Genomic DNA, 43,243 nt, shown 5'->3' with positions numbered 1-43,243 from the left:
CAAACTCTTCAATTTAAGATTTTGTTCGGCTCAATGAATACTGACTTCAAAACTCATATTTATGAAAACATAAACATGTAATTTTAAAGCTATTATCGTTCCAACAGAACGATAATGAATTGACTGTGCCAAGTCCTCTAATGTTTCCAGAAGAAGTCTTGTTTGGTCACTTCGTTTCATTGAAACCTAATTTGAAACCCCTCTTTATTTAGAGAAATTTCTAATTGGATTATCATCAACGAGTGCCCACACAGATTGATAGGTTTATATTGTTAAAGAGCTCCCCTTCTTTGTGACCAATGTCACTTCGGAAGAGGCAGCCATTCTAGCGTTTCAATTCTAAGTGTCAAACACTTTTTTGAATTTTTTATTTCAAACTTTTCAATTCGAAATTTTGCTAGTTGGCTTTACTGATTTACCGCTGAGGCCTTGTGGCGTCTGCCGTGTCAGTGGATGCGCATTATAGGGAGTTGAGTTTTAAGCGCAAGCCCTTTTTCAAATTAAACTGAAAAAAGAGACCGTTCGCTGAATTTATATTCAAAACCATTAAAAAAGGGAGCGAAACGCTCCCTTTTTAACCATCTTATCTAGGTTTTAGATAAAGGCATACGCATCAGCAAACATGTTTTCAGCTAACGCCTGCTTGTTAAGCGTGAATTGTTCTCGCGCTGCGCCTGCCATTTCAAAGCGTCCCGCTATATAGATGTCGTACTGTGCAAGCGACTCGAAGTCTTGAGCAACTGCTTGTAAGACATTACCAACCTTCCCTTGCCACTCTTGCCCAGCGTCTTCTACAACAGGGATAAAGTGAACATGGCTGTTCTTGCTAGCAATCTCTTCTAATTCTTGTTTTGCATAAAGTTGGCGTTCATCACGCCCACCCCAGTATAGATGGATTTCGTTCTCTCGATTTTGAGCCAAGCAATGATCTAGGATTGAACGAACGTAACTAAAGCCTGTGCCACCAGCAATGAGCAACATTGGTCGTTCACTCGCTTCTCTCACCCACGCATCACCATGAGGCGCGTCTATTGTCACTTCGCCATCATTTTCCATTGCTGCTTTCATTGCTTCGACAACTTCCTGCGCATAAGCGTTGTGCTCGGCAGCACCAATATGAAGTTCTAATTCTCCTTCATGTCGGCATGGGCTGCTGGCGATTGAAAATGGGCGTTTGTCTTTTTCTCCCATTACAACCATTAGATATTGACCAGCTTTAAAGCTAACAGGGCTCTCTGGATGTAATAAGATCTGGTAAGTATTGCAAGCCAACGGCTGAATTGACTTTACTTTGCATTGAATAGTCATGGTCTTCCTCTCGCTTACTCTTCAAAAGTAAGCACTAATCTACTTTCTGCGAAGGCTTGGCAGGCAAATATCCAACCCTGCTGTTGCTCTTTCTCTGTGAGCATTGGTTCCAGGTGATAAGAGACTTTCCCTTCGAGTTTACGACATAAACAGGCGGCGCATGCGCCAACCTGGCAGCGGTGGGGGAAGCGAATGTTATTGTTGAGCGCGGCTTCCAACACCGTTTGTCCATTCTGTACTTCAAATTGTATATTGTCTGGAAGCAGAATGACGGAATGACTCATAGAATACTCAACTTATCCCAAAACGCATCGATTTTCGCCACAAGTTGTCGATCTTTCTTGATAGGTGTACCCCATTCTCGCACGACTTCCTCACCTTCAATCTTATTGGTTGCATCAAGAACAAGTCGAGAAGGGTATTTATCCGTTTGCTGAACTTGTTTGGTATCACGAGCAGGATCCATACGTGTCGTGACAGCCCAAATAATATCGTTCCAGTCTTTGGCGTTGACATCTTGATCGCTAAGAATGACAAACTTAGGTTCCCCATGCTGCAATAAGTAGTCTTCTACTTTCTGGGCGAGTTCTTGCGATTGGCCTGAACGCGTCTTTTTCATCGTTACGATGGCAAAGCCGTTGTTACGTGCTTTCTCTGGAATATAGAAATCAACGACTTCAGGGTGGCTGTCGATAAATGCGGCAATCGCCGCCTCATCAAGTGCGGTATGCTGACTCTCGCTACCCTGCGATGATGCAAGTTCTGCATCCCATTTAATTGTTGCGTCGAGCCCCATCTTAGAGCCTAGGCCAATAACCGGAGACGCAAAATCTAATGAGTCGATGGGTGTATTTTCGATAAACAAGGTATCACGAGTCGGCTCCATATGCTGCGTCATCGCTTCAACGACTTGATTCCAGTCGCGTGCGTTCACCTTTTCATCGCATACAATAACGAATTTGGTATACATGAACTGACGTAGGAACGACCACACTCCCATCATGACTCGCTTAGCATGACCTGGATATTGTTTCTTCATCGTCACTACTGCCATTCGATATGAACAGCCCTCAGGTGGCAGATAGAAATCTTCTATCTCAGGGAACTGTTTTTGCAGTATCGGTACAAAGACTTCGTTGAGAGCGACACCTAATACGGCAGGTTCATCTGGCGGACGACCTGTGTAAGTACTGTGATAAATGGCGTCTCTGCGCATACTGATATGAGTAATGGTAAAGACGTGGTGCTTTTCCTTTTCGTTATAGTATCCAGTATGATCACCGTACGGCCCTTCATCGGCAAACTCGTTCGGATCAATGTAGCCCTCCATGACGATTTCAGCACTAGCAGGAACTTCAAGATCATTGCTGAGTGATTTCACCACTTCTGTCTTCTTCCCACGTAGCAGACCGGCAAACGCATACTCAGATAAAGTATCTGGTACAGGCGTTACCGCACCTAAGATAGTCGCAGGATCTGCACCAAAGGCAACGGATACAGGGAAGGGTTTACCTGGATGAGTTTCCATCCAATCACGTAGGTCTAAAGCACCACCGCGATGCGCTAACCAGCGCATGATAATTTTGTTCTTCGCTATTTTCTGTTGGCGATAGATACCTAAGTTTTGGCGTTTTTTATTTGGCCCTTTAGTAACGGTCAACCCCCAAGTAAGCAATGGCGCCACATCATCTTGCCAGCAACTCATTACTGGAATTTTATCAAGATCAACATCGTCACCCTGCCAAACGATCTCCTGACACGGTGCCTTGCGCAAGCGTTTAGCGGGCATGTTCAGCACTTGTTTGAAGACCGGCAACTTATCGAGTGCGTCTTTAAAGCCTTTAGGCGGCTCAGGCTCTTTTAGATACGCAAGCAACTTTCCAACTTCTCGCAACTCTTTGACATCCTGACGTCCCATACCAATAGCCACTCGTTCCGGTGTGCCAAATAGGTTGGTTAAGACTGGCATGTCATAGCCAATGGGATTTTCAAACAACAGTGCAGGACCACCCGCTCTAAGCGTTCGATCGCTGATCTCTGTCATTTCATAGTGAGGGTCAACAGGATGGGAAATTCGTTTCAGCTTCCCTTCTTGCTCTAGATGAGCGATAAAATCGCGTAAATCCTTAAAACTCATAGGCCTACTAATGGGCTGGTTAATCTGCATGCAGTATAACAAAAAAGAGGAATCGACCGATCCCTCTTTTTTATGTGGTTATTTCATCAATGATTACTGGCCGATAACAGTTAAAATTGCTCGACTGTTTACTTGTTGGTTGGTACTAGCCAACTCTTCTAGCCAAGATGAGTAACCCTGACGAGCTAACTCGCCAGCAATAAATCTCGCATCATCAGAAATCGCCATTCGAGTAATTAAAAACTCTTTTACCTCTTTAGACATCGGTCTTATCTTGGTCAACTCTGTAATTGCAGCTTCTTTCAAGCTCGGATTCTGCGTAGCTTGGATCACCTGATTTAGCGAAAAATCATTACCAACCTTAGCTAAGCGAACCAATTCAGATTCACTGTTAAAGTCTGCCTTCATTAACCAGAGCAACTTATACACTTCTGGATCTTCACTTACTTGCGCTAGACGAACCATTACCGCCGAAGATGGCAGCCAGCTGATTACCGCTTCACGAGTCAGCTGTTGGCAAAGACGAGTAATGGCTTCTGGTGATAGGCTATCGAGCTCTCTAATCAGCAAAGCTTCTCGAGCCTGAACCTGATATTCACTTCCTTGTAACCATTGCTTAAGAACCAACTCTCCTCTTTCTGCCTCTAATACGAATGCCAGTGTGGATTGGTCTTGGTGCCATTGTTTTAACAGTCGATTGGCGATGGCAGGATAGTTGAAAGCAGGCACCGTAAACTCATAGCCCTCACCTCTTTCTAGGAGCTGATAGGTAGGCACCATTGATTTTTGTTGCTCAACAAACAGCGCCATTTTAGGCGTCATGATCAGGTTTTGGTCTTCAATCTTTTTGAGCAATAGATAACGAGACACTTCTTGGACAGGAAGTGAGAGTCTTTGTAGAGCGAAGTTAAGGCCATCAATATCATCTTCGATAGCCAAAGAGAGTAGCTCAGCCACTTTATCATGCACTTGTGGCTCTTGAAGCCATTGTTCTATACGCTGCGGCTGCATCTCAGTTGCAGTGACAGGCGGAACCCCAAGCAGTATCAAGACAGACAGGAGTACCGACGACAACATTCCTTGTTGCATGTTAACCTCCTTGTAACATTTCAATCCATTGTGCTCGCAATCACTGGATAATGCAAACAAAAACGCCACCTAGCAAAGGTGGCGTTTATCAAGATCATTTAATGCTTATTGACGACGCATCGCGTCAAAGAATTCATCATTCGTCTTGGTCATAGCAAGCTTATCGATTAGGAATTCCATCGCATCGGTTTCACCCATTGGATGAACAATCTTACGTAGGATCCACATTTTCTGTAGCTCTTCGTTCTTAGTTAGCAACTCTTCACGACGAGTACCTGAGCGGTTGAAGTCAATCGCTGGGAAAACGCGTTTTTCTGCAATCTTACGGTTCAGGTGTATTTCCATGTTACCTGTACCTTTAAACTCTTCGTAGATAACTTCGTCCATCTTAGAACCCGTATCCACAAGTGCCGTTGCTAGAATAGTTAGGCTTCCGCCCTCTTCTACGTTACGAGCTGCACCGAAGAAGCGCTTAGGACGGTGCAATGCGTTAGCATCAACACCACCAGTCAGAACTTTACCTGATGAAGGAACAACTGTGTTGTACGCACGTGCTAGACGAGTAATCGAATCAAGCAGGATTACAACGTCTTTCTTGTGTTCAACAAGACGTTTCGCTTTTTCGATAACCATTTCAGCAACCTGAACGTGACGAGACGCTGGCTCATCAAACGTTGATGCAACCACTTCACCTTTAACTAGGCGTTGCATCTCAGTTACTTCTTCTGGACGTTCATCAATAAGAAGAACCATCAGCACACACTCTGGGTGATTGTAAGCAATGCTCTGTGCAATGTTTTGCAGCAGCATTGTTTTACCCGCTTTAGGTGGCGCTACAATCAGACCACGCTGGCCTTTACCGATTGGCGAAGCAAGGTCTAGAACACGAGCAGTAATATCTTCTGTCGAACCGTTACCACGCTCCATCACCATACGCTCGTTAGCGTGTAGTGGCGTCAAGTTTTCAAATAGAATCTTGTTACGCGCGTTGTCTGGTTTGTCATCGTTAACTGTATTGACTTTTAAAAGTGCAAAATAACGTTCACCGTCTTTAGGTGGACGAATTTTACCGGCAATAGAGTCACCTGTACGTAAGTTAAAGCGACGGATCTGGCTTGGTGATACATAAATATCGTCTGGGCCAGCTAAGTACGAACTATCCGCACTACGTAAGAAACCAAAGCCGTCTTGAAGTATTTCCAGAACCCCGTCGCCAAAAATATCTTCACCGCTTTTCGCGTGCGCTTTAAGGATCGCGAAGATAATGTCTTGTTTTCTTAGGCGCGCAAGGTTTTCAAGGCCTAAGCTCTCGCCAAGTTTGACAAGATCAGACACAGGTCTGTTCTTCAGTTCTGTTAGATTCATGGTGGTGGATACTTGTTTAGTCAAAATAGGATCTGTTTTTTTGGTTAAGATGGATTTGGTCACAGGATCGACCAAGAAGAGAAACTTGTTTATTTAACGTGCGATAAACTAGCACTAAATACTAGCCTAGTCTAGATTTTGTTGGTGTTCAAAAACAAAACCGTGCATTAGATAAAATGCACGGCCTTATTGGGTAACTGATTATAGGTTTGCGTCCAAGAACTCTTTTAGTTGAGTTTTTGATAGCGCACCTACTTTCGTTGCAGCCACGTTACCATCTTTGAATAGAAGCAACGTTGGGATACCACGAATACCAAACTTAGGTGGAGTACCTGCGTTTTGGTCGATATTTAGTTTACCGATAGTGAGTTTGCCTTCGTACTCGTCAGCGATTTCGTCCAAAATAGGCGCGATCATCTTACATGGACCACACCATTCTGCCCAAAAATCTACAAGAACTGGGCCTGCAGCGTTAATTACATCGGCTTCAAAACCGTCATCAGTTAGCTGCAAAATCTTATCACTCATCTTCCACTCCAATGTGTTTTTTCGGAACTGGTTGGATGATAACCAGTATTTAGATGCCCTATTGGAATGTATTTACTTCCGTATTGCAAGTGTAAGCTGATATTCTATAGCAATGAAAAAGACGCATATCACAGAGCAAAAGTTCGCCGATTTAGGTTTACACCCTAAAATTACTGAAGGTTTGGAGAAAAAAGGGTTCGATTTTTGTACCCCAATCCAAGCTTTGGCGTTGCCGGTACTGCTCACCGGCCAAGACATCGCAGGACAAGCCCAAACGGGTACAGGTAAGACATTGGCTTTCCTTACTGCTACTTTTAACCACTTACTGACGACGCCTGAACATGAGGGTCGCAAGCCAAATCAGCCTAGAGCAATTATTATGGCTCCAACGCGTGAACTGGCTATTCAGATTTACAACGATGCAGAACCTTTGATCGCTAGTACTGGTATCAAAGCTGCACTCGCTTATGGTGGCGAAAGCTACGATAAGCAATTAGCAACGCTTGAGAATGGTGTCGATATCCTGATCGGTACAACCGGTCGTATTATCGATTTTTACAAGCAACGTGTATTTAACCTAAACAACATCCAAGCTGTCGTTTTAGACGAAGCTGATCGCATGTTCGATCTTGGTTTTATTAAAGATATTCGTTTCTTGTTCCGTCGCATGCCTGAGCCAAAAGAACGTTTGAATATGCTGTTCTCTGCAACACTGTCTTACCGTGTTCAAGAGCTGGCGTTCGAGCATATGCATAATCCAGAGCACGTTGTTGTTGAGCCAAATGTGAAAACAGGTCACCGTATTCAGGAAGAACTGTTCTACCCATCCAACGAACACAAAATGGCTCTGCTTCAGACGCTTATTGAAGAAGAGTGGCCAGATCGTGCAATCATCTTTGCAAACACTAAACATAAGTGTGAATCAGTCTGGGGCCATCTTGCAGCAGACGGACACCGAGTAGGCCTGCTAACGGGTGATGTTCCACAGAAGAAACGTGAGCGTATCTTAGAGCAATTTACGCTTGGTGAAGTTGACTTACTTGTTGCAACCGACGTTGCTGCACGTGGTCTTCATATTCCACAAGTGACGCACGTATTCAACTTTGATCTACCTGACGACTGCGAAGATTACGTACACCGTATCGGTCGTACTGGTCGAGCAGGCGCAAGCGGTCACTCTATTAGTTTCGCGTGTGAAGATTACGCAATTAACCTTCCACCAATTGAAGAGTATATCGAACACTCTATTCCTGTTTCTGATTACGACCCTAGTGCTTTGATCCAAGATCTACCAGCACCTATTCGCATGCGTTCAAACCGTCCGCAGCAGCAACGTCGTACGAACACTGGAGGTTCGAGATCAGGAAATCGTCGTTCGAACCATCGCTCTCGTCCACGCCAACAAAAGGATTCTTAAGTCGTCTATGAGCCAAGCAGTTTCATCTCCGCTATACGCAGCCATCGACCTCGGGTCGAACAGTTTTCATATGCTCGTTGTGCGTCATATTGATGGCAGCGTTCAAACTATGGCTAAAATAAAACGCAAAGTTCGTCTTGCGGCTGGCTTAAGCGACAATAACTCGCTAAGTCTAGAAGCCATGCAACGCGGATGGGACTGCTTGAGTCTTTTTGCTGAACGACTTCAAGATATCGACAAGGAAAACATCCGTATTGTTGGTACGGCAACACTACGAACAGCGACAAATGTGGATGTTTTTCTTGAGAAAGCCAACCAGATCCTCGGCCACAAAATCGAAGTCATCTGTGGTGAAGAGGAAGCTGCAACAATCTATAAAGGTGTTGCGCACACGTCAGGGGGTAGCGGCCGTCGCTTAGTGGTAGATATTGGCGGTGCCAGCACCGAGCTCATTATCGGAGAAGGCTTTGAAGCCAAAGCATTGACTAGTCTGAAAATGGGCTGCGTCACTTGGTTGGAGCGTCATTTTAAAGATCGCCAGCTGACGGTAAGCAATTTCAACAACGCGATTCAAGCCGCTAAAGAGACCTTACAACCAATCTTGCAGCAGTACACGAAAATTGGATGGGATGTTTGTGTTGGTGCTTCAGGTACCGTTCAAGCTCTTCAGGAGATTATGCTGGCGCAAGGTATGGACGAAGTCATCACCCACTCCAAACTCAAGCGTTTGCAGAAACAAGCCATGATGGCAGATCACCTCGAAGAGCTAGAAATTGAAGGATTAACTTTAGAACGCGCCTTGGTATTCCCAAGTGGTCTATCGATCTTGATAGCAATCTTCGAGCTGTTAGAAATCGAGTCCATGACGCTTGCTGGCGGTGCTCTACGCGAAGGTTTGGTCTATGAGATGGTGGATGAACTAAAGCAAGACGATATTCGTGCACGCACTATTTGCAGTGTTCAAAGTCGTTATCAGCTTGATGTTGATTATGGTCAGCAAGTTGCCGACATGGCAGCAAGACTACTGGCAGAATGTCAGCCTGACTGGATAACTGAGGCACAAGCAAAAGTCCTATTAGAGACAGCCGCCAAGCTACATGAAATCGGTTTGACCATCGACTATAAGAAAGGTGGTGAGCATAGCGCTTATCTACTTCAGCAACTTGACCTACCTGGTTACACTCGAGCGCAAAAACACCTATTAGGTGAACTGGCACGACGTTATCGTGAGCAGCTAACTTCTTTGCCAGAGCAACACGCTCTTTCAGGTTCAAGCGCCAAACGGGTATTGCGCCTGTTACGCTTAGCGGTTTTGCTTACTCATCGCCGTAATCCTGATCTTGAGCCAAACATTACCTTTGGTTCTAATGATGACCAGCTAACACTGACTATCAAATCTGAATGGCTAAAAGCCAACCCATTGACCGCCGCAGAACTTGAGATTGAAGCTAACCGTCAAAGTGATATCGGCTGGCCTTTATCGATTGTTGAATACTGATCTTCGAATCAATAAAAAGCCCGAGAGACATCATCACTCGGGCTTTTTTTTATCTTTCCAGACTGAAATCAGTTGGCTCCAACCACTTTAAACTCAGGGTTAACCGCCGTCAGTTTTTTCACTAGGTAGTTAAGTAGCACACCATACATTGGAACAAACAGACCTAAACTGATCACCAGCTTAAATCCATAATCCACCAGCGCAATTTCAGTCCAGTGTTCAGCCATAAATGGATCAGGGCTTTGGTAAAACGCAATCGCAAAGAAGGCAATGGTATCGAGCGCATTACCAAACAAAGTCGAACACGTAGGAGCAACCCACCACTGTTTCATCTGACGCAGACGATTGAACACATGAACATCTAAGATCTGACCGAGTAGATAAGCCATAAAGCTCGCAATCGCGATACGAGCGACGAATAGATTAAACTCGCCAAGATGTGCAAGACCTTGGAACTGCCCTTCAAAGAACAATACCGACAAAGCGTAAGAGACCGCTAACGCAGGAAGCATCACTAGAAAAATAATTTTTCGCGCAAGCTGAGCACCGAAAACGCGCACAGTGAGATCCGTTGCCAAAAAGATAAATGGGAAAGTGAATGCACCCCAAGTGGTATGGAAACCAAAGACGGTGAAAGGTAGCTGAACCAAGTAATTGCTGGAAGCAATAATCACTAGGTGGAACAGGACTAATAATAAAAGGGCTTTGCGCTGCTGCGCAGGGGTAAAGTTACTCATGCGATACCTTTTTAGTTTGGTTTGGGGGTGAGGGAACCCAAATCGACCACTTACGTAATAACGAAAGTCGCCTTACCAACAATGTAATGAAAAAATTCTCGATATTGACCATATAAAACGTGAACAATATCGCGGCGGGCGATTATACATTAACCAATCATCGCCGCAAGCATGAGTTTTCGAGCAATCGTTGACGTGTTCTTTTTTCTTAGAAACCACGTTCAAATAGTGAAGCGAGGAAATCCAACTCTTCTTTGCTCTCTTCGATAGAAAGCGCTTCTAGCCATAGACTTTCGCTGTAGTGTTCAGACTTGAGGAACAATTGACAACCTTCAAAATCAATCAACCAAGAGTGAATGTCCGCATCCCACTGTTTTTCAACCACAGTAGCCGAGAGTAGCTGGAGCATTCGCTGAGCTAAATCGGGAAAACTATCAAAATCAAAGCGAGGAGAACGAATGATAATACGACCTTCATCGGCCAGATAAGTATGCAGGCCAAACTCCGTTTGTTGCTCATTAGTGATGAGATTTTCAGCCATGGTGGGTCAAATGCTCCTGAATTAAATCTAAAAATGGATCTGCATATTTCTCTAATTTGCGTTGCCCTACCCCATTTACAGCCAACATTTCGCCATACGACGTCGGTAATATTTCCGCCATATCAATCAAGGTGGCATCGCTAAAGACAACATATGGCGGTAAGCCATCTTCGTCGGCAATGGACTTACGTAATCTGCGTAATTTAGCAAACAGCTTTTTATCGTAGTTTTTGCTCGATAATTTATCGGATTTCGCCGCGCGAGCGGCGGTATCAAGACGCGGAACGGCCAACTCCAAGGACATTTCACCGCGTAGCAACGGACGAGCTTCTTCAGTGAGCTGCAACGTCGAATTACGGGTGATATTTTGAAATAGCAATCCTTTGTGAATCAGTTGACGAAAGACACTGACCCAGTAGTCATGGCTATTTTCTCGTCCCAGACCATAAGTTGACAACTTATCGTGGCCATTTTCACGGATACGAATATTCTGCATACCGCGTAATACCTCAACCACGTACCCCATCCCAAAGGATTGGTTGACTCGGTAGACACATGACAAAGCTTTCTGAGCCTGCTCTGTGGCATCAAAGTGTTTAGGTGGATCCAGGCAGATATCGCAGTTTCCACATGGTTTGTCGCGGTACTCACCGAAATAATTGAGCAATACCTGACGACGGCAGGTTTGCGCTTCAGCGAATGCACTCATGGCATTGAGTTTATGAGCTTCAACCTGCTTTTGCGGGCCTTCATCCTTTTCATCAAGCATACGGCGCAGCCAACTGATATCCGCAGGGTCATAAAGCATCATCGCTTCAGCAGGTAAGCCATCACGGCCAGCTCGCCCCGTTTCCTGATAATATGACTCGATGTTTCTCGGAATATCAAAGTGAACAACAAAACGGACGTTAGGCTTGTTGATACCCATACCAAATGCGACTGTCGCCACCACGATTTGAATATCATCGCGTTGAAATGCATCTTGGACGTAGGCGCGTTCATCGGCCTCTAAACCTGCGTGGTAGCTTGCCGCACGAAGACCGTTATTGCACAGTTTCTCCGTTACCATTTCGACTTTTTTACGGCTGCCACAATAAATAATCCCACAATTACCGCGCTGCTCTTCAAGGAAACGCACCACCTGAGAAATCGGTTTGTGCTTCTCTACCAAGGTATAACGAATATTTGGTCGGTCAAAGCTACCTAAGTAAACATGGGGGTCGTTGAGTTGAAGTCGCTGCGTAATATCAGAACGTGTCGCATCATCCGCTGTTGCAGTCAGAGCCATCACCGGCAGATGAGGAAAGTACTGTTTCAGTTGACCCAGTGACGCGTATTCCGGTCGAAAATCATGTCCCCACTGAGAAATACAGTGCGCCTCATCGACCGCAATCATAGATAAAGGTAAGCCTTCTAGACGCTCGATAAAATCTCGCATCAATACTCGCTCGGGTGACACATAGATAAGTTTAATCGCGCCAGAGTTCATGCGATTGTAGACGGAGATCAATTCTTCACGCGGCATCGTTGAGTTAATACACTCAGCCGCCACGCCGTTGGCTTTCAGTTGGTCAACCTGATCTTTCATCAAGGAGATCAACGGCGAGATAACTAAGGTTATTCCACTGCGCACTAGAGCGGGGATCTGGTAACACAAAGATTTACCGCCACCAGTAGGCATAATCACTAAACTGTCTAGCCCTGCGACCGCAGCATCGATCACTTCTTGCTGACCATCACGAAAGCTCTGGTAACCAAAGACATCTTCTAGGATGCTCTGTGGCGTCGGCTGTTCGGCTGGAGATTGCTGGGCTAAAAGAGTCGAGGTCATGAATTATCTCAATAGAATTGCAAGGCAAAGGCGTGTCAAACGCGAGGGGCACATTGTAGTGGGGTTTAACGGTGAATAAAACCGCAAATTGTTAGGTGATTTTGATAGTCATTCGTATACTGCTTGTTTCAATTTGTAAATTTCCTGATTACGAGTAATGTCGATGACTCCAGAAGAACAGCAAAGAGCCAAACAGGGTGTCTTTCTTGCCATTGGTGCTTACACCATGTGGGGTATCGCCCCAATCTATTTCAAGGCTCTGGCAGATGTATCTCCACTAGAAATTCTCAGCCATCGCGTCGTTTGGTCGTTTTTCTTACTTGCTGCCCTGCTCCATTTGGGTCGCCGCTGGCGCAATGTCCGAGATGTCATCAAATCGAAGCAAAAACTCCTCTATCTGGTGACGACTGCACTTCTTGTTGGAGCCAACTGGCTTATCTTCATCTGGGCTGTCAATGCTGATCATATGCTCGATGCAAGTCTCGGGTACTACATCAATCCTTTGATTAACGTGTTACTTGGAATGCTATTTCTGGGAGAGCGTCTTAGAAAGCTTCAGTGGTTCGCCGTTGCTCTTGCTGCATGCGGTGTGCTAGTACAGCTCTTTGTCTTTGGTTCTATTCCAGTCGTTGCGATTGCGCTAGCTCTGAGCCTTGGTTTTTACGGTCTATTGCGCAAAAAAGTCAGCCTAGAAGCACAAACAGGACTGTTTATTGAGACCTTGGTTCTACTACCTGCTGCAGCGATTTATCTGCTGTGGATTGCTGATACGCCAACATCCAACATCATGGAAAATCCACTAAACCTTAATGTATTGCTGATTTCCGCAGGCGTTATTACCACACTGCCCCTGCTCTGCTTTACTGGTGCTGCGACTCGACTAAAGTTATCGACACTGGGCTTTTTCCAGTACATTGGACCAAGCCTGATGTTCTTGCTTGCGGTATTGGTCTACGGAGAAGCATTTACCGTCGATAAAGCGATTACGTTCGCCTTTATTTGGGGAGCTTTGGTGATCTTCAGCGTCGATGGATTAAGAAGCAATCAACAGTCAAAACGAGCTCTTAAAGCCAACTGATCGTTTTTTACAAGACAATCTCTACCACTAACTATAAGCTTGGTGAAATAATCACCAAGCTTTTTTTGTTCTATGGATAAGGTCAACTACCACACGACGCAAAAGAAAGAGATAAACCTGATAGAAGCAAATTATCAGTCATTTGCTTTTTCACGCCACTATCATCTTGATTTTCATATTGGTCTTATTACCGGTGGAGAACAGAAATTTCACTATCAAGGCGAAAAACATCATGTCGGCAAAGGCCAGCTAGTCATCATGCCTCCCGATGAACTGCATGATGGTCAATCCACCCTTGATTCCGGTTATCAAGTTCGAGTGTTCTCGCTAGAACCTCAATGGTTGAGCAAGCTTGCCCAACTTAAACAACCAAACAGTTTGATTCACTTCAACCGACTCGTCGTATCGGACACTCAAGTATTTCAGTCACTCTCGCAGCTTCATCAATTATTAGCGAATGACGATGTCAGCCAACTCGCGAGAGATTGCTTGCCATACGAAGGATTTGAACGGCTCTTTAGTCACTACGGCAGCCTAGAACAAAAACGCGCTGTACCACTTGGCAATCAGTCGATGGCGACGCTCAAAGAGTATTTAATGCATAATCTTGATCAACCCGTTCGACTCGAACAGTTGTCTCAGTTGTGCCAACTCAGCCCGACCCAGTTTCAACGCCATTTCAAAGCAAAAGTGGGAATCACACCCTACGCTTGGTTAAGTCGTTTACGAATGGAACAAGGAATGAAACTCCTCAAGTCAGGTATCAGTGCAACCGAAGTGGCTCATCAGGTCGGGTTCTACGATCAAGCTCATTTCAGTAAAGCCTTCAAAGCAACTTTTGGTGTTCCACCTTCACAGATTAACTAGTGTCAGTTTTTTACAATCCTCGCTAAGAATTTGTTGGCACACTGGATGTATTAATCACGAATCAATTTACCGTCATGAATGAACTCACCATCCTATCCACTCTTGCCATCGTACACTTCATTGCGCTGATGAGCCCAGGGCCTGACTTTGCCTTAGTGGTCCAAAATGCCACTCGCTATGGCCGACAGACTGGCTTTTACATCGCTCTCGGCCTCTCTTTTGGCATCTTGCTGCACTCCATTCTCAGCCTAACTGGTGTCAGCTATTTGGTTCACCAGCAGCCGGCTCTGTTCGCTCTGTTGCAACTGGCTGGTGGCAGCTATTTAACCTATCTCGGTTACGGTGCTCTAAATGCGACAATCGTTGCCTTTCGTAGAAACCATTGCGAAGGCGAGAAGGACGAGTCTTCCTCTTTGTTGCTCACCAACAAGCGCGAAGCTTTCTCTCGTGGTTTTGCAACCAACATTCTTAATCCCAAGGCGCTGGTGTTTTTTGTCAGTTTAATGTCGAGCCTAGTTCCTGCCGGCATGTCTTTAGGTGGCAAAGGTATTGCCCTAGTGATTCTTTGGAGTTTGTCGTTATTTTGGTTTTCTTTTCTTGCTTGGGCGCTATCCACACAGCGTATGCAACGCAAAGTTAAAGCATTTGCTGTCTACATTGATGGCTTATGTGGTGTTATTTTTAGCGTGATTGGTTTAAGTATTTTGTGGCAATCAGCATCAAATTTACTGGCGCAGCTTTGAGTCATCCTCACAATTGTTTGAGCAACCTCACACCTTGCCATCAGACTCATATCGGAAATAGTACCAAAATGCCCACCACCTTGTGCGAAATCTCTCACATATGAGTAAGTAAAAATAACTTTTTCATTAAGAAAAATACATCACAACCAACTCAAGCCATTGATAAATAAAGACACGTACAAATTTCGAGCGAATTTTTATGTGGAAAAACATTTGCGTAGTATTGCTGAACATCTACGAATCGGTAATATGAACCTTGTCGGAAGGATGCTGACACGGAACAGGAAATTACCACGGATTAGGTAATCTTCAGGAAGAAGATACGGTTATTCAGGATGAATAGTCGGCATGGAAAGCAAATTGGACATTGAACGGACGCAATAGTAACTAGGATGGTTGCTACTAAGGATGGGAAATGGACACCTCTGGATGAGGCAAGGACTGATCATCAGGATGATGAAAAGGACACCGCTCAGGGAACAAGCGAAGTGAGCTAACGAGGATTGTTAGCAGACCAGGATAGGGTCAAGGACACCGCTAGGATGGCGATGAATGGACTAAGCTGAAGGATGTCAGCATACTATCAAGGATTAGATGCATGGAGCACCTATAGTAGCCGGATTGCTGCGAGTAAGACTATAACCCCGATGGGCGTAAGCCCTCGGGGTTTTTCTTTATTCTTCAAAAGATAAATGAAGTTAACGCCACCTTTACAGCTTTTCTAACTTAGCGTAAGCAGTGACTAACCATTTGATCCCTTCACCATTAAAGGCGACCTGAACTCGGCTCTGCGGGCCACTGCCTTCAAAGTTGATGATCGTTCCTTCACCAAACTTAGGGTGAAGCACTCGAGAACCTAGGCTAAAGCCTGTTTCATTAAAGTTCTCTTTGACCACGGTTTGACTAAAGCGTCCCGAGCTTGCTGGGCGGCTCACTTGCGCTTTCATACGCACTTCATCAAGACAGGTTTCCGGTAGTTCGCGAATAAAGCGCGATGGTTTATGGTACTTGTCTTGACCATATAAGCGGCGCATCTCTGCATAAGTGATGTAAAGCTTCTCCATTGCACGGGTCATACCCACATAGCAAAGACGTCGCTCTTCTTCTAAGCGACCCGCTTCTTCTACCGACATTTGGCTTGGGAACATACCCTCTTCGACACCAACCATGAAGACAAGTGGAAACTCCAGACCTTTCGCACTGTGCAGCGTCATTAGCTGCACGGCATCATCAAATTCATCAGCCTGACCTTCACCAGCCTCTAGAGCGGCGTGCGTCAAAAAGGCCGTCAATAGCGTCATTTCTTCCGCTTCTTCTGGCTTTTCAAATTGGCGGGTTGCCGTGACAAGTTCTTCCAAGTTCTCAATACGAGCCTTGGACTTCTCGCCTTTCTCCTGTTCGTACATTGCGAACAGACCAGAGTATTTGATGACGTGGTCGGTTTGCTCATGGAGCGACATCTCACATGTGTCATCTTCAAGCGCAAGAATCAGCTCGACAAAGCGACTTAATGCCCCCGCAGCTCTTCCTGCCAGTACTTTTTCGTCTAGCAAAGCGATACTCGCTTCCCACATGGTGCAACCACGGTCGCGTGCAGCAAAGCGAATTGTCTCGAGTGTTTTATCTCCAAGGCCACGCGTCGGTGTATTGACCACTCGCTCGAAGGCTGAGTCATCATTTCGATTACTCATTAAACGCAGGTAGCTAAGTGCATCTTTGATCTCTTGGCGCTCGAAGAATCGCATACCTCCGTAAATACGATACGGGAGCCCCGCCTGAATTAACGCTTCTTCTAACACACGCGATTGGGCGTTATTGCGGTACAGCATAGCGGCATCGTTGAGTGCTCCGCCTTTGTCTTGCCACTCTTTAATTTTGTTGACGACAAAACGGGCTTCATCCAGCTCGTTATAAGCGGAGTAAACAGAAATAGGCTCACCTTCAACCCCATCCGTCCACAACTCTTTGCCCATACGCTCGGTATTATTGGCGATCAGAGTATTTGACGCTTCGAGAATCGTTTTTGTCGAACGGTAATTCTGCTCAAGGCGAATGGTATTAACGCTAGGGAACTCACGAGTAAATTTTTCAATATTTTCGATTTTAGCGCCACGCCAGCCATAAATGGACTGGTCATCATCACCAACAATCATTACATGAGCTTCAGACCCTGCCATCATGCGTAACCACGCATACTGAATGTTGTTGGTATCCTGAAATTCGTCGACCAGAATATGCTTGAAACGAGCCTGATAGTGTTCACGGATATGCTTTTTATCCCGCAGTAACTCATGCGCTCGCAGCAATATTTCGGCAAAGTCGACCAATCCTGCTCTATCACAAGCCTCTTGATAAGCGGTATAGAGTTGCAGATACGTTTTTGTCACGGGGTCATGGTACGCATCAATGTGATTAGGACGTAGACCCTCATCTTTTTTGCCATTGATCCACCAGCCTACTTGGCGAGCTGGCCACTGCTTCTCATCGAGATTCTGTGCCTTGATTAAGCGACGCAATAAACGTTGCTGATCATCACTATCAATGATCTGAAAATCTTCAGGTAGCTGAGCATCCAAATAGTGAGCACGTAGAATACGGTGACAAATTCCGTGGAAAGTCCCATTCCACATTCCAGATGCGCTGCCCATCATCAGTTCTTCGATACGCCCACGCATTTCTGCTGCCGCTTTATTGGTAAAAGTGACCGACATAATTGAAAAAGGCGAAGCTTGCTCAACCGACATCAACCATGCAATACGGTGAACTAACACACGTGTTTTACCACTGCCCGCACCGGCTAGGACAAGTAAATTTTCTAGGGGGGCGGCAACAGCCTCACGCTGTTTATCGTTCAGGCCATCGAGAAGTAATGAAGGATCCATGGGGGCTCAGCTACTGGTTATCTATACATGAAAAACCATTATACCCGAGTGACTTCAAGATGCTAGCAGCAGTAGACCCAGTCTATTGATTGAACCTTTACGGATTCTCGACGAAATGCGCCCCATTTCACCATAAAAATATCTCAAATTGACCTCGCTCAACAGCGGCATAACCAAGTTAAGAATCCCCAAGACTTGCTGCCTCCATGTGACGAGTGCCGACATGGTAACAAAAAAAGCATCGCTGCAGCAGCGATGCTCTTCATTATTGATACCGTTGTTATTTTTGAGATCTATTAAGCAGAAATACCCGCATGACGAAGTAATGCGTCAATCTGCGGCTCACGGCCTCGGAAACGCTTAAACAGTTCCATTGGCTCTTCGCTGCCACCCATCTCTAGAATATTGTTCAGGAAGCTCTTACCCGTTTCAGTGTTGAAGATTCCCTCTTCTTCAAAACGAGAAAACGCATCTGAAGAGAGTACTTCTGCCCATAGGTAGCTGTAGTAACCCGCACTGTAACCACCAGCAAAGATATGGCTAAAGCTGTGAGAGAAGCGGTTCCACTCCAGACTTGGTAGTACCGCAACCTTGGATTTCACTTCAGCCAGCGTTTCAAGTACACGAGGGCCAATTTCCGGATCAAATTGAGTATGCAGAGTGAAATCAAACAAACCAAATTCTAGCTGACGAAGAATAAACATCGCAGACTGGAAGTTTTTCGCTGCTAGCATCTTCTCTAGCATCTCTTTTGGCAAGGGTTCACCCGTTTCAAAATGGCCAGAGATAAAGGCGAGTGCCTCTTCTTCCCAGCACCAATTTTCTAAGAACTGACTTGGCAGTTCCACAGCATCCCAAGGAACACCATTTATGCCAGAGACCGCGCCAGTCTCAACCTGAGTCAACATATGATGGATACCGTGGCCAAATTCATGGAACAAGGTGACGACTTCATCATGAGTAAATAGTGCAGGTTTATCACCAACTGGACGGTTAAAGTTACAAGTCAGGTAAGCAACCGGTGTTTGCAGCTCACCCTGCTCATTGATGCGACGAACACGACATTCGTCCATCCAAGCACCGCCACGCTTATGCTCACGAGCATACAGATCGAGGTAGAAGCTACCACGAAGCTGGTCATCAGCGTCAAAAATATCAAAGAAGCGCACTGACTCATGCCAGGTGTCGACACCTTCACGCTCTTTAACTGTCATGCCGAATACTCGATTTAGCACTTCAAACAGACCACTCACCGCTTTTGCTTCTGGGAAGTAAGGACGCAGTTCCTCATCAGAAATCTGGAACAAATGCTGTTTCTGTTTCTCACTGTAATAAGCGATATCCCATAAATTCAGCTCATCTACACCAAATTCACTTTTCGCAAACTGGCGTAACTCTTCAACCTCTCGCTCACCCTGAGGTTTTGCTTTGCTTGCTAAATCGTTGAGGAAGCCAAGGACTTGCGACGGACTTTCTGCCATCTTGGTTGCTAACGACTTTTCACTGTAGGTATTGAAACCCAGCATACGTGCAATTTCAAAACGCAGCTTCAATTGCTCATTGATGATTTCAGTGTTATCCCATTCACCCGCTTTCGGTCCACGGTCTGATGCTCGGGTCACATAGGCTTCATACAACTCTTTGCGTAGCTCTTGATTGTCGCAGTAGGTCATTACCGGAAGATAAGATGGAATGTCCAACGTCAGTAAATAGCCATCCAGCTCTTTCGCTTCAGCAGCGGCTTTGGCTGCCGCCAGTGCCGACTCAGGCATACCTGCCAACTGTTCTTCATCTTCAATGTGCTTAGTCCAGCCCATAGTGGCATCAAGCACATTGTTGGAGAACTTCGACCCTAACTCAGACATGCGCTTACTGATTTCGCCGTAGCGATGCTGTTCATCGGCTGGTAAACCAATCCCAGACAACTCAAAATCGCGTAACGAGTCGGTGATCGTTTTCTTCTGCGCTTGAGTTAACGAAGCAAAAGCTTCACTCGATTTCATCGCTTTATACGCTTCAAACAGACCTTTGTGCTGACCAACCCAAGTACCATATTCGGATAAAAGCGGCAGACAGCTCTCGTACGCGTCACGAAGCTCATCACTGTTCATGACTGAGTTCATATGACTGACAGGAGACCAAATACGACTTAAGTGATCATCCACTTCTTCAATCGGCGCAACAAGGTTGTCCCATGTTGGTTCCGTATTACCCGCCAAAACCTGTTCAATTTTAGCGCGGCAATCAGCAATCGCCTTTTCTACCGCTGGCTTAACATGTTCCGGTTTAATCTGAGAAAATGGCGGCAAATCGGTAAAGTTAAGAAGTGGGTTCGACATAAATCATTCCTTTTTTTGGATAACGCAAACCTAGATAAAATTGGTTATCTAGAGCATGTTGGTCTGTGTTAATTCTTATTGGTCTTAAATAGTAAATATAGGTAGGTTCAGCAATTTTCAATAGTAACGTATACTAACTGCCATCATTCATCATGCTCTTTGCACCTATTCTGAGAGAAATATTTTGTTAAGTTACCGCCATAGCTTTCACGCAGGCAACCATGCCGACGTCATTAAGCATATTGTTCAAAGTCTTATCCTCGACTCTTTGAAGCAAAAAGAGAAGCCGTTTGTCTATCATGACACCCATTCAGGTGTAGGTCGCTACGATCTAACCCACGAGTGGTCAGAGAAAACTGGTGAGTATAAGCAAGGCATTGCACGCGTTTGGCAACAAAATGATATCCCAGACGAAATTCACAGCTATTTAGATTCGATTAAAGTGCTGAATAACGGTGACACGCTACGTTACTACCCGGGTTCACCTCGTGTTGCTCGTGCTCATTTACGTCAGCAGGATCGTATGGTACTGACTGAGCTGCACCCAGCCGATCACCCATTGCTTGAGCAAGAATTCCATCGTGATCGTCAAGTGAGCATCTACAAAGAAGATGGCTTCAAACGACTAAAAGCCAGTTTGCCACCGCAAGAGCGACGTGGTTTGGTGTTAATTGACCCTCCCTATGAGCTGGCTAAAGAGTACCGTGATGTAGTGCAGGCAATTTTCCAAAGCTATAAGCGTTGGGCGACGGGTATCTATGCCATTTGGTATCCTGTGGTTAACCGTTGCGATATCGAAGATATGATTGAAGGTTTACAAGGTCTTGGCATTCGTAAGATTCTTCAAATCGAACTCGGTGTTGCGCCAGATACCAATGAACGCGGTATGACTGCCTCTGGCATGATTGTCATTAACCCGCCTTGGAAACTGGAAAGCCAAATGCAGGAAATTCTGCCGTTTCTTAAGCAAGCAATTGCGCCTGCGACGGGTCACTATAAAGTGGAATGGATTGTTCCTGAATAACTCGACTGGCGGCGTAACCGCACCAAGATTAAAGCAAAACAACGCAGAAAAATTAAGCAGGATAGATTGAGTTCAACCGATCTATCCTCCATATCTACAATAACAAATTATTATTTGCAGGATGCTTGCGACCTGACTCACCAGAATGAGCCGAGTCGCTGCACCTCAGAACATGGAGAAAGTCATGGCGACTCATTTTGATTACATCTGTATCGGCGGCGGCTCAGGCGGCATTGCATCAGCAAACCGTGCGGCAATGTACGGCGCAAAAGTAGCCCTAATTGAAGCTCAAGACCTAGGTGGCACGTGTGTTAATGTTGGCTGTGTTCCTAAGAAAGTGATGTGGCACGGAGCCCAAATTGCTGAAGCAATGCATTTATACGCGGAAGACTATGGTTTTGATGTTGATGTAAAAAGCTTTGACTGGAGCAAGTTGGTTGAAAGTCGTCAGGCATACATCGGTCGTATTCACGAATCTTACGATCGCGTTCTTGGCAACAATAAAGTTAATGTCATCAAAGGCTTTGCTAAATTTGTCGACGAGAAAACCGTTGAAGTGAACGGTGAACACTACACTGCCGATCATATCCTGATTGCCGTGGGTGGACGCCCAACGATTCCGAACATCCCTGGTGCAGAATACGGCATCGACTCTAACGGTTTCTTCGAACTAAACGAGCAACCAAAACGTGTTGCTGTTATTGGCGCAGGCTACATTGCGGTTGAGATCGCAGGGGTACTGAACGCTTTAGGGACAGAAACGCACCTATTCTGCCGCAAAGAATCTCCGCTACGTAGCTTCGACCCAATGATCATTGATACTTTGGTTGAAGTGATGGCAGCAGAAGGTCCAACTCTGCATACTCACTCAGTACCGAAAGAAGTGGTAAAAGAAGCGGATGGTAGCCTTACTCTGCACCTAGAAAATGGCAATACACAAAACGTTGACCAATTAATCTGGGCTATCGGCCGTCATCCTGCAACCGATGCGATCAATCTTGCATCGACTGGCGTACAAATCAATGATCACGGTTACATCAAAGTAGACGAATTCCAAGCCACTAACGTTCCTGGCATCTACTGTGTTGGCGACATTATGGAAGGTGGTATCGAACTCACTCCTGTCGCCGTTAAAGCGGGTCGTCAGCTTTCTGAGCGCCTGTTTAATAATAAACCAAACGCTAAGATGGACTATGAACTCGTACCTACAGTTGTATTCAGCCACCCACCAATCGGTACTATCGGCCTAACGACTCAGGAAGCCGAAGAGAAGTACGGTAAAGAGAACATCAAGGTCTATACTTCTGGCTTTACAGCGATGTACACCGCCGTCACTCAGCATCGTCAACCATGTAAAATGAAGCTGGTATGTGCTGGTGAAGAAGAGACAGTCGTTGGCCTACATGGTATCGGTTTCGCGGTAGATGAAATGATTCAAGGATTTGGCGTAGCGATGAAGATGGGCGCAACTAAAGCAGATTTTGACTCTGTTGTGGCTATTCATCCAACGGGCTCTGAAGAGTTCGTGACAATGCGTTAATCCGCATAAGTCTTGAAAAGGATGCCTCGGCATCCTTTTTTATTACCCTATATCATTTAGAAACCAACTAAAGTCACTTTCCCCAACGCCATATCGCCAAACTGACAAGCAAAATCGATTCGTTTACCGGCTTCTTTGCCATACAGTGTTTTTAGCTTATCAAATACTTCAGGTATGTAACTGACGTTCTTGAGGCGTAAGCTCTTACGCGTTTGGCTATCAAGAAAGGCAAGAGCGGAAAGCGATAGCACCTTTTGGCAGCCATCCAGCATCGCTTTACCAACCAGTTTACTCTGCAAAGCCTGAGAAATATCCTGAGTCGAAACTCCATTCTTCGCTTGTGACATGATACATATTGCTGGCAAATCTAGCATAGCAACCGCTCTTGGACGCTGCGTGGCACTATCCTCATACACGGCCAACAAACAGGGAATTTTACTTTCATCGAATGGCTCTGGAGGCAGCTGACACAATACCAACTTTTCACCCAGCTCGCGTTGCAACAGCTTTTCGAGTTGAGAGAGTTTAGGTAATGCCAACTCTTTGTGGACTTCACCAATAGAGTCCAAGGTTTTCTTACTTTCCTCCACACCTTGAACCAAAGGCAGTAAGAGTTTATGCAGATCGGCATCTTCAAATGGCTTTGTAAGAACAAAACTTGCTCCTGCCTCTTTGGCTTGTCGGATTTGCAACTGGTCATCGACCGTCGTGATCATCCCGATTTTTATCGCATCACCCAGCTTCATCAGTTCGTTAATCAAGGTAAGGCCGGACATTTCAGGCATATACCAATCGGTTAGCACAATCTCAGGATGCCACTTCTGAGCAATCTTTACTGCTTCGCGAGCATCGCAGGTTTTTTTGATCGATAGACGGCAGTAACCAAAGCTTTCTAAGCCTCGCCTGGCAATCTCCAATAAAGAGCTGCAAAAAGAGAAACAACAGATGCTAGCGGCCATCGAAGCTTACAAACAGAAGTTAGCCGAAAAAGGCGATGTCGATTCTCTCACCGCAAAACTAGAAGCATCTCAACAGCAATTGCATCATATGACAAAAGAGAAGGACTTTGTTGAAAAGAAATATCTCGAACTGGTGCAAGAGTCGCAAACGAAAAATCAGTAGCGCACACTACTGATTTTTCCTCTACTTCACACAAACCACATTGAGCAGCGACGTTCCTTTCAATTGGTTGACCTTGCCACTGCTAAATAAGCCTGTTTTTTCGGCGCCCCAATAAGGTAAATGGACTGGCCACTCATCTTTTGTCATCACATTAGAGTCGAGGAGAGCCTGCCATTCTGACGCTGTCGCCATACGCATTTTCATACGGTAACAAGTTTTGTACGCGCCTTCATAGTCTAAGCGATTCCAAGGGATCTCATGTTCCATATAAAACTGCTCGTCTTTAAGCATCCAATATGGAACGACATACTCCACTCCCGCTATCGATGCTGAACGACGAACAGTAATGGATTTATCTTCTGCTGGTTCATTCGTCGCTTTAGGTTGAGGAACCACCGTTGGCTGAGCTTTGGCTGGAGCGGGAATCACTGTCGTGGCTTGACCTTTACCCTGACTCAACTCACTGACAACCGGTTTAGGCTTAGATGGCTGAGTTTTTGGCGTCGCACTGGGCTTTTTAGCGGGAGCCCCTTTTACAATTTCACGAATGAATGATTGCTGATAACCAGATTGCTTCTGAACCTTATCTAAATCTTGTCTAGCCGTGGTGAAATCCTTATATGGACCAATGAGGCAGCGGTAGGCTTTTGCCTCCGGCTTATTCCATACATCCATCGTAATATGAGGATAGATTTTCTTAGCCTGGGCAACCGAAAATGGCTGACTAAAAACACCACACTGAATCCAAAATGTCGATTCTTGGCCTACCGGCTTGGATTTGCCCCACAAACCTTTCCCTATTGGACAAGTCTGATCCAAAAGCGGCAACTCATTTGCCGATACCTGAATTGCATCGCAAAGGATTTCTTCTGCCAAGGTCGGTAATGACACGGTAGGCAACGCCAATATTACGAGAAAAGACCAATACTTGAAAAATGATTGCTTCGGCTTTGAGGCCATATCTATACCCATACTATCTAAACTAATCTAAGTGTACTCACCTAGGATGATAACTATAGTGACGCAGTAGAGGTTTTACTGCCCTGAAAGTGAGAACGCAAAAAAAGAGCCGTAATAGATTACGACCCTTAGTTTAGTGAGTTTTTTCTCGCCAAATCTTAGGCTTGGATCACCCTTTGTAGATTTTTGGGTTAAATACATCACGTAACCAGTCACCAAGTAGATTGATAACCAGTACCAATGTAACCAGTACGATACCTGGGAAGGCTGTAATCCACCATGCACCAGAGAAAATGTAGTTAAATCCAATACTAATCAAGGCACCCAGTGAAGGTTGGTCTACCGGCAGACCCAAACCTAGGAACGAAAGTGCCGCTTCAGACATGATAGCGTTTGCCACCTGAACGGTAGAGATAACCAAGATCGGCGACAGACAGTTCGGCAGAATATGGCGGAACATGATACGTGGTGCTTTAAAGCCCATTACACGTGCCGCTTCTACGTACTCTTTCTTCTTCTCGGCAAGCACGGAAGCACGAATCGTACGTGCGTATTGTGGCCACTCAGCCACACCGATGATAACCACCAGCATCACCACCGCATATTGACTGTAGAAGTCACTACCAAAACTCGCCTTAAAGATAGCAGAAACGATGATAGCAACCATCATGGTTGAGAAAGATAGCTGCACATCAGCGAAACGCATCAAGAAGCTATCAATACGTCCACCGAAGTAACCTGCTGATAGACCAATTATGATACCAAGAACTAACTGCAAGCCTACTGCTAGAAAGCCGATAGTCAGCGATAGACGAGAGCCGTATAGGATTGTAGAAAGGATGTCACGCCCCTGCTCATCAGTACCAAGAACAAAGCGCTCGTCACCACCGTCCATCCAAGATGGCGGCAGTTCAGAATCCATGATATCGATGGAGGCAAGATCGTAAGGGTCTGTCGGTGCCAATACAGGTGCGGCTAACGCCATGACTAAAAACATCATAAACACAGTAAAGCTCGCCATCGCAACTTTATCGCGTTTGAAGTAATACAAGAAATCCGATTGTTTGAAACGCTCCCAATGAGAAGGAGCAGCTGCTGTTTGACTCATGATTATGCTCCTTTACCTGTCAGGTTTACCGTCGGGTTGATGATGCCATACAGCAAATCAACAATGGTGTTGGTTACCACGAAAATCAGACCAACAAAAATGACGTACGCTGTGATAAGTGGTGTATCAACGCGGTTGATTGCCTCTAGGAAAAGGAAACCTGTACCAGGCCATTGGAAAACCGTTTCAGTCAAGATGGTATACGCAACCATAGTACCAATCTGTACACCACCTACGGTAAGTACAGGTAGCATGGTGTTCTTCAATGCGTGCTGGTAATAAATTTTATTCAGAGCCAGACCTTTCGCTTTACCAAACTTGATGTATTCCGAGCTTAGTACTTCAAGCATTTCAGAACGTACAAGACGAATAAACAGAGGTAGCATGATTGATGCGAGCGCGATACATGGCAAGATCAGGTGCGCTAAGCCGTCGAGAGTAAAATATCCAGACTCCCAGCCTAGAACATTTGCCGTCTCCCCTCGACCATAAGATGGTAACCAGTTTAGCTCTATCGAGAAGACGTACATCAGCATAATTGCGGTCAAGAACACCGGAATCGATATGCCAATGCTACTGAAAGCCATCACCACTTTGGTCAATATACTTTTTGGGTGAATGGCAGAGTAAACACCCAATGGAATCGAACAAGCAACGATAATCACCGTTGCGCCAAATACCAGCTCAAGCGTTGCAACCAGCTTATCTAGAATGACTTCAACCGCAGGGCGTTTGAAGAAATAAGAAGTACCTAAATCACCTTGTAGCGCAGAGGTTACAAAGCGAGTGTATTTTGTAATGAAGGGATCATTCAGACCCAGCTCGTCACGCAGAGCTTGACGCTCAGCTTCCGAAACTGATTGACCAACAAGCTCACGCAATGGGTCGCCGAGGTTATCCTGAATGGCAAACGCCACTAGACTGATCACAAACATCACTATCAGTGCCTGAAACAGGCGCTTGACCAGAAACGAAAACATTCCTTGCCCCTTAACTTTCCATAGATTTCAGTCTGCGAACCCGAATCCCTTTCACCGACTGGGCGAAGAGGGCTGCTGGTCGCAATCTTCAGTCTTAAAAATGGCACTTAACCCGACTGAAACAAAGTTAAGCACCAAAAATTAGCGGGCATCTGCATGACGCAGATGCCCTACTTACTTCAACTTATTTAACGACTAGGTCACCGAAGTAAGGGAAGTCCATCGCATTCACGATTGGAGCGATATCTACATTAGATTTGGCACCCCATGCTAGGTTCTGCCAGTGTAGAGGAACAAACGCAGCTTCGTTGTACAGAGTCGCTTCCACTTTCTGAAGCATTTGCGCACGCTTAGCTGGATCCGTTTCTACGTTTGAATCCATAACCAGCTTGTCAACTTCAGCGTTTGAGTAGTGGCCACAGTTGTACTGACCTTTACCTGTTTCTTCGTTGCGAGTCATTGTTAGGAACTCAGAGAAGTTCGCTGAATCTTCTGTATCTGAGTGCCAACCAATCATCAGCATGTCTGCCGCACACTTATCAAACTCTGGCCAGTATTGCGCTTTAGGCATAGTTTTTAGATCAACCTTAATGCCAATCTTAGATAGCATAGCTGCCGCAGCCTGAGCAATTTTCGCATCGTTCACGTAACGGTTGTTTGGCGCCATCATCGTTAGCGTAAAGCCATCTTCGTAGCCCGCTTCCTTCATTAGAGCTTTCGCTTTCTTCAGATCATAACGAGGCACTAGATCTGCACTGTAACCTGCGTAGCCTTCAGGGCCTTGTTGACCAGCAACAGTCGCGAAACCTTTCATGATTTTCTGAACAATGCCTTCGTTGTTGATTGCATGAACAATCGCCTGACGAACGCGAACATCTTTAAGTGCTTCGTTACTGTTTTGGTTCATTTGGAAGGTGATAATACGTGTACCTGGTAGTGTTACTAGGTTTACGTTTTTCGCCTCTTCTACACGCTTGTGGTCATTTGGTGCTACAGGCGCGATCATATCTACGTCACCAGAAAGAAGAGCCGCTACGCGAGTTGCATCTTCCTTGATTGGAACAAGAGTTAGCTTATCAACATTACCTTTAGACTCTTTGTCCCAGTAACCTGGGAAGCGTTCAAACTCAACTTTTACGCCTTGCTCACGAGAAGTAACGATGAATGGACCTGTACCAGAAACGTTGGTCGAAGCGAATGAGTTACCGTGCTTCACAACTTCGCCTTTATCTTTACCGTCAGCCGTTGTACCTGAGTAGAACTTGCTGTCCATTGGGAAGATGTAAGTCGCAGTTTGAAGAACCAGTGGGTAAGCACCCTTAGAAACAAGTTCAACTATGTAGTCGTCTACTTTGACCATCTTTTCATATGGTTCAAAGATAGCTTTAAAGTCTGGAGAATTTTTCAGACGCTCAAACGTCCAAACCACGTCATCTGCCGTTAGCTCGTTACCAGAGTGGAACTTAACGCCTTGACGCAATGTGAAACGGAATGTTGTCTCATCAACACGTTCCCATTTTTCAGCAAGACGAGGTTCAAAATCTAACTTTTGTGTGTAACGAACTAGTGGATCAAACACCATGTGAGACATTTGCAGTGTGCCGCCAGATAGCTGCTCATGCGGGTCAAGTGATACTGGATCTGCGTCATACGCGACGGTGATATCTGCTGCAGCTGCGCTAAAGCTTAAGCCTGCTGCCATCAAAGCCACTGCTAGTTTGCTTTTCATGGTTTTCATGCATAACTCCTTATGCGGGATTCATCCCTAGTTGTTGTATTTGCTTCTGTTTATGTCCCGTCAACCGATGTAGACGGGAAAGACTTACGACTTACGCCGTTTTTACTTCTTCTCTTAAGCCTGTAAATTCAGGCATTAAAGAAATCAGTTGTTTACTGTATTCGTGCTGAGGTGTTCTAAACAGCTGCTCAGTTGGGGCAACTTCCAATAATGTCCCCATTTGCATCACACCCACTCGATCGCACATCTGGCGAATGACTGGCAAGTCGTGACTGATAAACAGCATGGTAAGGTTCAACTCGTCTTGTAAATCTTTAAGTAGGTTGAGTATCTGTGCCTGTACCGACACATCGAGTGCCGATGTCGGTTCATCACAAATTAGCAGACGCGGGCGCGTCGCAAGTGCACGGGCAATCGAAATACGCTGACGCTGACCGCCTGAAAATTCATGTGGGTATTTCACCCCAGCCATCTGACCTAGACCAACGTGATCAAGTAGATCGTTAACGATCTGTCTGGTTTCTGCTTCACTGTTAGTCAACTTATGGAAACGAATCGGCTCTGCGATGATATCGAAAATCTTCATACGCGGATTCATTGAAGTGTATGGATTCTGAAACACCATCTGCATCTGACGGCGTAAAGGACGACGCTCTTTCTCTGATTTCAGTGATGTTAAGTCGATCCCTTCGAATGTTACCTTGCCTGAGTTAGGCGCATACAAACCAGCGATGACACGTGCAATCGTCGATTTGCCCGAACCAGACTCACCAACTAGACCAAATGTTTCACCTTCAAATACTTCAAAACTGACGTTGTTAGATGCTTGAACATATTCACGACGACTTTCAAATAACGAATCTTTCGTCACAAAACGTAGATTTACGTTTTCTACACTAAGCAGAGAGCCAGTGTATTGACGGTGATCCTGACTTTGACCTAGCCAGTGATTTTTCACATCTAGCGGCTCCATTTCTTGAGCTTCTTCGATGTAACTTACCAATGGAAAGCGATCCAGCTTCATATCTGAACGTGGAACCGCAGAAATCAAACTGCGTGTATAGGCGTGATCAGGGTCGCCAAGTACTTTTGTCGTAGGACCAAACTCAACCAAGTCACCACGATACATAACCGCAACGCGATCAGTCACGTTGGAAACCACACCCATATCGTGTGTTACCAACATACAACCAACGTTGTTCTTGATACACAACTCACGAATAAGCGATAGGATCTGATCTTGAATAGAAACGTCTAATGCCGTCGTTGGTTCATCGGCAATGATCAAGTCTGGCTCACCCGCAAGCGCAATCGCAATCACAACGCGCTGACGCATACCACCAGAGAACTGGTGCGGATACTGTTTCAAACGGTTTTCTGGTTGTGGAATACCCACCTGCTGCATTAGAGAAAGCGCACGCTTATAGGCTTCCTCATCCGTTACCTTCATGTTGGCATGAATGGTTTCTTTCAACTGCTGCTCAACGGTAAATAGTGGGTTTAGAGAAGTCATTGGATCTTGGAAAATAAATCCAATTTTTGAACCGCGAACACTGCGCATCTGCTCCGGACTTAGTCCAGAAATCAACTCACCATCTAGATAAACATCGCCGCTTGCAATTCGCCCAGGGGGGCTTAATAGATCGATAACCGCATTTCCAACGGTCGATTTGCCCGCGCCTGACTCGCCCACTACGCCGACGATTTCACCACGTTCGATATTGAATGAGAGAGATTTAACTGCGGCATGAACACCATGACGCGAAGGGTACTCTATTCGAAGGTTTTTAACTTCTAAAAGTGACATTACCAGACCTCTACTGCTTTGGCAGCTTTCTGCCCTGTCTGAAAAGTGAATCCATTCATACCAGTCCTATACCTAGGTTTCGATACCAAAATTAGGTATAGCGTTCTGGTAATTTATAAGCTCATCAATTTGGCAAAAAATTCACAGAAAAGCAACAAATATAGGATAAAAAGTCGAAATAGAACAAGAAGCAAGCAGTTTTAGGAAATAAATATGCAATCACACTAGATCATTGCTCAATTCAAAAATCTTAAAAACGCGCTAAAAAGGCTTATTTTTAAATGCCTATAGTTATTTAATACAGCTTTTGGTTATAAGAAAGCCAAAACAACAATAGAATAAAAATTCACGCAATCAACCTTTGAGCGCTTTAACAAAATAAAAACAAAACACCAGTCAAAGAATAAAAAGCCGAATCAAATCACAAATTAAAGCCACAAAGGCGAAGCTTATAATAAATAAATCACACAAAGTCAGACTAAAACACTGCTGTTTTTGTGCGAAATTTACTCACATTAAAATAGGAATAATACAAACTGATGAGTTGGAGTATATAGCGGTAGTTTGTTGGTTTACTCACTATTTCTCTGAGCTCTATTGAAGGCAATGTTAAGGGATGAAAAGCAATCTTTGAGATGTAGAAAAGCCCTAGTCTTTCGGCGCGGACGGCCAGTCTAGGGCTTCAATAGTGGTCGGTGAAGAGCCATATTCTGAACATCGGACGAACCCCCACTGCGGGTCCTTAAAAAAATCCTTGAGATGCAAAAAAGCCCTAGTCTTTCGACCAGGGCTTCTCAATAATGGTCGGTGAAGAGCCATATTCTCAACATCGGACGAACCCCTACTCGGGTTCGGTACAAAGTTCAGACTTCAGAAAGTAGAAAAGCCCTAGTCTTTCGACTAGGGCTTCAATAATGGTCGGTGAAGAGGGATTCGAACCCCCGACCCTCTGGTCCCAAACCAGATGCGCTACCAAGCTGCGCTATTCACCGACTTGTGTTTTATCTCGACTTTCATCAAGAATGGAAGCAAAGCTACCATAATAATGGGGTGGCTAACGAGACTTGAACTCGCGACAACCGGAATCACAATCCGGGGCTCTACCAACTGAGCTATAGCCACCATCAATTTTAGGTTTACCGCTTTAATGTAGCCATAAACTAAGATAGTGGTCGGTGAAGAGGGATTCGAACCCCCGACCCTCTGGTCCCAAACCAGATGCGCTACCAAGCTGCGCTATTCACCGAGCAAATAATGGGGTGGCTAACGAGACTTGAACTCGCGACAACCGGAATCACAATCCGGGGCTCTACCAACTGAGCTATAGCCACCACTGAAATTTTTACCGATACACCTTTAGACGAATGGCACGCCCGAAAGGATTCGAACCTTCGACCTTTGGCTCCGGAGGCCAACGCTCTATCCAACTGAGCTACGGGCGCATGCCCTATCGGCGGAGTGGAATAATACGTATATCACACAATGTCGTCTAGTACTTTTTCAACTTTTTTTATCGTTTGGTGCCTTTTTGGGCAATTAAAGTGTGATAAACCCCTATTTCCCACCAGATATACCCCTTGATGCGGTTAACTTGTTGTTTATTGCAACAAGTTATCAGGATATAATCACCCATTATTTACATTGATTTAACAGCAAATCATCTTATGAAGGGCTGTTGGTCAGTCACAATCTAATAATAGGTAAGCACGAACTTACCTTCAGGAATGTAAAGTGAGTTTAATGGATATGTCTCGAAAATTATTAACCGCTTTGGTCGCTGCGATTACTTTTTCTAGCGCCTCTTTTGCAGCCAGCGTAAGCCAAGAAGAATATGATGCAATTGCAGAACGTATCAAACCTGTTGGTGATGTCTATCTTGCAGGCGCAGAGCCAGTGAAAGCTGAACCTACTGGTCCACGCGACGGTGCGACAGTGTACGGTACTTTCTGTATCGCTTGTCACTCTTCAGGCGTAAGTGGTGCACCAAAAACCGGTGATGCTGGTGACTGGGCTCCGCGTATCGCTCAAGGTAAAGACGTGCTAACTAACCACGCAATAAATGGCTTCAATGCGATGCCTGCTAAAGGTTCATGTATGGACTGTTCAGATGACGAAATCATCGCTGCAATTGAGCACATGATTAAAGATCTATAAACCGTTCTATATCGATAAGATGGAAAAGGCTTGGATTGTCCAAGCCTTTTTTGTTTTTGCTACTTTTTGAACATCGCTCTTAGATTGGCGATATGTGCTTGGCCTTTTGCCATCCGTTCTTCGGCAGAGACTGGTTTCTTCGTTTGTTCCCACTCAACGTCGTCAAAAGGTAGTTCATCTAAGAATCGACTTTGAGTCGGCTTAATCAACTCACCAAACTGTCGGCGCTCCTTGCACATGGTAAAAGTCAGCTCTCGCTGAGCTCGGGTAATACCTACGTACATCAAACGGCGCTCTTCCTCGACATTGTCTTCATCTATGCTGGTTTGATGTGGCAGTATCCCCTCTTCACTACCAATTAAGTAAACATAAGGAAATTCCAGACCTTTAGAGGCATGCAATGTCATCAGTTGAACCGCATCGCTATCATCGTCCTCTTCACCACGCTCCATCATGTCACGCAGGGTCAAACGCTGAACCACCTCTTTAAGGCTTTTCTCTTCTTGGTCATAGTTGTCACCTTCAAGATCCGCCACTATCCAAGAGTACAGATCGGAGACGTTCTTCATGCGCATTTCTGCCGCTTTCGGACTCGACGACGTTTCGTATAACCAATCTTCATAGTTAATGTCTCGAACCAAAGAGCGTACTGCCTCGACGGTATCGCCACGCTCAGCCTGATCCGCAATTTTAACCAACCAAGTCGTAAAGCGACGTAGGTTTTCTAGCCCTCTCCCTGAGAGCGTTTGCTCTAAGCCCATTTCGAAACTTGCGTCAAATAAGCTTTTGCCGCGCATGTTGGCATAACTGCCCAGTTTTTCTAAAGTTACTGGACCAATTTCACGTCTTGGCGTATTCACAATGCGCAAAAATGCATTGTCATCATCAGGATTCACCAACATTCTCAGGTATGCCATGATGTCTTTAATTTCTGCGCGGGCAAAAAATGACGTTCCTCCCGAGAGCTTGTACGGCACACGGTTTTGCATCAACGACTTTTCAATTAAGCGTGACTGGTGATTACCACGATAAAGAACAGCATAGTCCTTGTAATCGGTCCGATTAAGAAACTTATGAGCAATCAGTTCGCCCGTGACACGTTCCGCTTCATGATCTTCATTCTTAGCCAGTAGGACTTTGAGTTTTTCCCCATCTGGAATTTCAGAGAACAACGATTTTTCATAAACGTGTGGATTGTTGGCGATTAAAATATTCGCCGCTCTCAGGATGCGGCTCGTTGATCGGTAGTTTTGCTCTAACTTAATCAAACGAAGATTCGGAAAGTCTTCACCAAGCAGGACAAGGTTTTGAGGCTTTGCTCCACGCCATGAGTAAATTGACTGGTCATCATCACCAACCACGGTTAAGCGTCCACGTTCACCTACGATAAGTTTGACCAAATCATATTGGCTAGTGTTGGTGTCTTGGTACTCATCCACCAACAAGTAACGAATTCTATTTTGCCAACGCTGACGAACTTCTTGATTGGTTTTTAGTAGCAATACTGGCAATGAAATCAGATCATCAAAGTCGAGCGCGTTATAGGCTTTCATCTGTTTCTGATACATCTCAAAGCAGAACGCAAACAGTTGTTGCTGCTCACCTTTCGCCTGAGCTTTTGCTTGCTCCGGCGTCAACATGTCGTTCTTCCAATTCGAAATAGTGCTCAACAATTGGCGTAACAGGTCTTTATCACCATCGAGCTGTTTCTCTGTCAGCTCTTTCAGTAATGCCATTTGGTCCTGATCATCAAACAGAGAAAAACCTGCTTTTAAACCGAGCGCTTTGTATTCGCGTTTAATGATGTTGAGACCAAGGGTATGAAAAGTCGAGACCATCAACCCCTTTGATTCTTGCTTACCCAATGTCTGGCCAACCCGTTCTTTCATTTCCCGGGCGGCTTTATTCGTAAAGGTCACAGCGGCAATGTTACGAGCCTTGTAGCCACACTGCTGGACCAAATAAGCGATTTTATTGGTAATCACGCGCGTCTTACCTGAACCCGCGCCCGCTAATACTAGGCATGGACCAGATACATACTTTACCGCTTCGTCTTGATTTGGATTCAGCTTCATCGTGTTCTCAGGTGAATAATTCAAATGGTGACTATAATAATGCTGCAACACAGTGATTGCTATGCTCTCAACAACAAGAATTTTGCTTAGTTAGCTAAATAATTTGTTGCATATAACCATCCCTTTTGCATTATAATGAATGAACGTTCATTCACAACCAGATCAATGTAGAATATGTCTGACTCTGAACTCAACGTAGATAAAAGGCAAAAGATCATGGATGCCGCTGAAAAACTGATTGCAGAATCAGGATTTCAGGGACTATCCATGCAAAAGCTAGCTAAAGAGGCTCGTGTAGCTGCGGGCACAATTTATCGCTACTTTTCAGACAAAGAAGATCTCTTGCTGCAAGTTCGCCTAGCTGTCGTTCAACGCAATGCCGAGACTATTCAGCAAGGTGTTACGAACGAAATGACTCTCAAACAGCGTTTTCGAAAAATGTGGTTAAACATTTTCGATTTGTCAGGGTCGAATATCAGCACTTTGAAAAATCGAGCTCAATATGACTCTTTACCATGTGTTCGTAGCCATGAAACTAAAGAGCTTGAGCGCGCGATGTTCAGCAAAGTCGAACAACTGTTTGAAGAAGGGCGTGAACAAGGGATATTTAAACCTTTGGAAAATCCAGTACTTGCTGCTCTCAGTCTTGAGGTTAGCGTCACTCTGGCACGTAAACAATCTCTCGGATATTACCACCTGGATGAAAAAGCGATTGAAGCCGCTATTGAAGCCAGTTGGGATGCGATTACAAAACACTAATTTGGAGTTCTTATCAGAATGAAAAAGTGGACATTCTTTATGCTTCTTATCGCGGTACTGCTGTTTGGCAGCGTGATAGGTTTCAACTTATTTAAACAACAGAAGATTGCCGAGTATATGGCTAATCGCCCCGAGCCAGAGTTTCCTGTCACCGTTACAGATGTCAAACCGGTTGATTGGGTTCCTGTCATTGAAGCCATTGGTTTTATTGAACCTAACCAAGGTGTTACGGTTGCCAATGAAACCAGCGGTGTCATTGATAAAATCGCATTTGAATCCGGTACTCAAGTTCAAGAAGGCCAACCACTGGTGTTACTCGATTCTGCGGTAGAAAAAGCGAATCTAAAGAGCTCTCAGGCTCGCTTACCTGCGGCTGAAGCGAAATACAAGCGCTACAAAGGTCTATTCACTAAAGGTTCTATCTCTAAAGAAGCCTACGATGAAGCAGAAGCTAACTACTTCTCTCTTCAAGCAGATATTGAAAGTCTAAAAGCTTCAATTGACCGCCGTGAAATCAAAGCGCCATTTGCTGGTGTCGTAGGTATTCGTAATGTTTACCTAGGTCAATACCTGCAAGCTGGTACTGATATCGTACGTTTAGAAGATACTAGCGTTATGCGTCTGCGCTTTACGGTTCCACAAACGGACATTTCTCGTATTTCACTTGACCAAGAAGTCGATATCTTTGTTGATGCTTACCCTGAAAAACCATTTAAAGGTTCTATTTCAGCAATCGAGCCTGCGGTAAATATCCAAAGTGGTCTGATTCAAGTTCAGGCAGATATTCCAAACAGTGATGGCCAGCTACGTAGCGGTATGTTTGCTCGTGCAAATATCATCCTGCCTAAGCTTGAAAACCAAGTGACTCTGCCTCAAACCGCAATCACATTTACGTTATACGGCGACAACGTCTACATCATTTCAGATAAAGATGGTGAAAAGCGCGTAATACAGCAAGTCGTAAAAGTGGGTGAACGCACTCAAGATATCGCACACATCCTTGAAGGTGTTAAACCAGGTGATGTTGTGGTTACTTCAGGTCAAGTGCGTCTAAGCAACCACGCTAAAGTTCGTGTAGTAGAAAGCGATGCAACTACTCCACCAGCTGAAACACCAATGCTGTAACTGGAGGCCTCATGCGCTTTACTGATGTTTTTATTAAACGTCCAGTTTTAGCGGTATCGATCAGCTTTTTGATTGCGCTGCTTGGTTTACAAGCAATCTTCAAAATGCAGGTCCGTGAATACCCTGAAATGACGAATACGGTAGTTACGGTTTCGACCAGTTACTACGGTGCGAGTGCAGACCTAATCCAAGGCTTTATTACTCAGCCTTTGGAGCAAGCGGTCGCACAAGCAGACAATATCGACTATATGACTTCACAATCGGTTTTGGGTAAATCAACCATTACCGTCAACATGAAGTTAAATACGGATCCAAATGCGGCACTGTCAGATGTTCTAGCAAAGACTAACTCGGTTCGTTCTCAGCTTCCTAAAGAGGCCGAAGACCCAACCGTTACTATGTCTACGGGTTCAACAACCGCGGTTCTTTACATCGGTTTCACCAGTGATGAACTCTCTTCAAGCCAAATCACTGACTACCTTGAGCGTGTAATTAACCCTCAGTTGTTCACCGTAAATGGTGTATCTAAAGTTGATTTGTACGGTGGTATGAAATACGCACTGCGTATCTGGCTAGATCCATCAAAAATGGCTGCGTTGGGTCTTACCGCTACGGATGTAATGGCCGTACTGAATGCCAACAACTATCAGTCAGCGACAGGTCAAGCAGTTGGTGAATATGTTCTGTACAACGGTAGCGCGGATACTCAGGTATCAAACGTTGATGAGTTGTCGAATCTTGTTATTAGTACAGACGAAGGCGATGTAACTCGCCTAAGCGATATCGCTAAAGTAACGCTAGAGAAAAGTCACGACGTTTACCGCGCAAGTGCTAACGGTCAGGAAGCGGTTGTTGCAGCAATCAACGCAGCACCAAGTGCTAACCCGATCAATATTGCTGCAGATGTACTAGACCTGTTACCTCAGTTAGAGCGTAACCTACCAAGTACAATCAAGATGAACATCATGTATGACTCAACGATTGCAATCAATGAGTCCATCAATGAAGTAATCAAAACGATTGTTGAAGCAGCGGTTATCGTACTTATCGTGATCACCCTGTTCCTAGGTTCGTTCCGTGCGGTCATCATCCCTATCGTGACTATCCCGCTTTCACTAATCGGTGTAGCGATGGTCATGCAAGGTATGGGGTTCTCGTGGAACCTGATGACACTACTGGCAATGGTACTGGCGATCGGTCTGGTAGTAGATGATGCGATCGTTGTTCTGGAGAACGTCGACCGCCACATCAAGTTGGGTGAGTCTCCGTTCCGTGCAGCCATCATAGGTACGCGTGAAATCGCAGTGCCTGTTATTGCCATGACACTCACGCTAGGTGCGGTATATGCGCCAATCGCGTTAATGGGCGGTATTACTGGCTCACTATTTAAAGAGTTCGCATTAACTCTGGCAGGCTCGGTGTTCGTATCTGGTATCGTGGCACTAACACTATCGCCAATGATGTGTTCAAAAATGCTCAAAGCTAACGAAGAGCCAAGCAAGTTTGAGCAGAAAGTTCACCACATACTGGATGGTATGACTAATCGCTACGCGAAGATGCTTGCAGCAGTTATGCAGCATCGTCCTGTTGTCATTGGCTTTGCTGTCATTGTATTCGCCAGTCTGCCTATGCTGTTCAAGTTCATCCCAAGTGAACTTGCACCATCGGAAGATAAAGGCGTTGTGATGTTGATGGGTACTGCGCCGTCTAACGCAAACTTAGACTTTATGCAGAACACCATGAATGACGTGAACACGATTCTATCTGACCAACCAGAAGTTGCGTTTGCCCAGGTGTTTACTGGTGTACCTAACTCGAACCAAGCGTTTGGTATTGCATCAATGGTACCTTGGAGTGAGCGTGAAGCGAGTCAGTCTGAAGTCGCAAACCGCGTAGGTGGCCTAGTTAAAAATGTCCCAGGTATGGCGGTTACTGCTTTCCAGATGCCAGAACTACCAGGCGCGGGTTCAGGTCTACCGATTCAGTTCGTTATCACCACACCAAATGCGTTTGAAAGTTTATTCTCTATCGCGACAGACGTACTGACTGAAGTGAAGTCTAGCCCTATGTTCGTTTATTCAGATCTCGATCTGAACTACGACTCTGCAACGATGAAAATCAACATCGACAAAGACAAAGCGGGTGCATACGGCGTCACAATGCAAGACATTGGTATTACGCTAAGTACTATGATGGCTGACGGTTACGTAAACCGTATCGACCTGAATGGTCGTTCTTACGAGGTTATTCCTCAGGTTGAACGTAAGTGGCGTCTAAACCCAGAGTCGATGAACAACTACTACGTACGCTCGGCCAATGGCAAAGCAGTACCTCTAGGCAGCTTGATTACTATTGATGTTGTGGCAGAGCCTCGCTCTCTCCCTCACTTCAACCAGCTTAACTCTGCGACTGTGGGTGCGGTTCCTGCACCAGGCACTGCAATGGGTGATGCAATCAACTGGTTCGAAGGTATCGCAGCCGACAAGCTGCCAAGTGGTTACAACCATGACTACATGGGTGAAGCACGTCAGTACGTAACAGAGGGTAGCGCACTTTACGCTACCTTTGGTCTAGCACTAGCGATCATCTTCTTGGTTCTGGCGATTCAGTTTGAATCACTAAAAGATCCATTGGTTATCATGGTGTCGGTGCCCCTCGCGATTTGTGGTGCTCTGATCGCTCTAGCTTGGGGTGCAGCAACGATGAACATCTACTCTCAGGTAGGTCTAATCACGCTGGTTGGTCTGATCACCAAGCACGGCATCTTGATCTGTGAAGTCGCGAAAGAAGAGCAGCTACACAACAAACTCAGTAAGACTGAGGCGGTAATGGAAGCGGCGAAAGTACGTTTACGCCCTATCCTAATGACAACAGCAGCGATGATTGCTGGTCTTATCCCGCTAATGTACGCAACAGGTGCTGGTGCTGCTCAGCGCTTTAGTATTGGTATCGTAATCGTTGCTGGTCTAGCAATCGGTACTATCTTTACGCTGTTTGTACTACCTGTTATCTACAGCTACCTAGCTGAGAAACACAAGCCACTGCCTGTGTTTGTAGAAGATAAAGATTTGGAAAAGCTGGCACGAGTTGATGAAGCGAAAGCGGCTCAGCGTGAACTGTCAGAAAGCAAATAATCTTGAGTAAATGAAAAAGGTCACTTCGGTGGCCTTTTTTTTATTGGGCACATTCACTGATGGTCGCTTCGAATTTTTACTATCCAAATAGCGACTTTCCCGTATCAATTACATAGAATGAGGGCAAATTGAAAGGAGTTTTAGTCACATGTTTGATCCAAAGAAACTAGAGCAAATTGCTAAACAAATTCACGACTCTATGCCAACACCAGTAAAAGAGCTTGGCGCAGACGTTGACCAAAAAGTGCGTCAGGTTATTCAAGGCCAACTGAACAAACTAGACGTTGTTAGCCGTGAAGAGTTCGATGTCCAAACTCAGGTTCTACTGCGTACTCGTCAGAAGCTTACTGAAATGGAAAAAAAGCTGGCTGATCTAGAAGAGAAGTTAAGCGAGAAAGAATAGCGAGAAGCAAAGCGTTCTTAAAAAAAAGCTTGGTCTACGGAGACCAAGCTTTTTGATTAGATGTTGTGTTTTATGTTGTATTTATTGACCCCAGTCTACCCGGAGTTCTTGCCTAATTTACGTTAACAGATAACGCAAATTAGAGATTCTAAGCTAAACAGATCAGCCGCCTACCGCGATATTTTTCATATCAGTCATGTAACCACGTAGCTCTTCACCAATGTATTCAACTGGGTGGTTACGGATAACATCGTTAACTTCGATAAGACGCGCGTTATCGACTTGGTTAGATGTTTCACCTAAGCCACGACCGATTACGTCAGTACCAATTGAAGGCATGAATTTCTCACGCAGTAGCGGTGTTGCTACGTTTGCAAATAGGTAGTTACCGTATTCAGCCGTGTCTGAAATAACAACGTTCATTTCGTATAGACGCTTACGTGCAACCGTATTAGCAATTAGCGGTAGTTCGTGTAGAGACTCGTAGTACGCAGACTCATCAATGATGCCTGATGCTGTCATCGCTTCGAATGCGAGCTCAACACCTGCACGAACCATTGCAACCATTAGGATACCGTTGTCGAAATACTCTTGTTCAGAGATCTCAACGTCCCCTGCTGGGTAGTTTTCGAATGCTGTTTCGCCTGTCTCAGCACGCCAGCCAAGTAGGTTCGCGTCATCATTAGCCCAGTCAGCCATCATAGTACTTGAGAAATGACCAGTGATGATGTCATCCATGTGCTTGTTGTATAGCGGACGCATTAGCTCTTTTAGCTCTTCAGAAAGCTCAAATGCTTTGATTTTTGCTGGATTCGATAGACGATCCATCATGTGTGTGATGCCACCAAACTTCAGTGCTTCTGTGATGGTTTCCCAACCGTATTGCAGAAGTTTACCTGCGTAGCTCGGGTCAATACCGTCAGCAACCATTTTCTCGTAAGAAACGATAGAGCCTGCTTGTAGCATGCCACATAGAATAGTTTGCTCACCCATAAGGTCAGACTTAACTTCAGCAACAAATGAAGACTCTAGACAACCCGCGCGGTGACCGCCTGTACCAGCTGCCCATGCTTTCGCGATATCCCAGCCTTCACCTTTAGGATCATTTTCTGGGTGAACAGCGATCAGTGTTGGTACACCAAAGCCACGTTTGTATTCTTCACGAACTTCTGTACCTGGACATTTAGGTGCAACCATGACAACCGTTAGGTCTTTACGGATTTGCATACCTTCTTCAACTACGTTGAAACCGTGTGAGTAACCTAGTGCTGCCCCTTCTTTCATTAGCGGCATGACTGTTTCTACTACGTTAGTGTGCTGCTTGTCTGGCGTTAGGTTGATCACAAGATCTGCGTCAGGGATTAGGTTCTCGTAGCTGTCTACTTCAAAGCCATTTTCTTTTGCATTTTTGTATGACTGACGTTGCTCATCAATCGCAGCCTGACGTAGTGCGTACGCGACGTTGAGACCTGAGTCACGCATGTTGAGACCTTGGTTTAGGCCTTGAGCACCACAACCAACGATAACGACTTTTTTACCTTTCAAGTAATCCGCTTCAGTCGCGAATTCGCTGCGATCCATGAAACGACAACGACCTAATTGATCTAGCTGCTCGCGTAGGTTTAAAGTATTGAAATAGTTAGCCATATGGGCGCTCCTTTAAAGAATTTTTCCGTTGAGGTCGGTAGCTCTAGTACCGAATGAGTTCATACTAAAACAGACAGACTGTTGCCGAAAGTGATATATTCACAATTAGTAATTGCAATTAATGCAACAAAGGTGTGACCATTTCATGAACATTAAATGTCTCCAGCTATTTATTCACCTGTGTGATAGTAAAAGCTTTGCTAAGACGGCTTCTGCGATGCATATCAGCCCTTCAGCGCTAAGTCGCCAGATTCAAAAGCTGGAGAGTGATACCAATCAGGTTCTTTTTGTGCGTGACAACCGTAGTGTCGAACTCACTCCTGCGGCCAAGAAGCTTCTCCCCGTCGCACTTAAAATTCTCGGTGAGTGGCAAAACTATAACGCTCAGTTAAAAGGCCATGAGCAGGAGCTTAGAGGAGAAATTCGCTTATTCTGTTCAGTAACCGCCAGCTATAGCCATTTGCCAGAACTGTTGTCTGAGTTTCGTCTGCAACACCCATTTATCGAGTTTAAACTCTCTACCGGCGATCCAGCACAAGCCATAGAGAAAGTTCTCGCCAACGAAGTAGATATTGCTATCTCTGCCAAACCGGAACAGCTGCCAGCTCGAATCGAATTCGAAACCATCAGTGAAATCCCCCTTTCAGTTATTGCACCAGCCGGGATCAGTAACTTTGCCGAAGAATTACAGAAGGACCAGCCAGATTGGTCCGCGATCCCTTTTATTGTTCCAGAATCAGGAACGGCACGTGACCGTGCCAATGCGTGGTTTAAGGCGATGAAGATTAAACCGACCATTTACGCACAGGTATCGGGGCATGAAGCGATTGTTAGTATGGTGGCCTTGGGGTGTGGTGTTGGCATAGCACCGGATGTTGTCATCAACAATAGCCCGGTGAAAGAGAAAATACAGCGCCTCAAAGTCGCCTCTATCAAGCCATTTAAACTCGGAGTGTGCTGCAACCGTTCACAATTAGACAATCCCTTGGTGAAGGCGTTGTGGGAAATGGCACACGATACCTACATCGCACCATAAACTGATGGCAGCGACAAAAAACGACCCAAATCAAGGACCGTTCGTATAACTAAAACTCGCTACCCTGTTTTCGTTCCAAACACGTTAAGTGATAGGAGTTAGCTTCGATGAGCGGCTTTGTAGGGGGACTAAAAGAGCTCTAGAGACGTTTCATCTAAGAACATGTTTGGCGTAATGTCTTTAACAAACTCTGCCACTTGCTTGTCTAATTCAGCTTGTTCTTCTTTAGTGATGAGTGTTTTAAACACAGGGCGACCTTCTTCATCTGCTA

33 protein-coding genes, 5 tRNA genes and 1 pseudogene are annotated in these 43,243 nt (G+C 45.2%); 14 read left to right on the top strand and 25 right to left on the bottom strand.

Annotation, left to right across the window (positions count from 1 at the left end; all coding sequences use genetic code 11):
* Positions 1–594: 594 nt before the first annotated feature.
* The 6 genes from fre to trxA form a co-directional block, all read right to left on the bottom strand.
* Complete coding sequence (gene fre, locus QTN94_RS13410) at positions 595–1,308, bottom strand: NAD(P)H-flavin reductase (protein ID WP_331427905.1); 714 nt, start codon at positions 1,306–1,308, stop codon at positions 595–597.
* Positions 1,309–1,322: 14 nt separating this feature from the next.
* The gene (locus tag QTN94_RS13405) at positions 1,323–1,592 is read right to left on the bottom strand and encodes a 2Fe-2S iron-sulfur cluster-binding protein (RefSeq protein WP_269378092.1); all 270 of its coding nucleotides are present in this window, start codon (positions 1,590–1,592) and stop codon (positions 1,323–1,325) included.
* Positions 1,589–3,445 (bottom strand): 4-hydroxy-3-polyprenylbenzoate decarboxylase, encoded by a 1,857-nt coding sequence (gene ubiD / locus QTN94_RS13400; RefSeq protein WP_331427904.1) that lies wholly within the window; start codon positions 3,443–3,445, stop codon positions 1,589–1,591. The genes QTN94_RS13405 and ubiD overlap by 4 nt, the downstream gene beginning before the upstream one ends.
* A gap of 93 nt (positions 3,446–3,538) precedes the next feature.
* On the bottom strand, positions 3,539–4,534 hold the full coding sequence (locus QTN94_RS13395; RefSeq protein WP_331417626.1) for a hypothetical protein: 996 nt from the start codon (positions 4,532–4,534) through the stop codon (positions 3,539–3,541).
* Between the two features lie 105 nt (positions 4,535–4,639).
* Complete coding sequence (rho, locus tag QTN94_RS13390; protein WP_138971480.1) at positions 4,640–5,899, bottom strand: transcription termination factor Rho; 1,260 nt, start codon at positions 5,897–5,899, stop codon at positions 4,640–4,642.
* Between the two features lie 201 nt (positions 5,900–6,100).
* Positions 6,101–6,427 (bottom strand): thioredoxin TrxA, encoded by a 327-nt coding sequence (gene trxA / locus QTN94_RS13385; protein WP_138971474.1) that lies wholly within the window; start codon positions 6,425–6,427, stop codon positions 6,101–6,103.
* A 112-nt stretch (positions 6,428–6,539) separates the two neighbouring features.
* On the opposite strand from trxA, the gene rhlB reads away from it, so the two are divergent.
* The gene (gene rhlB, locus QTN94_RS13380) at positions 6,540–7,844 is read left to right on the top strand and encodes an ATP-dependent RNA helicase RhlB (protein WP_331417627.1); all 1,305 of its coding nucleotides are present in this window, start codon (positions 6,540–6,542) and stop codon (positions 7,842–7,844) included.
* Positions 7,845–7,851: 7 nt separating this feature from the next.
* On the top strand, positions 7,852–9,342 hold the full coding sequence (gene gppA / locus QTN94_RS13375) for a guanosine-5'-triphosphate,3'-diphosphate diphosphatase (protein WP_331427903.1): 1,491 nt from the start codon (positions 7,852–7,854) through the stop codon (positions 9,340–9,342).
* Between the two features lie 68 nt (positions 9,343–9,410).
* On the opposite strand, the gene QTN94_RS13370 is transcribed toward gppA, so the two are convergent.
* The 3 genes from QTN94_RS13370 to recQ all read right to left on the bottom strand — a co-directional run bounded on the left by QTN94_RS13370 (position 9,411) and on the right by recQ (position 12,451).
* Positions 9,411–10,079 (bottom strand): 7-cyano-7-deazaguanine/7-aminomethyl-7-deazaguanine transporter, encoded by a 669-nt coding sequence (locus QTN94_RS13370; protein WP_138971471.1) that lies wholly within the window; start codon positions 10,077–10,079, stop codon positions 9,411–9,413.
* 208 nt (positions 10,080–10,287) lie between these two features.
* Positions 10,288–10,620, bottom strand: a complete 333-nt coding sequence (locus QTN94_RS13365; protein ID WP_269378098.1) for a DUF3630 family protein — start codon at positions 10,618–10,620, stop codon at positions 10,288–10,290.
* Positions 10,613–12,451 (bottom strand): ATP-dependent DNA helicase RecQ, encoded by a 1,839-nt coding sequence (gene recQ, locus QTN94_RS13360; protein WP_331417629.1) that lies wholly within the window; start codon positions 12,449–12,451, stop codon positions 10,613–10,615. The genes QTN94_RS13365 and recQ overlap by 8 nt, the downstream gene beginning before the upstream one ends.
* A 163-nt stretch (positions 12,452–12,614) precedes the next feature.
* Between recQ and rarD the strand changes: the two genes are divergently transcribed.
* From rarD to QTN94_RS13345, 3 genes are all read left to right on the top strand, one after another.
* Complete coding sequence (rarD, locus tag QTN94_RS13355; RefSeq protein WP_331427902.1) at positions 12,615–13,529, top strand: EamA family transporter RarD; 915 nt, start codon at positions 12,615–12,617, stop codon at positions 13,527–13,529.
* A 72-nt stretch (positions 13,530–13,601) separates the two neighbouring features.
* Complete coding sequence (locus QTN94_RS13350; protein WP_331427901.1) at positions 13,602–14,396, top strand: AraC family transcriptional regulator; 795 nt, start codon at positions 13,602–13,604, stop codon at positions 14,394–14,396.
* 74 nt (positions 14,397–14,470) lie between these two features.
* Positions 14,471–15,139, top strand: a complete 669-nt coding sequence (locus QTN94_RS13345; RefSeq protein WP_331417632.1) for a LysE family translocator — start codon at positions 14,471–14,473, stop codon at positions 15,137–15,139.
* A 710-nt stretch (positions 15,140–15,849) separates the two neighbouring features.
* Here the strand turns inward: QTN94_RS13345 and uvrD are convergent.
* On the bottom strand, positions 15,850–18,021 hold the full coding sequence (uvrD, locus tag QTN94_RS13340) for a DNA helicase II (protein ID WP_331417633.1): 2,172 nt from the start codon (positions 18,019–18,021) through the stop codon (positions 15,850–15,852).
* A 296-nt stretch (positions 18,022–18,317) separates the two neighbouring features.
* Entirely contained in the window at positions 18,318–20,360 is a 2,043-nt protein-coding gene (prlC, locus tag QTN94_RS13335) for an oligopeptidase A (RefSeq protein WP_331427900.1), read from the bottom strand.
* A 184-nt stretch (positions 20,361–20,544) separates the two neighbouring features.
* On the opposite strand from prlC, the gene QTN94_RS13330 reads away from it, so the two are divergent.
* Both QTN94_RS13330 and gorA read left to right on the top strand, forming a co-directional pair.
* Positions 20,545–21,384, top strand: a complete 840-nt coding sequence (locus QTN94_RS13330) for a 23S rRNA (adenine(2030)-N(6))-methyltransferase RlmJ (RefSeq protein WP_331417635.1) — start codon at positions 20,545–20,547, stop codon at positions 21,382–21,384.
* A gap of 184 nt (positions 21,385–21,568) precedes the next feature.
* Entirely contained in the window at positions 21,569–22,924 is a 1,356-nt protein-coding gene (gene gorA / locus QTN94_RS13325; protein ID WP_331427899.1) for a glutathione-disulfide reductase, read from the top strand.
* Between the two features lie 56 nt (positions 22,925–22,980).
* On the opposite strand, the gene QTN94_RS13320 is transcribed toward gorA, so the two are convergent.
* Positions 22,981–23,883 (bottom strand): response regulator, encoded by a 903-nt coding sequence (locus QTN94_RS13320; protein ID WP_331427898.1) that lies wholly within the window; start codon positions 23,881–23,883, stop codon positions 22,981–22,983.
* Between QTN94_RS13320 and QTN94_RS13315 the strand changes: the two genes are divergently transcribed.
* Positions 23,870–24,046 (top strand): hypothetical protein, encoded by a 177-nt coding sequence (locus tag QTN94_RS13315; RefSeq protein WP_331427897.1) that lies wholly within the window; start codon positions 23,870–23,872, stop codon positions 24,044–24,046. The two genes, QTN94_RS13320 and QTN94_RS13315, sit on opposite strands and share 14 nt — an antisense overlap.
* A gap of 21 nt (positions 24,047–24,067) precedes the next feature.
* Here QTN94_RS13315 and QTN94_RS13310 read toward each other — a convergent pair whose 3' ends face one another.
* The 10 genes from QTN94_RS13310 to QTN94_RS13265 all read right to left on the bottom strand — a co-directional run bounded on the left by QTN94_RS13310 (position 24,068) and on the right by QTN94_RS13265 (position 32,081).
* Positions 24,068–25,018 carry an SPOR domain-containing protein gene (locus QTN94_RS13310; protein WP_331427896.1) on the bottom strand — a complete coding sequence of 317 codons (951 nt, stop codon included), beginning with the start codon at positions 25,016–25,018 and terminating at the stop codon, positions 24,068–24,070.
* A gap of 157 nt (positions 25,019–25,175) precedes the next feature.
* Entirely contained in the window at positions 25,176–26,114 is a 939-nt protein-coding gene (locus QTN94_RS13305) for an ABC transporter permease (RefSeq protein ID WP_138972068.1), read from the bottom strand.
* 2 nt (positions 26,115–26,116) lie between these two features.
* Positions 26,117–27,094 carry an ABC transporter permease gene (locus QTN94_RS13300; RefSeq protein ID WP_138972067.1) on the bottom strand — a complete coding sequence of 326 codons (978 nt, stop codon included), beginning with the start codon at positions 27,092–27,094 and terminating at the stop codon, positions 26,117–26,119.
* Between the two features lie 184 nt (positions 27,095–27,278).
* Positions 27,279–28,832 carry an ABC transporter substrate-binding protein gene (locus tag QTN94_RS13295; RefSeq protein WP_331427895.1) on the bottom strand — a complete coding sequence of 518 codons (1,554 nt, stop codon included), beginning with the start codon at positions 28,830–28,832 and terminating at the stop codon, positions 27,279–27,281.
* Between the two features lie 91 nt (positions 28,833–28,923).
* Positions 28,924–30,639, bottom strand: coding sequence for an ABC transporter ATP-binding protein (locus QTN94_RS13290; protein WP_331427894.1), 1,716 nt, complete (start codon positions 30,637–30,639; stop codon positions 28,924–28,926).
* A gap of 915 nt (positions 30,640–31,554) precedes the next feature.
* A tRNA-Pro gene (locus tag QTN94_RS13285) sits at positions 31,555–31,631 on the bottom strand.
* A 54-nt stretch (positions 31,632–31,685) separates the two neighbouring features.
* A tRNA-His gene (locus QTN94_RS13280) sits at positions 31,686–31,761 on the bottom strand.
* 47 nt (positions 31,762–31,808) lie between these two features.
* Positions 31,809–31,885, bottom strand: a tRNA-Pro gene (locus tag QTN94_RS13275).
* A gap of 9 nt (positions 31,886–31,894) precedes the next feature.
* Positions 31,895–31,970, bottom strand: a tRNA-His gene (locus QTN94_RS13270).
* 34 nt (positions 31,971–32,004) lie between these two features.
* Positions 32,005–32,081, bottom strand: a tRNA-Arg gene (locus QTN94_RS13265).
* Between the two features lie 298 nt (positions 32,082–32,379).
* Between QTN94_RS13265 and QTN94_RS13260 the strand changes: the two genes are divergently transcribed.
* The gene (locus QTN94_RS13260; protein WP_331417641.1) at positions 32,380–32,793 is read left to right on the top strand and encodes a c-type cytochrome; all 414 of its coding nucleotides are present in this window, start codon (positions 32,380–32,382) and stop codon (positions 32,791–32,793) included.
* 59 nt (positions 32,794–32,852) lie between these two features.
* Here the strand turns inward: QTN94_RS13260 and rep are convergent, their stop codons facing one another.
* Positions 32,853–34,868 (bottom strand): DNA helicase Rep, encoded by a 2,016-nt coding sequence (gene rep / locus QTN94_RS13255; protein WP_331427893.1) that lies wholly within the window; start codon positions 34,866–34,868, stop codon positions 32,853–32,855.
* Positions 34,869–35,042: 174 nt separating this feature from the next.
* Here rep and QTN94_RS13250 point away from each other — a divergent pair, with 174 nt between their 5' ends.
* From QTN94_RS13250 to ubiK, 4 genes are all read left to right on the top strand, one after another.
* Positions 35,043–35,627: a TetR/AcrR family transcriptional regulator gene (locus QTN94_RS13250; protein ID WP_331417643.1), complete on the top strand. Its 585-nt coding sequence runs from the start codon at positions 35,043–35,045 to the stop codon at positions 35,625–35,627.
* A gap of 18 nt (positions 35,628–35,645) precedes the next feature.
* Positions 35,646–36,752, top strand: a complete 1,107-nt coding sequence (locus tag QTN94_RS13245) for an efflux RND transporter periplasmic adaptor subunit (RefSeq protein WP_331427892.1) — start codon at positions 35,646–35,648, stop codon at positions 36,750–36,752.
* 11 nt (positions 36,753–36,763) lie between these two features.
* Complete coding sequence (locus QTN94_RS13240; RefSeq protein ID WP_331417645.1) at positions 36,764–39,886, top strand: multidrug efflux RND transporter permease subunit; 3,123 nt, start codon at positions 36,764–36,766, stop codon at positions 39,884–39,886.
* A gap of 148 nt (positions 39,887–40,034) precedes the next feature.
* Entirely contained in the window at positions 40,035–40,289 is a 255-nt protein-coding gene (gene ubiK, locus QTN94_RS13235; protein WP_138972059.1) for a ubiquinone biosynthesis accessory factor UbiK, read from the top strand.
* Positions 40,290–40,451: 162 nt separating this feature from the next.
* On the opposite strand, the gene ilvC is transcribed toward ubiK, so the two are convergent.
* Positions 40,452–41,936, bottom strand: coding sequence for a ketol-acid reductoisomerase (gene ilvC / locus QTN94_RS13230; RefSeq protein WP_138972058.1), 1,485 nt, complete (start codon positions 41,934–41,936; stop codon positions 40,452–40,454).
* A gap of 145 nt (positions 41,937–42,081) precedes the next feature.
* Between ilvC and ilvY the strand changes: the two genes are divergently transcribed.
* Positions 42,082–42,972 carry an HTH-type transcriptional activator IlvY gene (gene ilvY / locus QTN94_RS13225; protein ID WP_138972057.1) on the top strand — a complete coding sequence of 297 codons (891 nt, stop codon included), beginning with the start codon at positions 42,082–42,084 and terminating at the stop codon, positions 42,970–42,972.
* A gap of 128 nt (positions 42,973–43,100) precedes the next feature.
* Here the strand turns inward: ilvY and QTN94_RS13220 are convergent.
* A pseudogene (locus QTN94_RS13220) lies at positions 43,101–43,243 on the bottom strand (sel1 repeat family protein); the annotation flags it as partial.

Origin of the sequence: Vibrio sp. M250220 (genome assembly GCF_036533795.1) — a bacterium.
Lineage (GTDB): Bacteria > Pseudomonadota > Gammaproteobacteria > Enterobacterales > Vibrionaceae > Vibrio.
The sequence above is the reverse complement of the archived record's forward strand: the minus strand, read 5'-3'. Positions and strand labels throughout refer to the sequence as shown.

What these genes read in the sequence shown, in the direction of transcription:
- fre (WP_331427905.1), bottom strand. Translation starts at nt 1,308, where the DNA reads ATGACTATTCAATGCAAAGTAAAGTCAATTCAGCCGTTGGCTTGCAAT.
- QTN94_RS13405 (WP_269378092.1), bottom strand. Translation starts at nt 1,592, where the DNA reads ATGAGTCATTCCGTCATTCTGCTTCCAGACAATATACAATTTGAAGTA.
- ubiD (WP_331427904.1), bottom strand. Translation starts at nt 3,445, where the DNA reads ATGAGTTTTAAGGATTTACGCGATTTTATCGCTCATCTAGAGCAAGAA.
- QTN94_RS13395 (WP_331417626.1), bottom strand. Translation starts at nt 4,534, where the DNA reads ATGCAACAAGGAATGTTGTCGTCGGTACTCCTGTCTGTCTTGATACTG.
- rho (WP_138971480.1), bottom strand. Translation starts at nt 5,899, where the DNA reads ATGAATCTAACAGAACTGAAGAACAGACCTGTGTCTGATCTTGTCAAA.
- trxA (WP_138971474.1), bottom strand. Translation starts at nt 6,427, where the DNA reads ATGAGTGATAAGATTTTGCAGCTAACTGATGACGGTTTTGAAGCCGAT.
- rhlB (WP_331417627.1), top strand. Translation starts at nt 6,540, where the DNA reads ATGAAAAAGACGCATATCACAGAGCAAAAGTTCGCCGATTTAGGTTTA.
- gppA (WP_331427903.1), top strand. Translation starts at nt 7,852, where the DNA reads ATGAGCCAAGCAGTTTCATCTCCGCTATACGCAGCCATCGACCTCGGG.
- QTN94_RS13370 (WP_138971471.1), bottom strand. Translation starts at nt 10,079, where the DNA reads ATGAGTAACTTTACCCCTGCGCAGCAGCGCAAAGCCCTTTTATTATTA.
- QTN94_RS13365 (WP_269378098.1), bottom strand. Translation starts at nt 10,620, where the DNA reads ATGGCTGAAAATCTCATCACTAATGAGCAACAAACGGAGTTTGGCCTG.
- recQ (WP_331417629.1), bottom strand. Translation starts at nt 12,451, where the DNA reads ATGACCTCGACTCTTTTAGCCCAGCAATCTCCAGCCGAACAGCCGACG.
- rarD (WP_331427902.1), top strand. Translation starts at nt 12,615, where the DNA reads ATGACTCCAGAAGAACAGCAAAGAGCCAAACAGGGTGTCTTTCTTGCC.
- QTN94_RS13350 (WP_331427901.1), top strand. Translation starts at nt 13,602, where the DNA reads ATGGATAAGGTCAACTACCACACGACGCAAAAGAAAGAGATAAACCTG.
- QTN94_RS13345 (WP_331417632.1), top strand. Translation starts at nt 14,471, where the DNA reads ATGAATGAACTCACCATCCTATCCACTCTTGCCATCGTACACTTCATT.
- uvrD (WP_331417633.1), bottom strand. Translation starts at nt 18,021, where the DNA reads ATGGATCCTTCATTACTTCTCGATGGCCTGAACGATAAACAGCGTGAG.
- prlC (WP_331427900.1), bottom strand. Translation starts at nt 20,360, where the DNA reads ATGTCGAACCCACTTCTTAACTTTACCGATTTGCCGCCATTTTCTCAG.
- gorA (WP_331427899.1), top strand. Translation starts at nt 21,569, where the DNA reads ATGGCGACTCATTTTGATTACATCTGTATCGGCGGCGGCTCAGGCGGC.
- QTN94_RS13315 (WP_331427897.1), top strand. Translation starts at nt 23,870, where the DNA reads ATGCTAGCGGCCATCGAAGCTTACAAACAGAAGTTAGCCGAAAAAGGC.
- QTN94_RS13320 (WP_331427898.1), bottom strand. Translation starts at nt 23,883, where the DNA reads ATGGCCGCTAGCATCTGTTGTTTCTCTTTTTGCAGCTCTTTATTGGAG.
- QTN94_RS13310 (WP_331427896.1), bottom strand. Translation starts at nt 25,018, where the DNA reads ATGGGTATAGATATGGCCTCAAAGCCGAAGCAATCATTTTTCAAGTAT.
- QTN94_RS13305 (WP_138972068.1), bottom strand. Translation starts at nt 26,114, where the DNA reads ATGAGTCAAACAGCAGCTGCTCCTTCTCATTGGGAGCGTTTCAAACAA.
- QTN94_RS13300 (WP_138972067.1), bottom strand. Translation starts at nt 27,094, where the DNA reads ATGTTTTCGTTTCTGGTCAAGCGCCTGTTTCAGGCACTGATAGTGATG.
- QTN94_RS13295 (WP_331427895.1), bottom strand. Translation starts at nt 28,832, where the DNA reads ATGAAAACCATGAAAAGCAAACTAGCAGTGGCTTTGATGGCAGCAGGC.
- QTN94_RS13290 (WP_331427894.1), bottom strand. Translation starts at nt 30,639, where the DNA reads ATGTCACTTTTAGAAGTTAAAAACCTTCGAATAGAGTACCCTTCGCGT.
- QTN94_RS13260 (WP_331417641.1), top strand. Translation starts at nt 32,380, where the DNA reads ATGGATATGTCTCGAAAATTATTAACCGCTTTGGTCGCTGCGATTACT.
- rep (WP_331427893.1), bottom strand. Translation starts at nt 34,868, where the DNA reads ATGAAGCTGAATCCAAATCAAGACGAAGCGGTAAAGTATGTATCTGGT.
- QTN94_RS13250 (WP_331417643.1), top strand. Translation starts at nt 35,043, where the DNA reads ATGTCTGACTCTGAACTCAACGTAGATAAAAGGCAAAAGATCATGGAT.
- QTN94_RS13245 (WP_331427892.1), top strand. Translation starts at nt 35,646, where the DNA reads ATGAAAAAGTGGACATTCTTTATGCTTCTTATCGCGGTACTGCTGTTT.
- QTN94_RS13240 (WP_331417645.1), top strand. Translation starts at nt 36,764, where the DNA reads ATGCGCTTTACTGATGTTTTTATTAAACGTCCAGTTTTAGCGGTATCG.
- ubiK (WP_138972059.1), top strand. Translation starts at nt 40,035, where the DNA reads ATGTTTGATCCAAAGAAACTAGAGCAAATTGCTAAACAAATTCACGAC.
- ilvC (WP_138972058.1), bottom strand. Translation starts at nt 41,936, where the DNA reads ATGGCTAACTATTTCAATACTTTAAACCTACGCGAGCAGCTAGATCAA.
- ilvY (WP_138972057.1), top strand. Translation starts at nt 42,082, where the DNA reads ATGAACATTAAATGTCTCCAGCTATTTATTCACCTGTGTGATAGTAAA.